The organism is Streptomyces sp. NPDC001828 (assembly GCF_042892175.1).
Lineage (GTDB): Bacteria > Actinomycetota > Actinomycetes > Streptomycetales > Streptomycetaceae > Streptomyces.
Genome location: NZ_JBIATV010000012.1, coordinates 111753 through 168438 on the forward strand (window position 1 = coordinate 111753; position 56686 = coordinate 168438).

Genomic DNA, 56686 nt, shown 5'->3' on the forward strand with positions numbered 1-56686 from the left:
TCCTGCGCTCGGCGGCATCCCGTTCTTCTACTGGTACCAGATGCTCTGGGTGCTGATCTCGACGGTGCTCACGATGATCGCGTACAAGCTGTGGCAGCACGACCAGCGTTCGCGTACCGCCCCCGCCCCGCGCACCTCCGACGACACCGAGGGGGGTGCGTCCAAGTGAAGGACGGCGTGAACGGCGTCGCACTCGGCGTCTTCATCTTCTTCTTCCTGGCCGTCACGGTCATCGGCTTCATGGCCGCCCGCTGGCGCAAGGCCGAGAACGAGGCCAGCCTCGACGAATGGGGCCTGGGCGGGCGGTCGTTCGGCACCTGGGTCACCTGGTTCCTGCTCGGCGGCGACCTCTACACCGCGTACACCTTCGTCGCGGTGCCCGCGGCGATCTACGCGGCGGGCGCGGCCGGCTTCTTCGCGGTGCCCTACACGATCCTCGTGTACCCGCTGATCTTCACCTTCCTGCCGCGCCTGTGGTCGGTGTCGCACAAACACGGCTATGTCACCACCTCGGACTTCGTGCGCGGCCGGTTCGGCTCCAAGGGCCTCTCGCTCGCGGTGGCGATCACCGGCATCCTCGCCACGATGCCGTACATCGCGCTCCAACTGGTCGGCATCCAGGCAGTGTTGGACGTCATGGGCGTGGGCGGCGAGTCCGGCAACTGGTTCGTCAAGGACCTGCCGCTGCTCATCGCGTTCGCGGTGCTCGCGGCGTACACCTACTCCTCGGGCCTGCGCGCCCCCGCGCTGATCGCGTTCGTGAAGGACGGCCTGATCTACCTCGTCATCGCGGTGGCGATCATCTACATCCCGATCAAGCTGGGCGGCTTCGACGCGATCTTCAGCGCCGCGCAGCACAAGTTCGCCGGTCCGCCCGGCGGCAAGCCGACCGGGGCCATCGCGCCCGGCGAGTCGAGCCAGTGGACGTACGCCACGCTCGCCCTCGGCTCGGCGCTCGCGCTGTTCATGTATCCGCACTCGATCACCGCGACCCTGTCCTCGCGCAGCCGCAACGTGATCCGCCGCAACACCACGATCCTGCCGCTGTACTCCCTGATGCTGGGGCTGCTCGCGCTGCTCGGCTTCATGGCGATCGCGGCGGGCGTCAAGGTGAGCAACGGGCAGCTGGCCATTCCGCAGCTGTTCGAGGACATGTTCCCGGACTGGTTCGCGGGCGTCGCCTTCGCGGCGATCGGCATCGGTGCGCTGGTCCCGGCGGCCATCATGTCGATCGCGGCCGCGAACCTCTTCACCCGCAACATCTACAAGGACTTCATCAAGCCGGACGCGTCACCCGCGCAGGAGGCCAAGGTCTCCAAGCTGGTCTCGCTCGTGGTGAAGGTCGGCGCGCTGGTCTTCGTCCTGACCATGGACAAGACGGTCGCGATCAACTTCCAGCTGCTCGGCGGCATCTGGATCCTGCAGACCTTCCCGGCCCTGGTCGGCGGCCTGTTCACCCGCTGGTTCCACCGCTGGGCGCTGCTCGCCGGCTGGGCGGTCGGCATGGTCTACGGCACGCTCGCCGCGTACGGGGTGGCCTCGCCCACGCAGAAGCACTTCGGCGGCTCCTCCAAGGAGATCCCCGGCATCGGCGAGATCGGCTACATCGGCCTGACGGCCTTCGCGATGAACGTGGTGGTGACGGTCGTCCTGACCTTCGTCCTGCGCGCGGTGAAGGCCCCCGACGGCATCGACGAAACCTCCCCCGCCGACTACACGGCCGACGCCGGCGACCCGGGCGTCGCCGTCGAGCTCCCCCCGGCGACGGCGGGCTCGGCGCACTGATCCGGCGCCACGCCCCGTACGGCCAAGGGCCGCCGCATCCGAGAGGGTGCGGCGGCCCTTCCGTGTGGCGACACAAGATGTGGGGGGTGCCCGATGAGGCACCCCCCACATGTATGCTCGTGCTCGCTGTCGCCGCAGGGGAATCCGGTGGGAATCCGGAACTGTCCCGCAACGGTATGACCTGTACGTCTTTGTACGGGTCGAGTCCGAACACCTGCCGACGGTGCGTCCGGGTCGACCGAACCGGATGCCAGACGTCCGGGCCTCGCGGTTGGGCCGGTGGACGACGCGCTGAGGGCTGCCCCGACGCGCGCCGACGCCTCCCCCGAAGGCCCCGTGCCGAGCGAGGGAGTGCCCCCACGTGACCATCGCCCCAGCGGATCCCGCTTCAGCGATCACCGAAGAGCTCGCGGATGCCCCCGGGACCGCGCTGCTGCGGACCCTGACGGAGCTCACCGCCGATCTCGCGGACACCGACCCCGGCCGGGTCGCCGCCGCCGCGCTGCGGGGCCGCAACGCCCGCTCCGACGAGGCCGAGCTGCGCGAGCTGGCCACCGAGGCGGCCGCGGGGCTCATCTCCGAGGACCCGGCCTACTCCCGGCTCGCCGCCCGCCTCCTGACGATCACCATCGCCGAAGAGGCCGCCACCCAGGGCGCGGTGTCCTTCTCCGGCTCGGTCGAGGTGGGCCACCAGGAGGGCCTGATCGCCGACCGGACCGTCGAGTTCGTCCGCGCCCACGCGGCCCGTCTCGACGCCCTGGTGGACTCGGCCATCGCCGACGGCGCCGACGACCGCTTCGGCTACTTCGGCCTGCGCACCCTCTACTCCCGCTACCTGCTGCGCCACCCGATCACCCGCAAGGTCGTCGAGACCCCCCAGCACTTCATGCTGCGCGTGGCGTCCGGCCTCGCCGAGGACGAGTCGGTCCGCGCCCTGGACGAAGTGGCGTCCCTGTACGGCCTGATGAGCCGCCTGGACTACCTGCCGTCCTCCCCCACGCTCTTCAACTCCGGCACCCGGCACCCCCAGATGTCGTCCTGCTACCTGCTCGACTCGCCGCTCGACGAGCTCGACTCGATCTACGACCGCTACCACCAGGTGGCCCGCCTTTCCAAGCACGCCGGCGGCATCGGCCTCTCGTACTCCCGCATCCGCGGCCGCGGTTCGCTGATCCGGGGCACCAACGGCCACTCCAACGGCATCGTCCCGTTCCTCAAGACCCTCGACGCCTCGGTGGCCGCGGTCAACCAGGGCGGCCGGCGCAAGGGCGCGGCCGCGGTGTACCTGGAGACCTGGCACTCCGACATCGAGGAGTTCCTGGAGCTGCGCGACAACACCGGCGAGGACCAGCGCCGCACGCACAACCTGAACCTCGCGCACTGGATCCCCGACGAGTTCATGCGCCGGGTGGACGCCGACGGCACGTGGTCGCTGTTCTCGCCCGCCGACGTGCCCGAGCTCGTCGACCTGTGGGGCGAGGAGTTCGACGCCGCCTACCGCGAGGCCGAGGCCGCCGGGCTCGCCCGGAAGACCATGCCGGCCCGGGACCTGTACGGCCGCATGATGCGCACCCTCGCGCAGACCGGCAACGGCTGGATGACGTTCAAGGACGCCTCCAACCGCACCGCCAACCAGACGGCGGAGCCCGGCCACACGGTCCACTCCTCCAACCTGTGCACCGAGATCCTGGAGGTCACGGACGACGGCGAGACGGCCGTCTGCAACCTCGGCTCGGTGAACCTCGGCGCGTTCGTGGTCGAGGGAGCCCACGGCGGGGAGATCGACTGGGAGCGCCTGGACGACGCCGTCCGCACCGCGGTGACCTTCCTGGACCGGGTCGTCGACATCAACTTCTACCCGACCGAGCAGGCGGGCCGCTCCAACGCCCGCTGGCGTCCGGTGGGCCTGGGCGCGATGGGTCTGCAGGACGTCTTCTTCAAGCTGCGCCTGCCCTTCGACTCCCCCGAGGCGAAGGCCCTTTCCACCCGGCTCTCCGAGCGGATCATGCTCACCGCCTACGAGGCCTCCACCGACCTCGCCGAGCGGTCGGGCCCGCTGCCCGCCTGGGACAAGACCCGCACCGCGCGCGGTGTGCTGCACCCCGACCACTACGACGTCGAGCTGACCTGGCCGGAGCGCTGGGCGGCCCTGCGGGAACGTATCGCCAAGGTCGGCATGCGCAACTCGCTGCTCCTCGCGATCGCCCCGACCGCGACCATCGCCTCCATCGCGGGCGTGTACGAGTGCATCGAGCCGCAGGTCTCCAACCTCTTCAAGCGCGAGACGCTCAGCGGTGAATTCCTCCAGGTGAACGGCTACTTGGTGGAGGAGCTCAAGAAGCTCGGCGTGTGGGACGCGCAGTCCCGCGAGGCGCTGCGCGAGGCCAGCGGCTCGGTGCAGGACTTCGGCTGGATCCCGGCCGACGTGCGCGCCCTGTACCGCACGGCGTGGGAGATCCCGCAGCGCGGCCTGATCGACATGGCCGCCGCCCGCACCCCCTTCCTCGACCAGTCGCAGTCGCTCAACCTGTTCCTGGAGACGCCCACCATCGGCAAGCTGTCGTCGATGTACGCGTACGCCTGGAAGCAGGGCCTGAAGACGACGTACTACCTGCGCTCGCGCCCGGCGACCCGCATCGCCCGCGCCGCCCAGGCCGCCACCATCCCCGTCCAGCAGGCCGCGCCCGACGCCGACGCGGTCGCCTGCTCCCTGGAAAACCCCGAGTCCTGCGAGGCCTGCCAGTAATGAGCTCCACCGACAAGAACCTCCTCGACCCGGGCTTCGAGCTGACCCTGCGTCCCATGCGCTACCCGGACTTCTACGAGCGCTACCGGGACGCGATCAAGAACACCTGGACCGTCGAGGAGGTCGACCTCCACTCCGACGTCGCCGACCTCGCGAAGCTGACACCGGGCGAGCAGCACATGATCGGCCGTCTCGTCGCGTTCTTCGCGACGGGCGACTCGATCGTCTCCAACAACCTGGTGCTGACGCTCTACAAGCACATCAACTCCCCGGAAGCGCGGCTCTACTTGAGCCGTCAGCTCTTCGAGGAGGCCGTGCACGTCCAGTTCTATCTGACGCTGCTCGACACCTACCTGCCCGACCCGGAGGACCGCGCGGCCGCGTTCGACGCGGTCGAGGAGATCCCCTCGATCCGCGAGAAGGCGCAGTTCTGCTTCAAGTGGATCAACGAGGTGGAGAAGCTCGACCGGCTGGAGACCAAGGCCGACCGCCGCCGTTTCCTGCTCAACCTGATCTGCTTCGCGGCCTGCATCGAGGGCCTGTTCTTCTACGGCGCGTTCGCCTACGTCTACTGGTTCCGCAGCCGGGGCCTGCTGCACGGCCTCGCCACCGGCACCAACTGGGTGTTCCGCGACGAGACGATGCACATGAACTTCGCCTTCGAGGTCGTGGACACCGTCCGCAAGGAGGAGCCCGAGCTCTTCGACGACGAGCTGGAGCAGCAGGTCACCGACATGCTGAAGGAGGCGGTCGCCGCCGAGCTGCAGTTCGGCCGTGACCTGTGCGGCGAGGGCCTGCCCGGCATGAACACCGAGTCGATGCGCGAGTACCTGGAGTGCGTCGCCGACCAGCGGCTCACCCGGCTCGGCTTCCCGGCGGTCTACGGCTCGCAGAACCCGTTCTCGTTCATGGAGCTCCAGGGCGTCCAGGAGCTGACGAACTTCTTCGAGCGCCGCCCCTCCGCCTACCAGGTCGCGGTCGAGGGCTCGGTCGGCTTCGACGAGGAGTTCTAGCCTCCTGACGCACCACGGGCGAGGCCCCGCTCCCACGGGGGGAGCGGGGCCTCGACTCGCTTGTGGCGTACGTCAGTTGTTCGGCACGGTCTCGTAGCGCGGGGTGCCCTCCGCCATCTGCTTCAGCGCGTCCTTGCGGTCGCGCTTGGAGAGGCGGTCGATGTACAGGTAGCCGTACAGGTGGTCCGTCTCGTGCTGGAGGCAGCGCGCGAAGTAGCCGGTGCCGCGCACCTTGACGGGGTTGCCCTCGGCGTCCTGACCGCTGACCACCGCGTAGTCGGGGCGGGCCAGCTCGGCGTACGCGGTCGGCACGGACAGGCAGCCCTCGTTGGACTCGTCCAGGACGCGCTGGTCGGCCGGCAGCTCTTCGAGCACCGGGTTGCAGACGGCGCCCACGTGCCGCACGCCCTCGTCGTCCGGGCAGTCGTACACGAAGACCTTCAGGTCCACGCCGATCTGGTTGGCCGCGAGGCCCACGCCCTCGGCCGCCTTCTGGCTGGCGAACATGTCGTCGATGAGCTGGGCGAGCTCGCCGTCGAACGCGGTGACGTCCTTGCACTCCTTGTGGAGCACCGGGTTGCCGACGACCGTGACCGGGCGGGCGGTGCCACGCTCGCGGTGGGCCAGCTCACGCGCCTCGCAGTCCTCCGTGTCCACGACGAACCCGTCGTTCTCGACCTGCTGGTCCGTCTCCTGCTGCGCCATGTCCGCCGTGAGCCTTCCTGAAATCCCGATTCGATCCGTACCAGCCTAAGGCCGGTTCAGCAGACTTCTTCCAGATCCCGCCACTCCCGGCTGTCCGGGTTGTCGGCCACCCAGCCGTCGAGCAGGCCGCGCACCAGGCCCGCGGGGGCCGCGATGCCGCATTCGCGCTCGGGGACCCACAGGTCGCCGTTGGTGCGGTGGCCGAGCGGGCCGGGGTGGCCGGGCTCGCTGTGGTCGTGCGGGTCGAGGTGCTCGCCGTCGCCCTCGTCGCTGGGCATCTCCGACTCGGAGCAGGCCCGGCAGAGCAGGCGTACCGAGGAGGACCAGTCCTCGGCGGCGAAGCCGGCGTCGGCCGCGAGGCGCTCCAGGGCGTCCCGGTCGGTCTCGGTGGCCGCCTCCAGGAGGACCACCCAGGTCGGCACGGGCGAGGGCGCCCACAGCTCGATCTCGTCGAACACCGGGAAGGACGGCCCCGCGGCGGTGGTGCGCTCGCCGTGCGGGACGCCGTCGTGCAGGACGACCTCGCCCCAGCGGCGGCCCGAGGAGGGCAGCGGGATGGAGAGGACCTCCATGCGGGCCGGGTCCAGCCTGCGGCCCCACACCACCTCGGCCTCGCCCTCGGGCGACAGGCGCACTGCGGCACTGCCCAGCTCCATGCCGACGGGCTCGCCGCTGCCGGTGGCCTCGCCCGGCACCTTCAGGCCGTAGGCCTGCCAGGCGCGGCGGGCCAGCGGCCAGTCCTGCAGGGCGGTGGCCGCGATGCCCACGTTCCACCAGTCGGGGGCGCCGCTCTCCTTGTCGAGCAGCGCCACGGCCCGCAGCCCGGCGGCCCGCGCCTGCTCCCAGTCGTGCCGGAACTTGTGCAGGAGCGCCAGGTTGAACCAGGACTCGGACAGCCAGGGCTCCAGGTCCGCCGCGCGCGTCAGCAGCGCCCCGGCGTCCTCGTACCGGCCGTCGCCGATCAGCGTGAACGCACGGTCTGTGGCCTGCCGCCACGAGGCGGAGGGCCGGTGCCGTCCCTTGCCGAAGATCCTCACGATTCCCGCCTGCCCAGACCGGCCCCGACTACCGGGTCGGTCTTACGGTCTCCCAGTTTTCTGGGTTCTTTTCGCATCCAACCATGCCCAGCCGGAAGGCCGCTCATTACTCCTGGGTTACCCAGGAGACACCCGGGTCAGACAGCCTCGGGCCAGCACGCGTGCCAGGGATTCGACAACCTGGGGATGGTAGTCACGGCCGGTGCCCAGGCGCAGCTGTTCGAGTGCGTTCAGGGATCCGCCGGGCCCCTCCGAGCCCTCCGCCAGATCGTCGTAGGCGTTGACCGTGCGGACGATTCTGGCGGGCAGCGGCTGCTCCCGGTACGGGTCGGCCTGCCGCTCGACGATGAGGGCCACATCGGCGGGCACCCCGGTCTGGCGCACCACCGCGCCGCCGAGCAGCGCGATCCGGCGCTGTTCGGCGGCGGGCAGCTCGGCGGTGGCCCCGGCGGGGACCGGGTCGAGCAGCGAGAGCTGCCCGATGTCGTGCATGAGGGCCGCGTACTCCAGGACGGTCAGCTCGCTCTCGGACAGACCCAGCTCGCGCCCGACGGCCCGGCTGAGCTCGGCGACCCGGCGGGCGTGGCCCGCCTTGGTGTATCCGGCGATCTCGGTGGCGCGGGCCAGTGAGGTGATGGTCTGGCGGTAGGTGACGCGCACGGCCGCGTACCGCCGGAAGGCCAGCTGGGTGAGGAGCAGCGGCACGCAGAACACGGGCAGCGCCCACAGCCCGGCGACCGCGACCGCGAGGGCGATCACCGTGCCGGTGGCGCAGACGGCCGACCCGATGCCGAGGAGGCCGCGCAGCTCGTCCCGCAGCAACGGGCCGAAGGGGTAGTGCGTACGGGCGCGGAGCAGCAGGGCGGCGACCACCGCGTCGCACAGCGCGGTGAGCAGGAGCAGCAGCAGGAGAACGAACGCGAAGTACGGTCCGTGCCCGAACCAGTCGTCGAGCAGCCCGGAGTTGTACAGCGGCTGGAAGCAGACGGCCGCGAAGGCGACGGTCAGCACCCTCCGCGCGGCCTGGTCGGGGCGCGGCCCGCGTCCGACGGCCACGTGCGGTACGGATCCGGGCAGCGCCGACGCCACCACCACGGCGATCACCTGGAGCACCCCGTGGCCACCGGCGTGCCCGGCGTTCTGCCCGAGCAGCGCGTAGCCGAGCGCTCCGGCGGAGGCGAGCGGCGCCGGGTCCCGCTCCCCCTCCCGCGCGCCCCACCGGGCCAGCTCCCCCACCGCGATGAGCACGCCGAAGGCAGCCGCGGTGCCGGGGTCGGCGAGCCCGTCGCGCAGGGTCGCCCAGATCGCCCAGACGGTGAGCGCCCCGGCCAGGGCGTGGACGGCGAGCACGGGGGCGGTGGGCCGGGCGGGCACGTCAGGCCCCCTGGGCGTTGGAGGGGCGGGGCTCGGAGCGCTGGGCGGGTCCGGCGGGGGGCGGCCCGGGGCGCGGGTCCGCCCCGGGGGCGTGGGGCGGCCGGGGCGGAGGCACGTTTCCGCGCGTGGCCGGGGTCGCGGGCTCGTCCGCGGTGACCTCCACGTGCCACCCGTACCGGGACAGCGCCCGCACCAGGCCCTCCACCATCCTCGGGTCGAACTGCGCGCCCGCACACCGCTCCAGCTCGGTGACGGCCGCCGCGACGGGCCTGGCCCGCCGGTAGGAGCGGGTGGAGGTCATCGCGTCGAACGCGTCGGCCACCGCCACCACCCGCGCGGCCTCGGGGATCTGGCCGCCGGCCAGGCCGTAGGGGTAGCCGCTCCCGTCGAGCCGCTCGTGGTGGTGCAGGATCGCGCCCCGGGCCTCGCCGAGGAAGCCGATGCCGCGCACCATCTCGTGGCCGTACTCGGGGTGCAGCTCGATCACCGCCCGCTCCTCGGGGGTGAGCGGCCCGTCCTTCCTGAGGACCCGGGTCGGCACCCCGAGCTTGCCGACGTCGTGCAGGATTCCGGCGAACCGGATGACCTCCAACCGCCCTTCCTCCATGCCGAGTTCACGCGCGATCATCTCCGAGGCACGGCCCACGCGTTCGCTGTGGCCCCGGGTGTAGCGGTCCTTGATGTCGACGGCCTGGACGAGGGCGCGGATGGTGGCCTGGTGGGCGGCGCGCTCGCGCTGGTACTGGGCGAAGACCCAGCAGGAGATGTACATCGGCAGCAGCACGAAGAGCGCCGCCGGCGGCCCGAACCGGCTGCGCCACAGCACCGCCATCATCAGCCCGGCGAGCCCGTGCACACAGTGCGGGGCGAGCGAGCGCAGCAGCAGGCCGCGCCAGGCGGTGCGGGCCGGCCGGCGTTCGGCGGTGGCCAGGATGAGGCCGTCGAGCACGCTCAGGACCAGGCAGAAGACGAGCGCCGCGACCCCGGCGGGCAGCAGGGCGTACGGGAAGTCGGGGGCCGCGGCCCGGCTGCCGCCGCCCAACGCCTCGCGTCCGCCCAGCAGTTGGTGGGCGCCGGCCGCCGCCGAGGCCGCGATGGCGAGCTCGGCGGCCCGCCAGGCCCTGCGCACCCGGCGCGGCTCGTCCTCGACGTACGCGATGAGCGCGCCCGGCACCGCGACGAGGGCGGCGGCGGGCGGCGGGAGCAGGAAGACGGCGGCGAGCAGCACCGGGAAGAAGGAGCCGGAGGCGATCGGCACGCTGACCCGGCCGGCCAGGACCGGGCAGCGGGCCGGCCACTCGCACAGCGCGTACAGGCCCGCCAGGAGCGCCACGGCCGCCCAGGGGACGCCGCCGCGCAGCACGGGCAGCGCACAGGTTCCGGCTCCCAGGGCGGCGCCGACGACGGCGAGGCGCGCTCCCGCCGGAATGTCCCGCAGTCCCCTCGACTCCGCCATGGCCCCCACCTCCCCATCCGCCCGGGCAGCCCATTGCGTACGGCTTCGCGAGGATAGGCCCGTGCGGGGCGGCGGTCAGGCGCATGGTCGGAATAGGCCGTTTCGAGCCACCCGGATTAGCACCTTCGGGTGACGCGGCACGCGGAAAAGCGGAGAGCGGCCCCGACCAGTGGTCGGGGCCGCTCTCAACTGCCCTGTGGAGAACGGCGGTTCACCGTCCTTGATCGTCCGCGTCACAGCGGCGGACGGCCGGGGTCACTCGGGGCGCAGCGTCGGCACCTCTCCGGTGACGACGTCCTGCTCGGGCACGGCCTGGCCGGAGCGGATCAGGTCGATCCGGCCCATCACCTTGGACCGCAGGTCGCTCGGCACGTCGTCCGAGCCGCAGCAGCGCTTCACCAGCTTCTTCACGGCCTGCTCAAGGCCGTACTTCTCCAGGCACGGCGAGCACTCCTCGAAGTGCACCTCGAACTTGTCGCAGTCCGTGGGGGGCATCTCGTGGTCGAGGAACTCGTAGAGATGGTCCAGGACCTCAGAGCAGTCCGTCTCGTGCGGCTCTCCGCAGCTCATGAGCCCGAGCCTTTCGCTTCGTCCGACTCACCGGCGCCGGCCGGGACGAGCCCGCGGTCACGGGCGTAGTCCTCGAGCATTCCGCGCAGCTGGCGGCGGCCCCGGTGCAGCCGGGACATCACCGTACCGATGGGTGTACCCATGATGTCCGCGATCTCCTTGTACGCAAAGCCCTCTACGTCCGCGAGATACACGGCGATGCGGAACTCTTCCGGAATGGCCTGGAGGGCCGCCTTCACGTCCGAGTCGGGCAGGTGGTCGAGTGCCTGCGACTCGGCGGAGCGCAGACCTGTGGACATGTGCGACTCGGCGCGTGCGAGCTGCCAGTCCTCGATCTCCTCGGCGGCGCTGCGCTGGGGCTCGCGCTGCTTCTTCCGGTAGGAGTTGATGAACGTGTTGGTGAGAATCCGGTAGAGCCAAGCCTTCAGGTTGGTGCCCTCGCGGAACTGGTGGAAGGACCCGTACGCCTTGGCGTACGTCTCCTGGACCAGGTCCTCCGCGTCGGCCGGGTTGCGCGTCATGCGCAGGGCCGCGGAGTACATCTGGTCGAGGTAGCCGAGCGCGTCCCGCTCGAAGCGCGCGTTGCGCTCGGCGGTGGTCTCTTCCACGTGGCCGTCGTCGGTCCCTGTGACCGGACCCACCTCCTCGAACGCAGTGACGGGTCCGAATGCGGACCCACTCGAATCGGAGGATAGACGACGATCCGCTCCGCCCGCCGCTCGAACAGGAGCGGTCCTGGCCGCGGAAAGCACCGTCCACTCCAGGTCAGAGGCGGCCTTGCGGCTCGGGCAGATGGTCGAACCCATGCGACGGACTCCCTCTCCACAGCTGGTCTGCGTATCCCTTACGTCGGCCATAACAGCGGCCCCGCACCGCGCATTCCCGGGGCCGACGGGGAGTCAGAGGGAGAGCGAGCCGAGCCATCCGCCCACCGCCGAGGTGATCACGTCCAGCGCCTCGTCCTGGGTGAGGGAGGCGCGCTTGGGCACGGCGAACCCGTGGTCGGCGAACGGCACTTCCACGAGCTCGTACGCCCCTTCGGGGAATTCGGCGGGCTTCCCGAAGGGGTCGTTGCCGCCCTGCACCACGAGGGTGGGCGCGCCCGCGCCCAGCAGCTCCGGCGCCCGGGACTTCTCCGGCTTGCCCGGGGGGTGCAGCGGGAAGCTCAGGGCGAGGACTCCGGCCGCACCCAGCTCCGCCGCCGTGCGGCAGGCGACCCGCGCCCCGGCGCTGCGGCCGCCCGCGACCACGGGCAGTCCCCGCCCCACCACGGCCGGCCAGAGGCCGCGCCATCCGGTGTCCAGCGTCTTCGGCGCGGGGGCCAGTTTCTTGCCGGCCACCCGCCAGGGCTGCTCCACCAGGGCCACGCTGACCCCGAGCGGCGGCAGCGCGCCGGCCAGCGCCTGGAGGTCGCGGGCCTCGATGCCGCCGCCCGCCCCATGGCTGACGGCCAGCACGAGGCGGGCCTTCCGGGCGTGGTGCCAGGTGATGCGCGCGTCCCCCGCGCCGGTCTCGATGATCTCGCTGTCGGTCACCGGGCCATCCTGCCCCGCCGCCCGCCCGGGGCCGGGCAGGGCGGTCAGAACAGCGTGCCCTCCTCCGGGCCCTCCAGCTCGGTCAGGAGCTCCGGCCCGTTGTTGCGGACGTTGCTGACCGCCGTCGAGACGGGATAGGCCCGCATGAGGCCTTCGGGCGGCGGCGCCAGCAGACCGCGCAGCTCCTCGGGGTCGGTGCGGGCCGGGTCGAGCCAGGACGACCAGCGGTCCGGGGTGAGCATCAGCGGCATCCGGGGGTGGATCTCGGCCAGGGAGCCCGGGCCCTCGGCGGGGGCCACGGCCAGCGGTCCCGTCTCGGCCTCGGTGGTGACCACCGAGCAGGTCACCCACCAGGCCGAGGGGTGGTCGTCGGGCAGGGTGCGGTCGCGCCAGAACTCGTACAGACCGGCCATCGCGAAGACCGAGCCGTCAGCCGGGGTCACGAAGTACGGCTGCTTGCGGGGCCGCTTCCTCTTCCCCTCGACCTCGAGCTCGCGCTCCCCGGTGCCGGTGACCCATTCGTAGTAGCCGTCCGCCGGAATGATGCAGCGCCGGGAGGAGAAGGCCTTCTTGAAGGAGGGCTTCTCGTGGACGGTCTCGGCCCGCGCGTTGATCATCCGGGCAGCGCCCTCGGGCGATTTCGCCCACGAGGGAACGAGTCCCCACTTCAGCTTGCGCAGCTGGCGAACCGGACGGGGGGACTCGGCGTCTTTGAGGGGGCGCTCCAGGACGACGTAGACCTCTTTGGTCGGAGCCACGTTGAAGTCGGGCTCCAGCGTCTCGGCCGGATCCCTCCCCCAAGGGCTCGACTCCGTTCGACCAGGGGGGACCCCCATCTCTATCTCGAAGATCCCCGCGAGATCCTCGGGACTTCGGCTCGCCGCATACCTGCCGCACATCTGAGGTCTCCCCTCCGGGCCGCACCCCGTGCGGCCGTGTCGCCCGCCCGCGCCGCTGGGCCGGCCCGGACACATCCCAGGGTGGCAGACCGGGACCGAGGGCCGGCGGCGGGAACCCCGGGGCCCGCACCGTTCGTCCTACTCGCCACACGCCAGCGCAGTGCCCGGTGCCAGACTGCCACGGCGCCCGTACCCCATGAGGAGCCGTCCCAGAAATGTCCGCCCTGCAAGACTTCCAGCTCTTCGGCACCCAGAGCGCGCCGGCCCAGTGGCTGGTGATCGCGACCGGTGTGGCCGCGCTCGTCTTCGTCGTCCCGCACGGCCTGTGGCGCCTGTCCCGGAACGCCGTCACCATCGCCCATGAGGGCGGCCACGGCCTGGTGGCGCTGGTCACCGGGCGCCGACTCGACGGCATCCGGCTGCACTCCGACACCAGCGGCCTGACGGTGAGCCGGGGCAAGCCGCACGGCCTCGGCATGATCCTCACGGCCGCCGCCGGGTACACCGCTCCCCCGCTGCTCGGCCTCGGCGGCGCCTGGCTGCTCGCCGCCCACCACGTCACGCTCTTCCTGTGGCTGGCCACCGCCCTGCTGCTGGCCATGCTGGTGATGATCCGCAACGCGTACGGCGTCCTGACCGTGGTCCTCACCGGTGCCGCGTTCCTGCTCGTCTCCTGGCTGACCGGACCGGACGTCCAGTCGGCGTTCGCTTACACGGCCGTGTGGTTCCTGCTGTTCGGCGGGGTGCGCCCGGCGTTCGAGCTCCAGCGCAAGCGCCGCCAGTACAACGACGGGGACTCGGACGCCGACCAGCTCGCCCGGCTCACCCACGTACCACCGGCGCTCTGGCTCTTCCTCTTCCACGCCGTTTCCGTGTGCTCGCTGATCGGCGGCGGCCGCTGGCTGCTCGGCCTCTAGTCGGCGGCCCCACTAAAGTGAGGCCCATGACCGAAACGCCCGTGCACCCCGCCCTCTGGCCCGCCCCCCTCGCGAGCGGAACCGTCGACGCGACGGTCACCGTGCCCGGATCGAAATCGGTCACCAACCGCGGGCTCGTCCTGGCCGCGCTTGCCGCCGAGCCCGGCTGGCTGCGCCGCCCCCTGCGCTCGCGCGACACCCTTCTGATGGCGGAGGCGCTGCGCACCCTGGGCGTCGGCATCGAGGAGGGCGTGGGCCCGGACGGCTCGGGCGAGGCCTGGCGCGTGATCCCGGCCGGCCTGCACGGCCCGGCCACGGTCGACGTCGGCAACGCCGGTACGGTCATGCGCTTCCTGCCCCCGGTCGCGACCCTCGCCGACGGCCCGGTCCGCTTCGACGGCGACCCGCGCTCCTACGAGCGCCCGCTCGGCGGTGTCATCAACGGCCTGCGCGCGCTCGGCGCCCGCATCGACGACGACAACCGCGGCGCGCTCCCGATGACCGTGCACGGCGCGGGCGCCCTCGAAGGCGGCCGGGTGGAGATCGACGCCTCCTCAAGCTCCCAGTTCGTCTCGGCCCTGCTGCTCTCGGCGCCCCGCTTCAACCAGGGCGTCGAGGTCCGGCACGTGGGCGCGACGCTGCCCTCCATGCCGCACATCCGGATGACGGTCGACATGCTGCGCTGTGTGGGCGCCCAGGTCGACGAGCCCGAGACGGGCGGCGAACCGAACGTGTGGCGGGTCTCGCACTCGGCGCTGCTCGGCCGCGACCTGACCGTCGAGCCCGACCTGTCCAACGCACAGCCGTTCCTGGCCGCGGCCCTCGTCACCGGCGGTACGGTCGTCATCCCCGACTGGCCGGCCCGCACCACCCAGCCCGGCGACCAGCTGCGCCAGATCTTCACGGAGATGGGCGGCACCTGCCAACTGACCGACCGCGGGCTGGTGTTCAACGGTTCCGGCCGCATTCACGGCATCGACGTGGACCTCGGCGAGGTCGGCGAACTGACCCCCGGCATCGCGGCCGTCGCGGCGCTCGCGGACTCCCCCTCCACGCTGCGCGGCGTGGCCCACCTGCGGCTGCACGAGACGGACCGCCTGGCCGCGCTCACCAAGGAGATCAACGAGCTCGGCGGCGATGTGACCGAGACCGAGGACGGTCTGCACATCCGGCCGCGCCCGCTGCACGGCGGCGTCTTCCACACCTACGACGACCACCGCATGGCCACCGCAGGCGCGATCATCGGCCTCGCCGTCGCGGGCGTGCAGATCGAGAACGTGGCGACGACCGCCAAGACGCTGCCCGACTTCCCCGACATGTGGAGTTCCATGCTGGCGGGGTCCGGAAGCTGAGCGGGACTTAAGATCATGCGCCGCTACGGCAAGAACCCCGACGAGGACGACATCCGCGTCCGCCCCAACCCCAAGGGCAACCGCCCCCGCACCAGCATCCGCCCCAAGCACGAGGACGCGGCCGAGGGCATGGTCCTCACGGTCGACCGGGGCCGCCTCACCTGTCTGGTCGGGGACCGCACGGTCCACGCCATGAAGGCCCGCGAGCTGGGCCGCAAGGCGGCGGTGGTGGGCGACCGGGTCGACATCGTGGGCGACCTGTCCGGCAAGAAGGACACGCTCGCGCGGATCGTGCGGATCGGCAAGCGCACCTCGGTCCTGCGGCGCACCGCCGACGACGACGACCCGTACGAGCGCGTGGTGGTCGCCAACGCCGACCAGCTCGCCATCGTCACCGCGCTCGCCGACCCCGAGCCGCGCCCCCGCCTCATCGACCGCTGTCTGGTGGCCGCGTACGACGGCGGTCTCACACCGCTGCTGGTCCTGACCAAGTCGGACCTGGCCCCGGCCGACGAACTCCTGGAGATGTACGGCGCGTTGGGCGTCCCGTACGTGGTCACCTCGCGCGAGGAGCTGTACGAGGGCGACGCGGCGGACCGGGTGCGCGAGCAACTGCACGGCAAGGTCACCGCGTTCGTGGGCCACTCCGGCGTCGGCAAGACGACCCTGGTCAACGCGCTGGTCCCGGAGGCGCAGCGGCGCATCACCGGCCATGTCAACGCGGTCACCGGGCGCGGCCGGCACACCACCACCTCCGCGCTCGCGCTGCCGCTGGACAGCGCGGACGGCGGCTGGGTCGTCGACACCCCGGGCGTACGGTCCTTCGGGCTGCACCACGTCGACCCGTCCCGGGTGATCCTGGCCTTCCCCGACCTCGTACCCGGCACCGAGAACTGTCCGCGCGCGTGCAGCCACGACGAGGCGGAGTGCGCGCTCGACCAGTGGGTGGCGGACGGCCACGCCGATCCGGCCCGGCTGTACTCGTTGCGCCGACTGCTCGCCACGAGGGAGCGACGCGAGGGCGACTGACCTGTTTCCAGGGGCGTGGGCAGGGCCTCCGTTGCATAATCGCACCAAGTGTTGACCATGCAGTCAGCGACGACGATGCGTTGTGGGAGGCCCTGGACATGGCGTGGCTGCTGGTCGTGGTGGCGGGAATCCTGGAAACGGGCTTCGCCGTCTGCCTCAAGCTGTCGCACGGTTTCACCCGGCTGTGGCCGACGATCGCCTTCGCCGCGTTCGCGCTCGGCTCGTTCGGCCTGCTCACGCTGTCGCTGCGGAAGCTGGACGTGGGCCCCGCCTACGCGGTGTGGACGGGCATCGGCGCCGCCGGTACCGCGATCTACGGCATGGTCTTCCTCGGCGACGTGGTCTCCACCCTCAAGCTGGTGTCGATCTCCCTGGTCATCATCGGCGTGATCGGCCTCCAGATCTCCGGCTCGGCCCACTGACCCACGCCCGGACGGGAGTTGACGGCCCGTCACCTTTCGTACGCGACTACCCCGCCGCGCGCACCGGGAGCCGGGCCAGCACCGCGCGGATGTATCCGGCGTGCCCCTCACCCCGCCCGGGCGGGGCCACGACGCAGGACAGGCCCAGCCGCACCGCCGTCTCGCAGTACCGCCCGAGCTCCACCGGGTCGGCGCCCGGCACCTCCTTCTCCAGGGCGGCGAACGCCCGGTCCCGCACCGCCGCCACGAGTTCGGCGGGACCCGGCACCCCGGCGTCGGCGCGGCGCTGGGCGGGCACCGGGGAGACGGCGACGACGGCGCGGGTGGACGGCGCCGGGAGGCGCTCGCTCCAGCAGCCGGTGAGCAGGGCCCGGACGAGCGCGCTGGAGCCGGCCGAGCCGAGCGTCCACTCCGCCACCTGGATCATGCGGTCGACGGGGCCGGTGTGCTCGGCGAGCGCTCTGTCGACGCCCCGCAGATAAACATCGGCCTCCCGGCGCACCAGCGCGCGGGCCAGGCCGTCCTTGCTCCCGAACTCGTTGTAGAGGGTCTGCCGCGAGACCCCGGCGGCGGACGCCACGTCCACCATCCGGACTCCCGACCAGGGCAGCCCGGCGAGCGCCGAGAGAGCGGCGTCCAGCAAGGATTCCCGCGCTGTGGGCATGGTCGCCTCCCGGGCCCCCCGAGGCCTTGCGGGCGGCTCCGCGTTCAGAGTTGACGCGTGCGGAGGGAGTGTCAAGGGGCGCCGGGGGCGGGCGCGGGGGTGTTCCGGAGTGCGGGCGCCGTGGCCCGCGCCGCGGACGATCGCTACGGTGGTGACCATGCCCGACTATCACGATGATCTGCGTCTCGCCCACGTCCTCGCGGACGCCGCCGACGCGGCCACCATGGACCGGTTCAAGGCTCTCGACCTGGTGGTCGAGACCAAGCCGGACATGACACCGGTGAGCGAGGCCGACAAGGCGGCCGAGGAGGTCATCCGGGGGCATCTCCAGCGCGCGCGGCCACGCGACGCGATCCTCGGCGAGGAGTACGGCCTGGAGGGCACGGGCCCCCGGCGCTGGGTGGTGGACCCGATCGACGGCACCAAGAACTACGTCCGGGGCGTGCCGGTGTGGGCGACGCTGATCTCGCTGATGGAGGCGGGCGAGAACGGCTTCCAGCCGGTGGTCGGCGTCGTCTCGGCCCCCGCCCTGAACCGCCGCTGGTGGGCGGCGAAGGGCCATGGCGCGTTCACCGGCCGCAGCCTGACCTCGGCGACCCGTCTGAAGGTCTCCAGCGTCTCGAAGCTGGCCGACGCCTCGTTCGCGTACTCCTCGCTGAGCGGCTGGGACGAGCGGGGCAAGCTGGACGACTTCCTCGACCTGACCCGGGAGTGCTGGCGGACCCGGGCGTACGGCGACTTCTGGCCGTACATGATGGTCGCCGAGGGCTCGGTGGACTTCTGCGCGGAGCCGGAGCTGTCCATGTGGGACATGGCGGCGAACGTGATCGTGGTGCAGGAGGCCGGGGGCGTCTTCACCGGCCTCGACGGCCGTACGGGCCCGCACAGCGGCAACGCGGCGGCGTCCAACGGCCTCCTCCACGAGGAGCTGCTCGGCTACCTCGGCGACGCCCCGCCGCAGACCTGACGGATGCTCAGAAGGCCGACGGCGAGGACGAGTTGAGCCCTGCCGACGGCCGGCACTCGCCATGGCCGGGGTTCCTCACCGCGCCGGCCACGATCGAGGCCCGCGGGCCCCATCACTGAGGCGCACGAGGGGCGTGAGTCGTACTTTTACGCGCCCCTCGACTGACCTCTACCAGCCCCTTGTTGACGGCCGGTCCGGATGCGACTCTAGGAGTCCCCCCACTTGTGAACTTGTGAATTCCTTCCGGAGCGGGTGTGGTTCGCCGTGCCGGGAGACGAATCCACCAAGGAGGTGGCTCCATTCATGCTCGTCCGTGACGCCATGAGCACGATGGTCCTCACCATCGGACCCGCCCACACCCTCCGCCAAGCGGCCCGGCTGATGTCCGCACGCCGGGTCGGCGCGGCCATCGTCCTCGACCCCGACACCAGCGGCCTCGGCATCCTCACCGAGCGCGACATCCTCAACTCCGTCGGCCTGGGTCAGAACCCGGACCACGAGACGGCGAGCAAGCACACCACCACCGACGTCGTCTTCGCGGCGCCCTCCTGGACCCTGGTGGAGGCCGCCGACGCCATGACCCACGGCGGCTTCCGGCACCTGATCGTCCTGGACGACCACGGTCCGGTCGGCGTCGTCTCGGTCCGCGACATCATCCGCTGCTGGGCCCCGGCCCGCCGCGAGACCGCGCTGGCCGGCTGAGCCCGGGCACCGCCCACGCCAGAAGGCCGGACCCCCGAGGGAGTCCGGCCTTCTGTCCACCTTCGGCAGGCGACCGCGAATCAGCCGCGGAGGGCCTGGACCGCGGCTTCGAGCCGCTTGCCGAAGTCACCGTCCGCCTGGCGGAAGTTGTTGATCGCGCGCTCGGCGATGTCGTCGCGCGAGACCTTGGCGATGAAGCCGGCCAGGTTGTCGATCAGCCGGGCCTTCTCGTCCTCCGAGTACAGCCGGTAGAGGTTTCCGGCCTGCACGAAGTCGTTGTCCTCGGCGTGCACGGGAGCGGCGATGCTGCCCGTGACACCGGTGACCTGGGCACCCTGCCACAGCGGGCGGTCGGTCTGGAAGGGGCCGCCGAAGCTGTTGGGCTCGTAGTTCTTGGCGCCCTTGTGGCGGCCGTCGTACAGGTGGCCGTCACGGGAGTTGGTGCGCGCCTCGGTGGCGTGCGGGCGGTTCACCGGCAGGTGGTCGGCGTTGATGCCGACGCGGTAGCGGTGGGCGTCGCCGTACGCGAAGAGACGGCCCTGGAGCATCTTGTCCGGCGAGGGACCGATGCCGGGGACGAAGTGCGCGGGGCTGAAGACGGACTGCTCGACCTCGGCGAAGATGTTCTCCGGGTTGCGGTTGAGCTCCAGCTTGCCGATCTCGATCGGCGGGTAGTCCTCGTGCGGCCACACCTTGGTGAGGTCGAACGGGTTGAAGCGGTACGTCGCCGCGTCCGCCTCCGGCATGATCTGGACCTGCACGGTCCAGGACGGGAAGTCACCGCGCTCGATGGCCTCGCGCAGATCGCGCTGGTGGCTGTCCGGGTCCTCACCGGCGAGCTTGTTGGCCTCGTCCTGGGTGAGGTTCTTGATCCCCTGGTCGGTCTTGAAGTGGTACTTGACCCAGAAGACCTCGCCGGCCTCGTTGTTCCACTGGAACGTGTGCGAGCCGTAGCCGTTCATGTGGCGCAGCGTCGCCGGGATGCCGCGGTCGCCGAAGAGCCACGTCACCTGGTGGGTGCTCTCGGGGCTCAGGCCCCAGAAGTCCCAGACGTTGTCGGCTTCCTGGCTGCCCGTGTACGGGTCGCGCTTCTGCGTGTGGATGAAGTCGGGGAACTTGATGGCGTCCTTGATGAAGAAGACGGGCGTGTTGTTGCCGACCAGGTCGTAGTTCCCCTCCTCCGTGTAGAACTTCAGCGCGAAGCCGCGGGGGTCGCGCACGGCGTCGGCCGAGCCGAGGTTGCCGGCCACGGTGGAGAAGCGCAGGAACGTCTCGGTCTGCTTGCCGACCTCGGAGAGGAAGGCGGCGCGCGTCCACTGGGACACATCGCGGGTGACCGTGAAGGTGCCGTACGCACCGGCGCCACGGGCGTGGACGATGCGCTCCGGGATGCGCTCGCGGTTGAAGTGGGCGAGCTTCTCCAGAAGCGACTGGTCCTGGATCAGGACCGGCCCGCCGGCGCCCGCGGTCTCGCTGTTCTGGTTGTCGGCTACCGGCGCGCCGGCCTCCGTCGTGAGCGGTCCCTGTGTCACGTGCGCCTCCTGCGTCATGTCCTGCGTGTCCTGTCCCTCGGCCTGAGCCGGGTTCGATCCTACAATGGACATTGTCTAAGTCAAGCAAGGGTCCAAACCCACACCGGGTCGGGACTGGACCCTCTCCCCTGTTAGGCTGGTGTCCATGAGTGACCTGTTGGAGCGACTGCGCGGCCGCGGCTGGCGCATGACCGCACAGCGCCGCGTCGTGGCCGAGGTCCTCGACGGGGACCACGTCCACCTGACGGCGGACGAAGTGCATGCCCGAGCCGTGGAGCGGCTGCCCGAGATCTCCCGGGCGACCGTGTACAACACCCTGGGCGAGCTGGTGACGCTCGGCGAGATCCTGGAGGTCTCCACGGACCGCCGCGCCAAGCGCTACGACCCGAACGCGCACCGCCCGCACCAGCACCTGGTCTGCGCGCAGTGCGGCGCGATCCGCGACGTCCACCCGCAGGGCAACCCGCTGGCCGACCTCCCCGACACCGAGCGCTTCGGCTTCACGATCGCGGCCGTCGAGGTCACCTACCGCGGCACCTGCCCCAACTGCGCGGCGGCCTGACGGTCCGATCCCACGACATGAAGAAGCCCTCCGGCCGGTGGCCGGAGGGCTTCTTCTCTGCCGCCTCGCATCGAAGGCGTACGCAGACGACTGAGGCCCGAATCCCCCAAAGGATTCGGGCCTCAGTCTGCAAGTAGCGGGGACAGGATTTGAACCTGCGACCTCTGGGTTATGAGCCCAGCGAGCTACCGAGCTGCTCCACCCCGCGTCGGTGAACACAACCTTACGGGACGCCATGGACCAGCGCAAATCTGTTCCCCAGCCGACGAAAAACCCCGCCAGGACTAGGCCGTGAGCTCCTGGTGGAGCGCCTCGCGCAGCCGGGCCGCCCGCTCGGCGACCTCGGCGGGGCCCAGCTCGACCGCCCGCGCGCACCACCGCTGCCCCTCGGACAGCTCACCGTGCCGGGCGGCGAGCAGGGCGAGGCGCAGCGCGGCCCGGCCGTGCCCGGCGTGCGCGGCCCGGGTCCACCACAGGGCGGCTTCGCGCTCGCGGCCCTCGCGGGCCAGCAGGAGGCCGAGGTTGAAGGCGCCGTTGCGGCTGCCCGCCTCGGCGGCCTCCCCGTACCAGCGCGCGGCCGCCTCCAGGTCGTTGCGGGCGGCCGCGAGCATGCCGACCCGTACCTGAGCCCGGCGGTGCCCCTGCTGCGCGGCCCGCTCGTACCACTCCTCGCACTCGGTCTTCTCGCCCAGCGGCTCGCCGAGCACCGGCGGCCCCGGCGGGGGCTGGCGGGCGTCGAGGAGGCTGGCCAGCCGGAAGGCGGCCTCGGCGCTGCCACCGCCCGCCGCACATCGCAGATGGCGCTCGGCGGCCTGCTCCTCGCCGTCCCGCAGCAGCGCGATGCCGACCTGGAGGGCCGCGTCGGTGTGCCCGGCGGCGGCCGCCCGCTCGTACCACTTCAGGGCCGTACGGTCGTCGTCGCGGCCGGCGAAGAGGATGCCGAGGTTGAAGGCGGCGTCCACGCTGCCGGCCTCGGCGGCCTTGGAGAACCAGGGCTCGGCGCCGGTCGGGTCGCCGGCCTGGAGCAGCAGGATGGCGAGCGCGTTGGCCGCCTCGCGGTGCCCGGAGTAGGCGGCCCTGCGGTACCACTGCTCGGCCTGGGCCGTGCGGTTCTGGGCGGCGCAGAGCAGTCCCAGGTTGTACGCGCCGTTCACGTCCCCGGCGCTCATCGCGGCCCGGTACCAGCGCTCGGCCGTCTGCTGCTCACCGCGTGCCGCGTGCAGCGCGCCCAGTGCGTTGGCCGCGTTGCCGTCGCCGTCCTGGGCAGCGCGCAGCCACCACACGGCGGCACTCTCCTCGTCGCCCGCGTCGCGCAGCAGGAAGCCGAGCGCACAGGCGGCCTTGGCCTCGCCGTCCTTGGCGGAGGTCAGATACCAGCGGCCCGCTTCCTTCAGCTCGCCGCGCTTCTCCAGGATCGCGCCGAGGTGCAGGGCGGCCCTGCGGTGGCCACGGGCGGCGGCCTGCCGGTACCAGGGCTCGGCCTCGTCGGACGCGCCCTCCTCTTCCGGCCCCTGTTCGACAGCGATGTCACCGGGGCCCTCGCCGGACGCCTCGCCGTCGGCTCGCCCGTCGAGCAGCCGGGCGAGCCGGTAGGCCGCCTCGCGGTGGCCCTGCTCGGCGGCGGCGCGCAGCCAGCGCTCGGCGCCGACGTCGCTGCGGTGCTCCAGGAGGTCGGCGAGCGCGTAGGCGCCGAGGGCGTGCCCCTGCTCGGCGGACTGGCGCAGCCAGTACTCGGCCGCGGGCTCGTCGCCCCGTTCGCGGTAGTGGCGGCCGAGCGCGTGGGCGGCGGCGGCGGAGCCGGCGACGGCGGCGATGCGCCACCAGCCGGCCGCCTCGTCCGTGTAGCCGCGCTGGTGGAGCAGGACGCCGAGGTTGTTGGCGGCGGCCCGGTCGCCCTCGGCGGTGGCGCCACGCAGATAGGGCTCGGCGCTGTCGAGGTCGCCACGGCGCAGCAGCAGGGAGCCGAGGACGCTCATCGACTCGGCGTCGCCGCCGTCGGCGGCACGCCGGTGCCGCGCCTCGGTCTCGGCGTCAGCGGTGTCAGCATCCTCATCGGAGCGTGTCTGCACAAACCGCCCTGTCTCCAACAGAGTTGCCCTGTCCCCCATAAATACCATCGTCCCACCACCCGCAACCCGCGTACACCTGGTATACCGCAGCCCGTGAGGTCACTTCAGCGTTTTGTCGACATGCCCACAGAGAGACACATCAAACCCCTGGGGCCCAACTCCCGTTGTCAAGACCGGTTTTCACACGGAAGGGTTCCAGCCACCGGTAATCGGACAGCCTCGGCGGCCTTGGCGCGAACACGACGAGGGCCCGGATCCTTGAAAGGATCCGGGCCCTCGTCCGTGAGTAGCGGGGACAGGATTTGAACCTGCGACCTCTGGGTTATGAGCCCAGCGAGCTACCGAGCTGCTCCACCCCGCGTCGGTAAACCCAACGCTACCACGGTGGAGCCGGCCTTCTGACCAGGGCCGATTGAGGCCGGCCCCGGTCAGGTCGGTCAGCTCTTCGGCTTGGCCGCCTTGGCCTCCGCGTCGGCCGCCCGCTGCAGGGCGTCCTGGAGTGCCTTCTGGGCGTCGCCGTAGGTCTTCCAGTCGCCCTTGGCGAGCGCCTTCTGGCCGTCGTCGTACGCCTTCTGGGCGTCCTTGATGGCCTGGTCCACCGTGACGTCGCCGGTCGGCGGCGTGGTCGGGGGCGTGGTGGTCGGAGGCGTCGTCGTGGGCGGCGGGGTGGCCCCGTCGGCGCCGAAGACCGCGCTCAGCGCGTCCGCCAGGTTGTCCTTGAAGACGGTCTTGTCGCCGTAGGAGACGCCGACCTTCTTCAGGAGCGGGTAGTTGGCGCTGCCACCCCGCGCGTACACCGGCTCGATGTACAGGAAGCCCCCGCCGAGCGGCACGGTCAGCAGGTTCCCGTAGTCGATCTCGGAGTCGGTGCCTCTCAGGTTCCGTACGAACTCGGCGACTTCGGGCAGGCCGTTCAGCTTGCTCTGCACCTGTTGCGGGCCCTGCACGTTGTCGGTGACCCGGAGCAGTCTGATCTTGCCGTAGTCCTTGCTCGCGGCATCGGCGTCGATCGCCATGAACCCGCCCAGGTTGGGCCGGCCGTTGGGCGTGAACGTCGTCGTCAGCGAGAACTTCTTCCCCTCGGACTCGGCACCCGGCATCTTCATGGACAGGTAGTACGGCGGAACCGCGTTGTTGTCCTTGTTGGTCGGGTCGTCCGGAACCTGCCAGGCGTCACTGCCGCTGTAGAACTGCGCGGGGTTGGTGACGTGATAGCGGGTCAGCAGCTCGCGCTGGACCTTGAACATGTCCTGCGGGTAGCGCAGGTGCGAGAGCAGGTCGGCGGGGATGGCGGACTTGGCCTTCACCGTGCCGGGGAACGCCTTCATCCAGGTCTTGAGGACCGGGTCCTTGTCGTCCCACTGGTACAGCGTGACCGTGCCGTCGTACGCGTCGACGGTCGCCTTCACCGAGTTGCGGATGTAGTTGACCTGGTTCTGCTGGGCGACCACCGCCCGCTGGTTGTCGGTCAGCGAGTCCGTCGTGGTCTCACCGAGCGTGGTGCGCGAGGCGTAGGGATAGCCGTTCGTCGTCGTGTACGCGTCGACGACCCACTGGATGCGCTTGCCGACGACCGCCGGGTAGGCGTCGCCGTCGATGGTCAGCCAGGGGGCGACCGCCTCGACGCGCTCCTTCGGGGTGCGGTTGTAGAGGATCTTCGAGCCCTTGCCGATGGCTCCCGAGTACAGGATCTGCGGCTCGTTGAAGGTGACGGCGTAGGCGGCCCGGTTGAAGGGGTTGGACAGGCTGACGCCGCCCTTGCCCTCGAAGCTCGTGGTGACCTGGCCCTTGCCCTCGCTCTCGTAGTCGAGCTCCTTCTGGGGCCCGCCGACGATCGAGTACTGGTCGGTCTTCTCGCCGTAGTAGATGCGCTGCTGGTAGCCGGAGGCGAGCTGACCGCTGGTGGGCAGCCCGGACTCGGTGAAGTCGGGCGCGCCGTTGACGTCCACGCTGGTGCCCTTGGCCGCGATCGCGCCGAAGCCGTGGGTGTAGGTGAAGTGGTCGTTGATCCAGTTGCGCTTGTCGATGCCCTTGAGGTTGAGCTCGCGCAGACCGATGACCGTGTCCTGCTCCTTGCCGTCCTTGTCCGTGTAGCGGTCCACGTCCAGGGTCGAGGGGAACTGGTAGTACTTGCGCTCCTGCTGGAGCTGCTGGAACGCGGGCGAGACGACGTTCGGGTCGATCAGCCGGTAGCTGGCCGCCGAGTCGGCGTCCGAGCGCAGCTTCGAGTTGTCCTTGGCCTCGGTGGTGCCCTTGTAGTCCTGCACGTCCGCGTTGTCGATGCCGTACGCCTTGCGGGTGGCATCGATGTTCTTCTGGATGTACGGGGCTTCCTTGGCCTGCTCGTTGGGCTGGACCTGGAACTTCTGCACGATCGCCGGGTAGAGCCCGCCGATCAGGATCGCCGAGAGCACCATCAGGCCGAAGCCGATGACGGGCAGCTGCCAGGTGCGGCGCCACAGCGTCGCGAAGAACAGCACGGCGCAGATGACCGCGATGCAGAAGAGGATGGTCTTCGCCGGGAGGTAGGCGTTGGCGTCGACGTACCGAAGGCCCGTCCAGTTGTTGGTCGCCTTGAAGTCACTGGACTTGACCGCGAGTCCGTACCGGTCCAGCCAGTACGCCACGGCCTTCAGGATCACGAAGACGCCGAGCAGCACCGAGAGGTGGCCGGTGGCCGCTCCCGTGGCGCGCGCGCCGGGGCTGGTGATGCGCAGGCCGCCGTACAGGTAGTGCGTGAGCGCGGCGGCGATGAGCGACAGGACGGCGGCGGCGAAGCCGAAGCCGAGCATGAAGCGGTACCAGGGCAGGTCGAAGGCGTAGAACGACACGTCCAGCTTGAACTGGGGGTCCTTCTGGCCGAACGGCACCCCGTTGACCCACATCAGCCAGGTGCGCCACTGACCGGAGGCGGAGGCGCCGGCGATGAGCCCGATGAGCGCGGTGATCCCGAGCAGCATCCACTTCTTGTACGGCGCGATGCCCATCCGGTAGCGGTCGAGGCTCTGCTGTTCGAGGGACATCGCGCTGAGCGGTGGCCGGAGCCGGTGCGCCAGCCAGATGTTCAGGCCGACGGCGACCGCCATCAGCAGTCCGAAGACGCAGAACAGTCCGATCTTCGTCCACAGCTGGGTGGTGAACACCGACGAGTAGTGGACCGAGCGGTACCAGAGCCAGTCGGTCCAGAACCCCGCGAACATGACGAAGGCCATGGCAAGCACGGCCAGAATGCCCAGTGTCATCAGCAGGGTCCGGACCCGGCGGGACGGCCGGCCGACTCTGATCCGTGGCCCGGACGGGCCTGAGCCGCGGTCCGGCATCTGGAAAGCCAAGGTGCGCACCTCGAAGTTCGCTGTCGTATGGGCGGGCCCCGCGATCGTAGAGCCCACTCATGCAACTTACTGAGGCTTTACTCAGTTCCCGATCGGGGGGTGAAAGAGGGCAGGATGTTGTCCATGTCCAACGTTTCCCCCTCCGGCCCTCCGATGGCCGCGAGCCCGCTCACCCGCGCGGTGCTCGAAATCGACGAGTACGCATCCGGTCTGGGCTGGGACAAGCCGGCCCGGCTTTTCGCGCTCGTCGACACCGCGAAGCTCCGTGCCCAGGCGCCGAATCTGGTCTCCACCGCCGACGACGCCCAGGTCTCCGGCCTGACCCCCATCGAGCAGGAGGAGATCCCCCGGAACAAGCCGCTGGACAAGTTCCTCGGCACCATCGCATGGCCCGACTCGGTGGCCGGCTGCGCGCTCACGGTGGAGCGCATGATGCTGCCGCCGTCCGCCGAGACCTCCGTACCCGAGGGGCTCAGCGACAAGGAGCTCGCCAAGTGGGTGGCCGCCCACCCCGACCGCCAGGAGGTGCGGATGACGGTGGCCGTGCTGCGCGGCGGCGCCCGCGAGTCCGCCATCCGGCTGCGCGAGAAGGACTCCGCCACCGAGGTCCTGACCGGCCCCGACCTGGTGCCGGGCCTCGCCGAGGCCCTGGCCGCGACCTTCGCCTAGCGGCCCTGCGGGGAGGCGCGGTCGGCGCTACTTCGCCGAGCAGCTCGGCAGTCCGGCCGTGTCCCCCGTGCGGATCTTGTCGAGCGCCTGCCGGGCGTCGTGGATGGTGTCGACCTTGACCAGGGTCAGGCCCGAGGGAATGTCCGAGGCGGCGGCCGCGCAGTTGTCCTTGGGCGTCAGGAAGTAGCGGGCGCCCGCCTGGCGGGCGCCGATCAGCTTCATCTCGATGCCGCCGATCGGGCCGACCTTGCCGGCGTCGTCGATGGTGCCGGTGCCCGCGACGAACTTTCCGCCGGTCAGGTCCTCGGGCGTCAGCTTGTCGACGATGCCGAGCGAGAACATGAGGCCCGCGCTCGGCCCGCCGACGTCGGCGAGCTTGATGTCGACGCTGAACGGGAACGCGTGGTCGGTCCCGGCCTGGATGCCGACGATGGCCCGGTTGCTGTCCGGCGCCTTCTCCGTGGTGATGGTGAGCTTCTCGCCGCCCTCGGGCGCCTTGCCGCTCTTCTTGGCGGCCGCGGTGTCCTTGGCCGGGACGATCGTGAAGACCACGTTCTGGCCGGGCTTGTGCTTGGTGACGAGCGCCGCGACGTCGGCCGGCTTGGTGACCTCGGTGCCGTCGACGGCCTTGATGGTGTCCCCGGCGTGCAGCTTGCCCTCGGCGGGGCTGCCCTTGACGACGGAGGAGACGATGACCCAGCTCTTCATCGGGATGTGCAGCTCGTTCAGGGCCGCCACCTTGGCGCTCTCCTGGGACTGGCTGAACTCCTCGGCGTTCTCCTGGTTGGACTGCTCGTCGGTCTTGCCGTCCGGGTAGAGCGTGTCGTGCGGGACGACGACGCTGTCGTGTCCCAGCCAGCCGTAGACGGCCTCGACGAGGTTCATGCGGTAGTCCGCCCCGGTGACCCGGACCGTCGTCATGTTGAGGTGCCCGGTCGTCGGGTACGTCTTGCGACCGGAGATCTGCAGCACCGGCTCGCCGCCGGAGTCGCCGAGGGTGTTCACGGTGGGCCCGGGAGACATCTCCGCGTACGGCACTTTGATGAGCACCCCGGCGCAGAGCAGCGCGATCAGCACGAGGGTGGAGGCGAGCATCGTCGCGGTGCGGCGTGGCATGGAACGACAGTACGGGACCGATCTGTGGGCCCACCCCTGGGGCCGGTCCGTACGGGGGCCGTTGGCGAACGCGTACGGGCAAAGACCGGTGCGCGCCGACGGTCGGGGGGATCAGAGGGCGTCGGATCCGGAGTGGGATTTCTCCATCGCTTCACGGAACCGGCTGTATCCGGCGAGTTCAGCTACATCGCCGGACGTGCGATTGCGGGCGGCCCAGCTCGCCCATATCGCCGCGCCGACGGCAGCGAAAAGCGGAATCAGCAGCCAAGTGAGTACAGCCATTCCGACCTCCCGTCCCCAAATGAGCGACCGCAACTGACAGATCAGCAGATTAGCCATCCGCTGGTTCAACGCTTACGTCAGGGGTGCGGTTACGCAAATCGGGGCGCATGGCGCCCGACGGGGTTTCAGATACGGCAACCGCGTCAGCAGGCGCCGACCCACTCCTCCGTGCCGTCCGAGAATCGCTGGTGCTTCCAGATCGGAACCTCGTGCTTGAGGTCGTCGATCAGCTTGCGGCAGGCCTCGAAGGCCTCCGCGCGGTGCGGGCAGGACACCGCGACGACGACCGCGATATCTCCGACCTCCAGATCGCCCACACGGTGGACGGCGGCAAGGGCGCGGACCGGATAGTCGGCGACGACCTTCTCGGCCACCCGCCGCATCTCCGCCTCGGCGCTCGGATGGCAGGAGTACCCCAGCGTGTCGACGTCGGTGCCGCCGTCGTGGTTGCGCACGGTGCCGACGAAGAGCGTCGTGCCACCCGCCGCGAAGTCGCCCGAGGCCGCGAAGACCTCGTCGACCGAGAGCGGGGTGTCACGGATCGCGAGGAGGCGGATCGGGTCGTGCGCCGCCTGCTCGCCGGGGTGGTCGGGGTACGTGCGTGCCATGGTTCCATCGTGCCGTACGGGAGTGACATCCCGGAATAGCTCTTTCGACCGGGCGCCGCGACCCTCCGTAGGAGGGTCCTACAGCCCCCGGCGCTTGCGGGCCCTGCGCACCACGGCGGCGGCGCCGAGCAGGGCGACGGTGGCGCCGGCGGCCCCGGCCGCGGTGGCGTCCTTGCGGCCGAGCCTGCGGCCCGCGACGGTGTGCCGGCCCGCGACCTCTTCGAGGAGCTCGGCGAGCACCTCCTCGTTGGTCCACTGCGGCCGCCAGCCCGCGTCGTGCAGCCGCCCGACGCTGACGACCCACGGGTGCATCGTGTACGCGAGGTCGCCGGCCGGCGAGGGCGTGAGACCGATCCGGTGCAGCCGGGCCGCGGCTCCCAGGGCGACCGCCGAGGGCAGCTCCATGCGGCGGATGCCGCTGAGCTCCTCGACCTCCTCCTGCTCCAGCCAGCCGTCGCAGCCCACCGCGAACTCCCCCTCGACCTTCTCCAGAGCCGCGTACTCCAGGGCGCTGCACAGGTCGTCGACGTGGCAGAACTGCCAGGTCGGACGGGATCCGGCGACGACCAGGAGGCGCGGCGACTCGAAGTAGCGGGTGAGCGCGGTGTCGGTGCCGCCGACCAGGACGGCGGGCCGCACCACGGTGACGTTGAGGCCGGGGTGGGCGCGCGGGGCCCGCCGTCCCAGGCGCTCGATCTCCAGGAGGTCGCCGACGCCGGTGGCCTCGGCGGTGGCCCGCAGCTCGGCGTCCTCGGAGAGCGGGATGTCGTTGTCGGGCAGCGCCCCGTAGACCATCGCCGAGGTGCAGAGCACCACCCGGTGCACGCCGGCGGCGGCCGCGGCGGTCAGCACGGTCTGGGTGCCGCGCACGTTGTAGGCGGTGCGGGCCGCGGCGTCGGTCTCCAGGTCGAGGTCGAGCGCCAGGTGCACGACGACGTCCGCGCCGCGCAGCTTCTCGGCGATCGCCGGGTCCCTTACGTCCAAAATGTGCCAGGTCGCCTCGGGCACCTCGCCCCGGCGCTCGTCCAGGGCTACGACCTGCTTGACCTCGTCGGATGCGGCGAGCCGCGCGGTCAGCAGGGCGCCGATCCCGGATGCGGCACCGGTCACGGCGACGACGGGACCGCGCGATGTTGAGGTTGAGAGGTTTCGCGCTGCGCGAACCTGCGGATCTGGGGAACTCACCGGGCGTCTCCAGCGGTTGTCTTCAGTACGTACGTTAATGACGCGTACGTACCAGGTGGCGTCCATCCTGCCGCAGCCCGCGAGGCGGCGGAGCACCGAGCCCTTATCCCGCTCGGATGTCTACGCTGGTGGTGTTGTGGGGAAGCCGCCGTCGGCAGCAGCCGGCGGCCTGACGAGCCGAGGAAACCCGTGAGTGACACCCCATTCGGATTCGGCCTTCCGCCGGAGGAGCCTGAGAACGGCGACGGCAAGAAGAAGGACCCTGCCGGAGGCGGTCAGGGTGCCGGCGGCCAGGGCGGCAACCCCTTCGGCTTCCCGGGAGCGGGCGGCGGCGGGGACAACCCGTTCGCCGCGATGTTCGGTTCGATGAACCCGAACGATCTGGGTGCCGCCTTCCAGCAGCTCGGCCAGATGCTCAGCTACGAGGGCGGTCCCGTGAACTGGGACATGGCCAAGCAGATCGCCCGCCAGACGGTCGCCCAGGGCACCGCGGACGGCACCAAGGACGAGAGCGTCGGCCCCGCCGAGCGCGCCGCCGTCCAGGAGGCCGTGCGCCTGGCCGACCTGTGGCTCGACGACGCGACCTCGCTGCCCTCGGGCTCCACCACCGCGGTGGCCTGGAGCCGCGCGGAGTGGGTCGAGGCCACCCAGCCAGCCTGGAAGGAACTGGTCGACCCGGTCGCCGAGCGCGTCGGCGCGGCGATGGGCGGTGTGCTGCCCGAGGAGATGCAGGCCATGGCGGGCCCGCTGATCGGCATGATGCGCTCCATGGGCGGCGCCATGTTCGGCCAGCAGATCGGGCAGGCCGTGGGCACGCTCGCGGGCGAGGTGGTCGGCTCCACCGACATCGGGCTGCCCCTCGGCCCGGCCGGCAAGGCCGCGCTGCTGCCGCTGAACATCGAGGCCTTCGGCAAGGACCTGGGTGTCCCGAAGGACGAGATCCGCCTCTACCTGGCCCTGCGCGAGGCCGCCCACCAGCGGCTCTTCGCCCATGTGCCGTGGCTGCGCTCGCACCTGTTCGGCGCCGTCGAGGGATACGCGCGCGGCATCAAGGTCGACACCGCGAAGCTGGAGGACGCGGTCGGCCAGCTCGACGTGTCCAACCCGGAGCAGCTGCAGGAGGCGCTCCAGCAGGGCATGTTCCAGCCCGAGGACACCCCGGAGCAGAAGGCCGCCCTGGCCCGCCTGGAGACGGCCCTCGCGCTGGTCGAGGGCTGGGTCGACGCGGTGGTCCACACGGCTGCCAAGCCCCGGCTCACCTCGGCGGACGCCCTGCGCGAGATGCTGCGCCGGCGCCGCGCGACCGGCGGCCCGGCCGAGCAGACCTTCGCCACGCTGATCGGCCTGGAGCTGCGGCCGCGCCGGCTGCGGGACGCCTCGCGCCTGTGGGCTTCACTCACCGACGCACGCGGTGTGGACGGCCGGGACGACCTGTGGGAGCACCCGGACATGCTGCCGACCGCCACCGACCTGGACGACCCGGACGGCTTCGTGCACCGCGAGCACCTCGACTTCTCCGAGCTCGACAAGATGCTGGGCGAGGCCGCCGAGCAGAACGGCCCTTCCCTGAAGAAGGACACGAGCGCGAAGCAGGACGAGGGCTCCGCCAAGGGCGAGGGCTCGACGGAGGCCGAGGACGAGAAGAAGTCCGACGGCGGGACCGACGGCAAGGACGACTCGGACAAGTGAGCCTGCACGACGACGCCGTCCTCGTACTGAAGGCGTACGAGGACCAGCCCGAGCTCCGCCAGGCCTACCTGGACCACCTCTCGGCGCACCCGGACGGCATGTGGAAGGCCTGCGGCTCGGGCCATGTGACGGCGAGCGCGCTCGTCATCGACCCGGCGCGGGAGCGGGTGCTGCTCACACTGCACAAGAAGCTCAACATGTGGCTCCAGATGGGCGGCCACTGCGAGCCGGGCGACGCCACGGTGGCGGCCGCCGCGCTGCGCGAGGCCGAGGAGGAGTCCGGCGTCACCGGTCTCACGCTGCTCGCGGGCGGGCCCGTCCGCCTCGACCGGCACCCCATCCCGGCGCCCTGCCACTGGCACCTGGACGTCCAGTACGCGGCGCTCGCTCCGGCCGGCGCGGTCGAGGCGATCAGCGACGAGTCCCTGGACCTGCGCTGGTTCGGCTACGACGAGGTGGCCCAGGTCGCGGACACCTCGGTGGTCCGCCTCCTGGAGGCGACCCGGGCACGGCTGTAGCCGGAGCCGTACGCGCGAACCAGTAGCAGGGGTTCGTGCTCCAACTGGCCATCGGGTAAGGGGTGTTCGCCATGGCGAGCGCCCCTTACCCGTGCCCTTTACCGGCCCCCGCAGGGGCAGCCGGCTAGCTCCAGGCGTTGCCCTGGTTCTGGGCGTGGATGCCCTGCTGGCCCATGCCGTACTGGGCGCGCATCCCCTGGCCGATCATCGCGTTCTGCGGCGGCAGTACCTCGCTGGGCTGGACGAGGGCGAAGCCCTGGCCGAGGAAGCTCAGCTCCCAGCCCTCACCCGTGTTGCCGCGGCGCCGCCACACGCCGGTGGAGTGCGTCTGCGCCTGCATCTGGACGCGCAGCGAGGTCGACCAGGCCACGATCGCGTCCGCGTCGGCGTTGACGTACTTGTCCGGCGTGACCTGGAGCATCAGCGGCTGGCCCGAGGTCATCAGGACGACCTTGCCGGTGCCGGTGATGTTGAGCTGGTACTTGCCGGTGCCCGAGACCCCGTACTGGCTGTCCACGGCGATGACCTCGTGGTGCAGCGAGGAGTCCATGGCGAGGACGTAGCCGCTGTCCACGGTCAGCCCGTCCCGGTCGACGTCCACCACGTGGACGTGCTGCGCCAGGTTGGCGAGGTAGACCGTGCCCTGGCCGGAGACGCGCATCAGGTCCAGGCCCTCGCCGGTGCGGGCCCGGGCGTTGCGCTGGCCGCTCGACTGGTACTCGCCGTCGAACTCCATCAGGCCCTGGTAGGCGACCATCGACCCCTTGCGGGCCAGGAGGTCGTCATGGCCGGTGAGCACGGCCCGCAGCAACTGCGGGTTCTGCGCCGTGTACCGCTCCTGGGACTGCTGCTCGGTGTAGCTGAAAAGCGGGCTCTGCATGGTGTCTCTCCCCCTCAGCCCCGGACCCGCAGGCGGTCCGTGCTGTCCTCACTCGGCTGTACGACGACGATGCCCTGGCCGGAGAAGGCCATCTGGTACGCCTCTCCGCTGCCCCGGCCGATCAGCGAGGACGCCTTGAAGCTGCGCTTGCCCTTCACCTTCAGGTTCGGGGACCAGGCGACCAGTGCGTCCGGGTCGACGTACGTCTCGTCCTCGCCGCTGCCGCAGTCGACCACGACCGGCGTGCCGCGCGAGGTCAGGGCGACCCAGCCGGTGCCGGAGATCTTCACGTTGAACAGGCCCTGGCCGGCGAACTTGGCGAGTCCCTTGACGCGCTCGACACCCCATTGCAGGCTCGCGTCGAAGGCGAGCACATTGGTGCCGTTGACGGAGAGCGCGTCGTTGTTGAGGTTGACGATCACGACGTTGGCCCCGTAGTCGGCGAGGTAGAGCAGTCCGTCGCCGGTGCACTTCATGAGGGGCGCACCCTCGCCGGTGATCCAGTCCCGGGCCATCTGGCGCACGGCGGGCGGGTTGGGCTCGTACTGGATGAAGCCCTCGTAGGCGACCATCGAGCCGACCCGGGCGAACAGGTCCTGGCCGGTGACCATGGCCACCTTGAGCATGGCGCTGCCGTGGTTCTCCATCCGGGCCGCGACGGGGGTGGGGGCATAGCCCGCGAGCTGCTGGTTCATTCTTCGGGCTCCCTCAGACCTCGTACGGCTGGACGACGATGAAGTTGCCGGGGGCGCCCCGGAACTGGAGGTTGACGGACTCGCCGCTGTGTCCCGGATAGGCGTTGCGCCGCAGCCGGACCTGGCTGGAGACGATCACCTGGGAGGCGGCGGACCAGGCGACGATCGCGTCGCTGTCGGCGAACGTGGTCGGGGTGACCGGCAGCACCACCGGGGTGCCGTGCGTCATCACGACGACGGTGCCGACGCCCTGGAAGAGCATGGTGAACAGGGCGCCACCGGGGATGCCGTGCCCCTCGATGCGGCGGACCTCGTACTGGAGCGACTCGTCGAAGGCCAGGACGTGCTCGGCGGAGACGCAGATGCCGTCGCCCTGGAGCTCGATGGGGTGCAGATAGGCGCTGTTCTCGGCGAGGAAGACCTGGCCGCGGCCGGTGCAGCGCATCAACTGCATTTCCTGGCCGGTCGCGTTGCCGACGATCCGGCCCGCGAAGCCGGCTCCCTTGTAGCCGAAGTCGACCTTGCCCTGGTACATGACCATGCTGCCCTGGCGGGCCAGCACCGGCTGGCCGCCGGACCCGAGGTCGACCCGGACGAGCTGCTTGTTCTGCGAGGTCCAGCGCTGGCCGGTGGGCAGCTCCTTGTACATCTGGATGGCCGCGTGCAGACCGCCTCCCTGGGGCGCGGTCTGCGGCTGACCGTAGGGCGCCGGCTGACCGTAGGGAGCGGGGGCGCCCGGCGGCGGCACCTGGCCCGGGATGTGCCCCGGGGCCTGCCCGAACTGGGGCTGCTGCGGCGGCTGTCCATAGGCAGGCTGCGGCGGCTGCCCGTACGGCGTCGGCGCGGGCGGCGGCGGCACGGTGCCGGGCACCAGGTGCATCGGCGCGGCGATGGTCGGCGCCGCGTGGATCTGCGGGCTCGGCGCGGGGCCGGGAGCCGGCGGCGGCGTGGATCCCTGCGGCGGCGGAGCGTAGTGCTGCGGGGCGGCCGGGGCGGGCGGGGGCGCGTTGAAGGAGGGCGCGGGCTGCGGGGCCTGCGCCGGTGCGCCGAACTGCGGGGCGGGCGCGGCGGTTTGGGGCGGCGGGGCGAAGCCGGGGGCGGCGCCCTGCGGCTCGGGCTGCTGGGGGGCCGCGGGCTCCTCCTCCAGAACCTCGCCGCCGAAGTTCTTCAGAAGCGCTTCGAGGCCTCCGTCGAAACCCTGGCCGACGGCGGCGAAGCGCCACACGTCCTTCAGGTAGAAGTCGCCGAGCATGACGGCCCGCTCGGTGCTGAACTCCGCGCCCGTGAAGGAGTACCGGACCACTTCCTCGCCACCCGCGACGACCCGGATGTAACCGGGGCCGGCCTGCGACATCTGGCCCGCGCCGTCGAGGGACGCGGTGAAGGAGAGCTTGTGGATGTTCGCCGGAACGCGGTCCAGGGTGACGCGGAACGACTCGGTGTCACCGGCCTGCGCGCCCAGGAGCTGGATCGACTCCTCCGGGGACTTCGGCTGGTTGAAGAAGACGAAGTAACGGTCGTCTGACAGCTGCTCGTTGGCGTCGAGCCCGAAGCAGCTGATGTCGAAGGTCAGCCCGGGACCGCCGATCTGCACACCTACGTACAGATCCGTCCCTGCGGTGAGATCACTGACCTTGGCCTTGTGGCCGCGCTGGAATTCCCTGGCCATGCGTACCGACCGTCCCCCATCCCGAGGTGAATGCGTCGCGCAAGGCTAACGGCTGCCTCGGACAATCGGCCAAGCCGCTACACATTCGGTACAGAACCGTCGAGCCTCACTCCTCGCGGGCGGCCGGCAGGTGCGGAAGGCGGTCGGCGGCGACCACGCCCTCCAGATAGCCACGGGCCCGCTCGGTTCGCGGATAGGCCTCCAGGAGCCGCCAGAACCGGGGGCCGTGGCCCGGCACCAGGAGGTGGGCCAGCTCGTGCAGCAACACGTAGTCGACGACGTATTCCGGCATGCCCTGCAGCCGGTGCGAGAGGCGGATGCTGCCCTCGGCCGGGGTGCACGAGCCCCAGCGGGTGTTCTGGTTGGTCACCCAGCGCACGGAGGCGGGGCGGGCCCGGCCCTCGAAGTACTGCTCGGACAGCCGCTCGGCGCGCTCGGTCAGCTCCGCGTCGCCCAGCATGCGCTTGCTCTCCTGCGCGGCCAGCTTGTCGAGCATCACCGTGACCCAGCGCTGCTCCTCGGCCTCCGACATCCGGGCCGGGATCAGCACGATGGTGCGGTCGCCCTCCCGGTAGGCGGAGACCGTCCTGCTGCGCCGGGCGCTGCGGCGGACCTCGACCGCGCTCGTCGCCGGACCGCGTGGCGGCAGGCTGGACGGGCTGCGCGGCGGGCTTCCGGCACTCTGCAGTGGGTCGGCGGGCACGCCCCGACGTTACCCGCTGTCAGTGGGGGAAGTCCCGCCTCCGGGGCGGTTGAGCCATGATCCGTCCGCTGAGGTGCAGCATTCGAATGACTAATACCCCCCGCCTGTGGACAACTTTTCCCGCCCCTCGACGCAGCCGTGCATTCTGACCTCATGCCGCACGGGGGCCCGCGATCGGGCAGGTTCCGGGGACGTACGGACGACCACGACGACGGGGGTTCTCGCGATGCATCCGATGCTGAAGCCGGCACTGCGCCGGGCCTGGCGGGACCGGGCGACCGTGCAATTCGGGATCACACCCGCGCAGGCGGTGGTCGTGTCGCCGGTGGACCCGGCGACGGGCCACTTCCTGGAGCTGCTAGACGGCACACAGGGCCTGCCGATCCTGTACGAGCGGGCCCGCGTCCTGAACCTGGGGCCAGACCAGGTGGACGAGCTGGTGGCCCGGCTGACGGCGGCGGGCGTGGTCGACGATCCGGCGGCGGGCGGCCCGGCGGCCGCTGCTCCGCGCGACCGGGCGGACATGCTGGAGCGACTAAGGCCGGATCTGGCCTCCCTCTCCCTCGTCCACCCGGATCCGGGCGACGCGGCGGGCAGACTCGCGGCCCGCGGGGCCATGCGGGTCCAGGTGCGGGGCGCCGGGCGGGTCGGCGCGACCGTCGCCGCGTTGCTCTCGGGGGCCGGGGTGGGCCGGGTCGACGTCCTGGACGGCGGCCTCGCCCAGCCGGGGGACGTGGCACCGGGCGGCCTTCCCGAGGGGGCGGTGGGCGAGCGACGGGCGACGGCGGCGGGGCAGCTGGTGCGGCGCACGGCACCGGGCGGTCCGCCCCGCCGGGGTCGGGAGGCGGAGCGGACCCCGCTCTCCCTGATCGTGGCCGCCCCGCGCGAGCCACTCGATGTGTACGCGCCGAGCGCGGCGGACGCCGAGGAGTGGATCGGGAGCGGAATTCCCCATCTCTATGCGGGAGTTGTGGAGACGACGGGAGTGGTGGGCCCGCTGGTCCTGCCGGGCGGCACGGGCTGCGCCGGGTGCCTCTCGCTCGGCCGCGCGGAGCGCGACCCGGCCTGGCCGCGGCTGCTCGCGCAGTGGCGCTCGGGGCGGCAGCGCACCACCGCACCGGCCTGCGACCTGGCCCTCGCGACGGCGGTGGCGGGCCTCGCGGCGGCTCACGCGCTGGCGTTCCTCGACGGCGATCTTCCGGCGAGCACCGGCTCCCGCTGGGAGGCCTCGCTGCCCCAGCTCGACTGGCGGTCCGTGCCGATCGCTCCCCACCGTGACTGCTTCTGCGGCGCGGTCGGGAACACTCGGGGGGAGCAGGCCTCCGGGGCCGCCCGGCCACACGACACAATGGTCCGGTAACGCCTGCGAGGGCGCTGCTGTCTGGGATTTGGAGGGGCGCATGTCTGATCTTCCCCGGAAGGCGGTCACCCGGACCGCCAAGCTGGCCGCTCTGCCACTTGGCTTCGCCGGCCGGGCGACCTGGGGCCTGGGCAAGCGGATCGGCGGAAAGTCCGCGGAGCTGGTCGCCCGTGAGCTCCAGCAGCGCACCGCCGAGCAGCTCTTCAAGGTCCTCGGCGAGCTCAAGGGCGGCGCCATGAAGTTCGGGCAGGCGCTGTCCGTCTTCGAGTCGGCCCTGCCGGAAGAGGTCGCCGGGCCCTACCGGGCCGCCCTGACCAAGCTCCAGGAGGCGGCGCCCCCGATGCCGACCCGCACGGTCCACGGCGTACTGGAGGAGAGGATGGGTCCCGATTGGCGGGAGCTGTTCCTGGAGTTCGACGAGAAGCCGGCGGCCGCCGCCTCGATCGGGCAGGTGCACCGGGCGGTGTGGCACGACGGGCGCGCGGTGGCCGTCAAGGTGCAGTACCCGGGGGCCGGTGAGGCGCTGCTTTCGGACCTCACCCAGCTGAGCCGGTTCGCCCGGCTGCTCGGCCCGCTGATCCCGGGGATGGACATCAAGCCGCTCATCTCCGAGCTGCGCGACCGGGTCTCGGAGGAGCTGGACTACGAGCTGGAGGCGCGGTCCCAGCGGGAGCACGCCGAGGAGTTCGCGGGCGATGCCGATGTGCTGGTGCCCGATGTGGTGCACCAGTGCGACCAGGTCCTGGTGACCGAGTGGATCGAGGGGATACCGCTCTCGGACGTGATCAGGGACGGCACACCGGAGCAGCGCGACCGGGCCGGGCAGCTGCTGACCCGGTTCCTGTTCTCGGGCCCGGCCAGGACCGGGCTGCTGCACGCCGATCCGCATCCGGGCAACTTCCGGCTGCTGCCGCCCGAGAAGGACGGCGGCCCCTGGCGGCTCGGTGTCATGGACTTCGGCACGGTGGACCGGCTGCCCGGCGGGCTGCCCGCGACCATCGGCGAATCCCTGCGGATGACGCTGGAGGGCGAGGCCGAGGCGGTGTACGAGCTGCTGCGCGAGGAGGGCTTCGTCAAGGAGTCCATCGAGCTCGACCCGGACGCGGTGCTCGACTATCTGCTGCCGATCATCGAGCCGGCCCAGGCCGACGAGTTCACGTTCAGCCGGGGCTGGATGCGCGGCCAGGCGGCCCGGATCGCCGATCCCCGCTCCCCCGCCCACCAGTTGGGCAAGCAGCTCAACCTGCCGCCGTCGTATCTGCTGATACACCGCGTGACGCTGTCCACCATCGGGGTGCTGTGCCAGCTGGACGCGACGGTACGGATGCGGGCCGAGTTGGAGGAGTGGCTGCCGGGGTTCCTGGCGAAGGCGCCGGGCGCCTCCGAGCCGGCCTCGGTCGAGGTGGCCGCGGTCGAGGTGGCGGCGGCCGAGGAGGCGTGAGGGCGGCCGCCGCCGGGAGGGCCGGGGCGGGCACTGCCGAGGTGCGCCCGCCGACCGCAACCAGGCGGCGGGAGGCGGACGCTACCACCAGGCGGCGTCGAGCCTGCCCTCGATGGCTCTGATGTTGGCGCGGGCGCAGTCGTCGCAGTAGTAGTGACCGGTGCCGCTCTCGACCGAGTAGGTCCAGGTTGCCGGCGGGCCCTCGGCCGGAGCAGGGGTCCCGCAGTGGGAGCACACGAGGGTTTCGGCCACCGGCCGATTCTGGTCGTCCACCTCGCGACGATACCGCCGTACCGGGCCCGCCGGAGCCACAACGCACCGCGGGGGCAGGTCCGTTCGGACCTGCCCCCGCTCTACTACGCGTTACCTGGTCGTGCCGAGTACGCCGACCGTCAGTGCATGACGGCCATGGCGAGGGCACGGCGGGCGCGCATCGACGCGCGCTCGGCGCGCCGCTGCATCCGCCGGGCGGCGACCATGCGAATCGCCTGGCGCTCCACCTCGGCTTCCTGCAGTCGCTGATGCATATGCGCACGAGCCAGGGCTTCTGGCATGAGTTGCATTTCAAGAGTCCTGTTCTGGCGCGACTCGTTCGCGCCGGTGGTGGTGAAGTCTGGGGTCGCGGAGCCGGTGGGCTCGCTTGCGGACGTCGTCATCGGGGCCTGCTTCTGGGGGTCGTTCGTTCGGGGGTGGTCGATGGTTCCCGGGCGGTTCATGCGGCGACCGGGTTCTTGCGCGGGCGACCACGCGGCCGCTTGCGGGCAACGACCACACCCTGGACGAAGAGCTCGCCGCCCCAGACGCCCCACGGCTCGCGCCGCTCCTTGGCACCCGCGAGGCAGGCGGCCATCAGGGGGCAGGTCTGGCAGAGCGACTTGGCGTACTCGACATCGGCCGGCGACTCGGCGAAGAAGACCTCCGGGTCGAAGGAACGGCAGGGGACGGGTACGCCGAGGTTCTCGATGGCGTCGTCGAGCGCGGTGAGCGCGGTGAGGGGAGTCAAGGCGGGGTCCTCCGTGAGACCGGGCGGGGGGAGAGTCGGGGCGGGCGGTACGGACGGGGCGTGCGCTTCGAGTTGCACGGTGTTTTCTTCCTCGTCTTATCGGCTGTGTCGGTCCGGCCGGTCGGCCGGGTTTCGGCTGGTACCGAGGCCCCCTTCACTCCATCCGTCCCGTTCGGGACAAACAGAAGGGCCGCGGATCCCTGATGGGGTTCCGCGGCCCTGAAGGCGCCTGCCTGATCTGATCAGGCTGGATCACTCCAGGGTTCGAGCCCACGGAAGGCCCACATCATGTGGTGCTGGTACTTCTTCGTCTGCTTCTCGGCTCCGGCACCGGCCGCCGCAAAGGCGTGGGCCTGAGCCCGTCCCTTCGCTACTGCTGCTTCCGGTGCCAGAATCGGTCGCTCATTGCGCTCATCACGCACGGGGAGGCTCGCCAGGGAGGCCGGGACGACGGCGGACGTGCCGACGAGACCGGAGACGCCGGTGAACAGACCGGTGCCCTGAAGAGAAGAGCCGAGCGTGCAGGCGGCGGCGACCGAGCGGTCCGTCACTTTGGTGCTGATGAAGCTGGTGGTGTTCTCGATGTAGCTGGCCACTGGTCTCGCCTCCTCTCGGCGTCTCGGGGACTTCGGCCTCGCGGCCTGATCCCATGCGTATTCGGATGAGTACAGCTAAGTACAGCACGGAGACCCGGCTTCGGAGAAGCTCTTGTTTCCGTGGTTAAGAACCTATGGGGGATCCCCTGGCGGGCGCAAACTATTTTTTCGACGAGTTTTCACGAACCTCCCTCGTCGCCCCCTCCAGGCTCCTCACCTGCGCAGATGGCAAGGACATCGGTGCCGAACCGGTCCAGCTTGCGGGCGCCGACGCCGGAGATCACCGCGAGCTCCGGACCGCTGGCCGGGACGGCCTCCGCGATCGCCATGAGCGTCTTGTCGGTGAAGACGACATAGGGGGGCATGCCCAGCTCCCGCGCCTGATGGGCCCGCCAGTCGCGGAGCCGCTCGTACAGCGCCTCGTCCATGTCCGACGGGCAGTCCTCGCAGCGCATCAGCTTCATCTCGCCGGCCTCGGTGAGCGTCTTGCCGCACACCCGGCAGAGCACCGGCCCCCGGCGGACGCGCTTGCGGGCGGCGGGCCCGCGCTCGATGCCGCCCGTCGCGGCCGCGGCCGCCCGGGCACGGGAGCCGGAGCCGGGGCGCAGACCGTTCAGGAAGTGGCTGGGGCGACGGTTGGCCCGGCCGCCGGGAGAGCGCGAGAGCGACCACGAGAGGCCGAGGTGGACCCGGGCCCGGGTCACGCCGACGTACAGCAGCCGGCGCTCCTCCTCGATCTGCTCGTCCGTCTTGGCGTAGGTGATCGGCAGCATGCCCTCGGTGAGGCCGACCAGGAACACCGCGTCCCACTCCAGGCCCTTGGCCGCGTGCAGCGAGGCGAGGGTGACGCCCTGCACCGTCGGGGCGTGCTGGGCGTCCGCCCGGGCCTGGAGCTCGGCCACCAGGTCGGACAGTGTGGCTCCGGGCTTCGCCTTCGCGTAGTCCTCGGCGAGGCGGACGATCGCGGCCAGCGACTCCCACCGGTCGCGCACCGCGCCCGAGCCCTTCGGCGGCGCCGCCGTCCAGCCCTTGGTGCCGAGCACGGCCCGCACCTGGGAGGGCAGGTCCTCGGCGTCGTCGAGCAGCGAGTCGTTGCGGCCGGCCAGTCGGGCACCGCTGAGGGCGGTCTTCGCCTCGCGGACCTCGGGGCGCTCGAAGAACCGCTCGGCGCCGCGCATCTGGTACGGCACGTCCACGTCCGCGAGGGCCTGCTCGTAGATCTCGGACTGGGCGTTGATCCGGTACAGCACGGCGATCTCGCCGGCCGGGACCCCGGAGCGGATCAGGTCGCGGATGCGCCGGGCCACGCCCTCGGCCTCGGCGGGCTCGTCGCCGTACTCCGTGTAGACGGGCTCGGGGCCCGTGGGGCGCTGGGAGATCAGCTCCAGGCGGTGCTCGGCGGCGCGCCCGCTGGCCTGGTTGAGCAGGCCGTTGGCCAGGTGCACGACCTGCGGGGTGGAGCGGTAGTCCCGGACGAGCTTGACGACCGTCGCCTTCGGGTGGCGGGTGCGGAAGTCCAGCAGGTGGTCGGGGGTGGCTCCGGTGAAGGAGTAGATGGTCTGGCTGGCGTCGCCCACCACGCACAGGGTGTCGCGGTCGCCGAGCCACAGGTCGAGCAGGCGCTGCTGGAGGGGGCTGACGTCCTGGTACTCGTCCACCACGAAGTGCTGGTACTGGCTGCGGACCCGCTGCGCGATGTCCTCCCGGTACTGGAGGACGCCGACCATGAGGAGCAGCACGTCCTCGAAGTCGATCACCACGCGGTCCTGCTTGAGCTGCTCGTACGTCCGGTAGATCTGGGCGATCTCGGCCGGGTCGCGCGGCGGCTCGCGGTGTGACTTGGCGACCGCCGCCGGATAGTCCGCGGGCACGGTCTGGGTGACCTTCGCCCACTCGATCTCGCCGGTCACGTCGCGCAGCTCGTTGCGGTCGAGACGGAGGCCGCCACGGGCCGCCGCCTCCGCGACCAGCTGGACCTTGCGGTCGAGCAGCCGGGGCGGGTGCTGGCCGCCGACCGCCATGGGCCAGAAGTGCTGGAGCTGGCTGAGGGCCGCGGCGTGGAAGGTGCGGGCGTGGACGCTGCCGACGCCGAGCTCGCGCAGCCGGCCGCGCATCTCGGCGGCCGCCCGGTTGGTGAAGGTGACGGCCATCACCCCGGCGGGCGGCAGGATTCCGGAACGCACCCCGTACGCGATCCGGTGGGTGATCGCGCGGGTCTTGCCGGTGCCCGCGCCGGCCAGCACGCACACCGGACCGTGCAGGGCCGTCGCGACCTCGCGCTGCTCGGGGTCGAGCCCTTCGAGCACCGCGTCGGCCGTGTCGGGGACCGGCGGGAAGAGAGTGGAGTGCGTTGCTGATGTCACCCCGCCATGCTGCCAGGTCGCCCGGGGCCGCTGTGCCGCGTTGTCCACAGGTGGCGGCCGCGGTCCTACCAATGCCCTCCGGCGCAGGGCCGGCCGCCCGCCCGATTCGGGCGGGGCGCCTGGCCGGCCGCCGTGGGCGGCGGCTCGGCTGCGGCCGCCGTGGCGATTCGGTCACATGCGCGGGCGCTGCGGGAATGGTGGTCGGCTCCCGTACGTTCCCATGCGTGCGGAACCGCATTCGGCGGGGCGCGCACGCCAGTCAGCGATACAGAGGAGCGCGAGACACATGCCGGGCACTGTGACGATGTACAGCACCACCTGGTGCGGCTACTGCCAGCGGCTGAAGAAGCAGATGGACCGCGAGGGCATCGCGTACACCGAGGTCAACATCGAGCACGACCCGGATTCGGCGGCGTTCGTGGAGAAGGCCAACGGCGGCAACCAGACCGTCCCGACGGTCCGTGTAGTTTCCTCCGGGTCAGGTGCCGAGTCGATCATGACGAACCCGAGTCTCGCTCAGGTGAAGCAGGCACTCACCTGACGCCTGCCCTCGAACGTAGCGGCCCCCGGACCTCGCGCCGGGGGCCCCTGCGTGGCCTCGCCTCCAGCTACTGGCTACGAACCCTGGCCTTGTAACGCTCGATCCGCTGTAGGGCCACGCCCATACGGGCCTGGGCGTCAGCGAGGTTGGCCTCGAACTCTCGCCGTGACCTACCGGCCTGAGCTGCGCCAAAGTCACCGCTGTAGGCGCCCTCGCGCTGGTCTTCCGTGAGGGTGGCCAGTTGCCTGTGTGCTATCTCCTCATCAAGTGCTGCGCGCAGAGCGTCATAGCCACCCAGTTCCCCGCCTACGCACTCATCCAGCAGCACTTGTACGCGCTGTCTGACCTCATGTAGGTCCGCCGCACGGCTCACGATCTTGCCCTCCCACATTGCGTGACAAGCCCCCTCCTCCCCGCCAGGCCGGGCAGCCCCGCGCGGAGCGGGCAGGCTCAGCCTATCGAGGGGCCCGCGCCATCAGTTCAGCGTGGTCGACTACCTCGACTTGCGCGGGTGCTCGATCGACCGGCCAAGTAGGCGCAGCTCCCATGGCCATGCCCCCAGGTCCCTCTTTATGCGACAACGCGAATATTGGCGTGACCGCATGGACGGCGGATGCGCCTTCTCCGTACGGTCGTTGAACCGCCCCACTCGGGGCGCGAGACAGGGGGTTGAACCATGGCTCGTGAGGAACTGACCCGGCTCACCGGCAACGGGAACGGGAACGGTGAGTGCGGCAAGGACGACTGCCCGAACGTGTACCGCACGGCCTCCGGGTCGTTCGTCGTCCAGGGCGATGTGTCGAAGGCCTTCGACGCACCCGATGGGGAAGGGCTCGTGGAGATCCCGGAGGAGACACTGAGGGAGGCGTTCCGTGCTCTTGGCTGGTGAGGAATGGGCACTGCGCTTCGAGCGCTTCACGCGGGAGGCATGGCGCCTTGAGACGCTGCCGCAGTACCTCATGCCGCAGGAGGAAGAGGAGTTCGCCGCATTCCGTGCGGGCACTCGCATCGACCCCGGTAGCGTGGCGAACGAATACACCGAGCGCCTACGCCGACAGGCAGGAGAAGGGCGTACACAGGGGCGCGTACACGTAGTCTCCCGCCCCCTGTCGGAATATCTGCGGTTCGAGTTCCACCACTACTACAAGGCGCACGCCTTGGCCGGTGAGCAGATCCGCATTCTCGACGTGACGGGCAGGCCGAATCCCCTTGAGGGAGCACAGGACTTCTGGATGTTCGACCGGTCTGAGGTGGTTCTCATGAACTACCACTCCGACGGCAGGCAGATCAGCCGCGAAGTTCACGAGGGCGACCTGTCGCAGTTCATCGAGTACCAGCGGATCGCGGTATCCGACTCGGTTCCCTTTGAGGAGTACGTGAAGGGCCTTGACCTTTGAGCCAGAGACCCTAGGTCAGTCAAGGTCAGACCTAGCGGCGGTCTTGAAGAACGAGCGCAAGCGGGCCGGATGGACTCAAGTCCGGCTCGCAAAGCGCTGCAACATGAGCCAAACCAAGGTCAGCAATATCGAGAGCGGGAAGCTTACCCCCGCGATAGTCGACGTTGAACTGATCCTTGATGCTCTCGGAGCCGGCGGGCCATTGGCAGCTGAGATCCTCGCTCTTGCCCGCTCCGCGAACACGGAGTGGCAGGACCACTGGGCATCTCAGCGGCGGGGACTGGACAAGAAACAGAACGAGTTGGCTCAGCTTGAAACCGTCACCACGGAGTTTCGATTCTTCCTGCCGACCATGATTACGGGACTCCTGGCGACGCCTGATTACGTGCGCGCCAGCGTCTCGCGCAACTCCGGCGACATGACTAAGACAGTCGCGAAGAAGCTGGAGCGTCAGCAAATCCTGACGGACTCCTCGAAATCCTTCACGTTCCTTCTCACGGAACAGGCTGCGCGTTGGCCGTTGGCCTCGCCTTTGGCGATGGCTATGCAGCTCGATCGACTGGCCTCGGTATCGCGCATTCCGAGTGTGCGGCTTGGTGTGATTCCACTCGGGGTGGTTGGTCCTGTCGCTGAGACTCCGCTCAGTGTCTTCACGGTGTATGACCGGCGCCTGGTCCAAGTGGAGACACATACGGGGGCGCTGATGCTTCGGGACCACCGGGACGTGAATGCATACCGGGATGACTTTGATCGGTACGAGAGATACGCCGTGTGGGGTGACGACTGCCGGGAACTGCTCAGCGAATGGGCCGTGATCTTTACCCGACAACACCAATAAGCGTGGGGCTTTCCCACCTGCCCGGTGAAACTGGTTACTCGCACTGGGCATTCGGTCGGGGAGGTCATCGGCATGGTGAGCAGTACGGCGGACACGGACGCCAGTCAGTGGGAGTACGTGACCTATGCGCCCTCGGGCCAGAAGTGCCCAGCTTGCAGGAAGCCGATCAAGTCTCTTGAGCGTGTGCACCGTGGCCAGTTGGAGCGTTCGTCGGGGCCGCCTGTGGTCGTCTACCGGCACTACGGGCAGTGCCCCAAGTGATGGACATGCAGACGTGGCGAGACAGCCGCGCACGGGCCGCAGACGCGGCGGAGGCGGTACGCGAGGCATTGGCCGCGCTGGGCCTGGGAGAGGTCACGTGGAGCCTAGTACGCCCGATGGTGACGCACTCGGGGAAGCCGTATGTGCATCTGGGCATGGTGCGTGCGGAGGCGGCGGAGCAGATAGCGGAGGCCGTGCGTAAGGCCGTGGCCTCTCAAGTCCGACAGGACTGAAGACTCCCGGCCCTTCCGTGATCGCGGCGGCGCGATGCGGCAGGGTGCGGGTAGAGGAGTCCCCCGACTGGGATCAGCCTTGAGCAGGGACAGGACGTGTCCCGTCCGCGCTGACGTGCGCGGGCTCTCCGCCCCAGTCCGCCCCTTGGCGGGGGTGCCGTCCACTCCAGCGGACGGTGAGGGACAACGGCCCCTGCCGGTCATCCCTGTGACTGGCAGGGGCCCGTTCCTGCGGGAACCGCGAAAGCCCCTGGCGGGGCAACGCCCAGGGGCCTACGCGTGAACGTCTGTGCGCCTGTCTCAGGCGCCTTCTCCCAGGTGGCGGTACAAGGTTGCCCGATGGATTCCCAGCCCCTTAGCGATCGCTGTGACGCTCTCGCCCTTGGCGTGCCGGGCGCGGGCTACGGCTAGCTTGTCGTCGTCCATGACGGACGGGCGTCCGCCGACGTTGCCCCTACGGGCCGCAGCTTCGAGCCCTTCCATCGTCTTCTCTCGGATGCCCTCCCGCTCCACCTCCGCGCTGACGGCCAGGACGGCGAAGACGATGGCACCCGCACCGTTCGGGTCGTAGACCCCTTGGAGGGGACCGGAGAGGAGTTCCAGTTGGATACCGTCCGCTTGCAGGGTGGATGACAGGGTCATCAACTCGGCTGCACTGCGGGCAAGGCGCTTCATCTCCAGCACGGTAAGGATGACCGGCTGGCCGGGCGCGGCCCGCTTGAACTCCCTTGCCAGGGTGAGGGCCTTCTCCAGTTCCGGCCGCTCCTTCACCCGGCTACTGATCTTCTCCGAGAACACGCGGGTGCAGTTGGCTCGGGCGAGTGCATCCAACTGCGACTGAAGTTCCTGACTGGCGGTCGACGTGCGGGCGTACCCCAGTCGGATCGCTGTGCCCGGCACGGCTTCGGGTACCTGCGGGACGGGTGCGCCTTGCGTCCATCGCTTGCCGGGGTTGCGATCGGCGGGGGTCTTCACAGTGAGTTCCGCCTTCAAGGCGGGCACCAGGGCGAAGCGGCCCGTGTGGTAGCTGGCTGCCACCTTGCCCGCACCGGTACGGCAGGGGCTTCCTGTGGGTGCCTGGCACTTGGGGCAGTCGTGGCGCTCGACCTGTTCGGCCGGGGTGTTCGTGGTCATGGCGAGACTGTCGCACATACATGTCGCGAAAGCTAGGGCAGGAAGGGGACTTTCGCGACGGGTTACGCGACAGCGGGTCACGGTCAAAGCGGACACGGACCGGAGCATGCCGCACTGTCGCGTAACCGACCGCTTGCGCGACACCCTGTCTGTGGTCCTGGTGGGCGCTGCCGCGCCTCATCGTGAGCCTCTGTCCGTGCTGGCCAACGCAAGGCGCTGTACGCCTGCCTAGCCTTCCGCCTCTGCGCGACTCCCTTCTGGTACCGGCTAGCCACGCCTCCTGCCGAGCGCCCAGGGAAGCGCACAGCCGTTCGCCTCGTAGTGCGGGCGTACGTGTCGACGGAGCCAGGAGCGACGGCGAAGGGGTGGGGTATGACCCCCTGGGCAAGCGGCAGGGACCGACAGGTCTTAGCAGCTCAGATCCTGCCACGGTTACAAGGGTCGCCAAGGCGGCGGCGGAGAAAAGCCGAAGGGAAAACCCGCAGGTCAAGGCAATAGTGAGGCTCCAGCCGGCGGCGTGAGCCTGCATGAGAGTGAGGCTTACGAGGCTTGGCGTAGGTGTCTTCGTTCTGTGGCCGCGTAGCGGCCCCAAGGGGAAGTGCCCCCGCCCTGACGTCTTCGCTCTATGGGGGCGCGGCAGCGCCCCACCTGTTGGCTTCCTGCCCTTCCCGATGTCGGCCCCTGCGGGGCCACACTGTCGAAGCGTCTTCGCTCCGTGGCGGCCGGATGGCCGCCCTTTCCTGCTGACTCTTCCGCCGTTGCGACTTACGTAGGTGGGGCGCTGCCGCGCCCTGCTTGTCCTTGCCGGTGGCCGAAGCGTCTTCCTTCTGTCGGCCCCTGCGGGGCCGCACTGGACTTACCCCAAACAGATAAGAGAGGACGCGAACGTTTCCGCAGGTCACGGCTGGCGCCAGTACACGCATGGCATGTGCTGACTACACGTCCGGCATGTAGTCACCGATCAAGGTGCAGTCGGCATGGGACAGGAGCGCCCTTGCCCTTCTGGAAGAGATGCGACGGCAGGACAAGGCAAGCGGCGCCGGATCGCGGGGAGACAAGGCCGAGTTGCTTCGCCCGCGTTATCGCGCCGGTCGTGCTCTGGTCGGACAAGGGTTGCCCTTTCTTGCTGAGCAGTGCGGCCAGCTTGCCGGGGGCGAAGGCCGCGTGTCCCTGGCGGTCGGCCCAACCGATGGCGGCGAAGTGCACGCGGTAGGTCAGGATGTGTCCGGGATCCTGCGCCATGCGCCGGTACTCACGCTGAGAGACTCCGCCCCACGGGCGGTCATGGCCGAAGCTGATAGCCACTGGTTGTGGCTCCTTCCCTGTGCGGCGCATACGGGTGCGCCAGTGCCCCCCGCCGGACGGCGGGACATGTGCCTCCCTTTCTTCGCGGGGGTGGACCGGCCATGACTGGACGGTCTCTCTTCACAGGTGTGGCCCAGGGCCTCGGGCCCGGACTCGGTCTCGTGCAGTCGGGAGCGACGGCGGCGACCTGGCAGGCATCGTACAGGCGCCCCGGATCGGGCCCGCATAAAGCAGGCAGGTCAAAGCCGCAGGCGCGCCCCTGGGGCACGGCGAACCCCCGGCCTGAGAAGATCCCAGACCGGGGGTTGCAAGGCCGTTCAGCATCCGCCTGTGGCTACGCGGCGGCGCTGCTCAAAGTCCTCCCAGCTACTGACGATCTCGGACTCCGCACCGGTCAGCGTCGGCGGCTTCGCCACTGGCTTCCCTCCAGGAAGAACGAACGTTTCGAGCGGCTCCACAATCTGCGACGGCGCGGTGTGGGCCTCAATCTGGCGCGTGCCCTGCACCCGAAGGTTGTCGATCAAGTCCCCCGGGTCGACGGCCAGTACGTCAGTGCGGAAGTACGCCTTCACCCCATGCTTCTTCAGGAACTCGCGCCGTTCATCCACGCTGGATCGCTCCCACCACTCGGCGTAGCTCTCGCCCGTACCGGTCCATACCGTGACTGGCTTCGGCCCGTCCTGGCTGGTGACTTTCTCGCGATCCTGCGCAAGGTCGGCGACGCGCGAGGAGTACACGACGGCGCTGATCTCGCCCTCCTGCAACTCCTTGAGGAGTTGGTTCATCTTGCCGTCGATGACGGCAAGCTTCGCCGCGCGACTGTCGTCGATGGTCGTGCTGGACTCCATCCGCTCCAGGTGTCCGATCTCCCCCAGGAGCGTCGACTCCAACCACGGGTAGAGATCATCAGCCAAGAAGGTCTGCTTTGGGCACACCTTGATGCCCTTGCTCTTGTTGCCGTGGCAGCGGTACCGGTCGCGCTTGCTCTTAGCCGGGTCTCCCTTGACGTAGTAGATCGGGCTGCCGCACGACATGCAGAACGAGATGCCCACCGTCGGGGAGGTAGAGCCCTTCTGCTTCTTGTACTTGACCGACGCGACGGCCTCCGCCAGGGTCGCCCACTCCTCCTCATTCAGCACAGGCTCCGACCGCATGACGGGAGTGCCGTCGTCGCTGCGCACTACCGTGCCGTTGGCACGGATGTACTCCCCCAGAAGAGACCGGCTGGTGAGTACGGCTTGGACTGTGGTCGCCGTCCACCGGCTGCCGCGCGGCTTGGGGGCAGCAAGGCGAGTCGTGCTCTCCCCTGCTGCCGCACGAATGCGAGCGATGTCCTGAGCCGTGTGCACGCCTTCATCGTTGAGCCAGTCGGCCACAGCCGAGAAGCTCGGCTTCTTGATGAACCGGCGGATCATCTCGACGAGGACGGGGCCGTACTCCGGGTCCAGTTCCAGAGTGAAGCCGTCGTCTCCCTTGACCGCTCTGCGGCCGAACGGGACGAGGCCACCAGGCCAGCGTCCAGTCCTCCGCATCGTTTCCCGGGAAGCCTTGTTGCGGGCCTTGATAGCGTCCAACTCGGCCTCGGCGACCACGGCCAGAATCTTGGCAATCGTCTTGCCCCAGGGCTTGGAGAGGTCGAACCCCTCCTCGCAGGAGATGAGCCCCTTGCCGTTCGCCTCGCACCACTCGATGACGTCCGAGAGGTGACGGACCGACCGCGCGATGCGGTCGATCTTCAGGATGACGATGTGGTCGAACTGGTCCCGCTTGTTGTTGAGCCAGTCCCCCAGGGACGGACGCATCCACGGCGAGATGGACGCCGACACGTCGATGTCGACGGCGAAGTCGACGAGCTCCATCTCCTCCGCGTCCACCCGCTTGGCGATGCGGGTGCGCTGCGTCTCCTCCCCGGTCTGGTTCTCGTTTCCGACAGACAGACGGATCACGCCAAGAGCCCTGGGCTTCTCGTCCACGGATCTCCCCTCCCGGACATGGGGAAGCCGTGACTGGCCGCCCTCGCTAGGAGGGAAGTCTACAGACCGTGCCGACCGTGCTCTTCGACGACGGTTCGACGCTCACCAACCCGTCCCTCGCGCAGGTCAAGCAGAAGATCGGCGTCTGAGGCGAGCTGCGGGGCGAGCGCTCGCCCCGCGATGCGAGAGGCCCCCGTCCACCTGTGGACGGGGGCCTCTCGCACGGCCGGACGCGGACGCGGCCCGGGTGTCAGTGCGTCGGCTTCGGCAGGGGCTTGCCGTACCAGAGCTCGATGAGGCGGGCCGCGATCGAGATGCCGTACGGGGGCAGGACCTCGCCGGACTCGAAGGCGGCCGCCAGGTCCTCGCGGGAGAACCAGCGCGCCTCGTGGATCTCCTCGCCGTCCACGTTGATCTCGGACGAGGTGGCCTTCGCCATGAAGCCGAGCATCAGGCTGGACGGGAACGGCCAGGGCTGGCTCGCCACGTACTCGACCGGGCCGACGGTGACGCCGGCCTCCTCGAAGACCTCGCGGCGCACCGACTGCTCGATGGACTCGCCGGGCTCGACGAAGCCCGCCAGGGTGGAGAAGCGGCCCTCGGGCCAGTGGACCTGGCGGCCGAGCAGTGCCCGGTCCTGGTCGTCGGTGACCAGCATGATCACGGCCGGGTCGGTGCGCGGGTAGTGCTCGGCGCCGCAGACCGGGCAGCGGCGGATGTGGCCGGCCGCCGCGATCACGGTGCGCTCGCCGCAGCGGGAGCAGAAGCGGTGCAGGCGCTGCCAGTTCTCCAGGGCGACCGCGTGCGTCATCAGGCTCGCGTCACGGGCCGAGAGCAGCAGGCCGGCCTCGCGCAGCCCGGCGGGCCGGGCCGACTGGTCCATGCGTCCGGGCAGGGCGTCCTTCTGGAGGGCGAAGTAGCTGACGCCGTCCTCGTCGGTGCCCAGGAAGTAGCGGTGCGTCTCGGTGACCGGGGCCTCGAAGGCCGGGGTCATCACGAGTTCGGTGCGCCCGTCCGCCTCGTCCGCGGACTCGTCGATCAGGACCTGGCCGCCGGAGACCACGAAGACCCGGGTGGTCGGATGGCTCCAGGCGGCCGCCAGCCAGGCCTCGTCGAGGCGGTGGTGGGCCGCTCGGTCGATGCCGCTCGGCTCGGTCAGGCCGATGGGCGTGGCGAGCCCGATCGGCCGGTCCGTGAAGGCTTCACTGCTGGTGGTGCTCACAGGTGCTTCCAACTCCCCCGGGTGGATGGTGTGTTCAGCGATTCGTGTCGGCCGGTGGCCGGGGCCGGCGGCTCAGGCTGTGGTGGCGGCGAGGTCGCTCCACAGATGGGCCGTCGCCTCGACGCCCTTGAACAGGAGGTCGAGCTCGACCTTCTCGTTGGGCGCGTGCCAGCCGTCGGAGGGGACCGAGATCCCCAGGAAGAGCACGGGCGCCGCCAGCACGTCCTGGAGGTCGGCGGCGGGTCCTGAGCCTCCCTCGCGGGTGAGCCGGACCTTCGTGCCGAAGGCCCGGCCCATCGAGCGCACTACGGCCTGGAGTGCCGGGTGGTCGAGCGGGGTGAGGCACGGCCGGGTGGCCGCGCTCCAGGTGATCTCGTGCCGGATCCCGGCGGGAACCTGCCCGGCGGCCCAGTCGGTGACGATCTTCTCGATGTGCTGCGGGTCCTGGCCCGCGACCAGACGGAAGGACAGCTTCACCATCGCCGACGAAGGGATGATCGTCTTGCCGCCGGGGCCCTGGTAACCCCCGCCGATGCCGTTGACCTCGGCCGTCGGGCGGGCCCAGATCCGCTCCAGGGTGGAGAACCCGGCCTCGCCGCGGGTCGCCCGCGACTTCGCGGTGCGCAGCCACTCGGCCTCGTCGAAGGGCAGCTCCGCGAAGAGCACCCGCTCGGCCTCCGTCAGCTCGACGATGCCGTCGTAGAAGCCGGGGACGGTCACGCGCTGGTCGGCGTCGTGCAGGGCCGCGACCAGGCGGGCCACGGCCGTCGCCGGGTTGGGTACCGCGCCGCCGAAGGAGCCGGAGTGGATGTCCTGGCCGGGCCCGTACAGCTGGATCTCGCACTCGGCGAGGCCGCGCATGCCGGTGCACACGGTGGGGGTGTCCTCGGACCACATGCCGGTGTCGGAGACGATCACGGCGTCGGCCGCGAGGCGCTCGGCGTGCTCCTCGACGAGGGCGCGGAAGTGCGGCGAACCGGACTCCTCCTCGCCCTCGATCAGGAGCTTGAGGTTGACGGCGGGGGCGGTGCGGCCGGTGGCGGCGAGGTGCGCGCGGACGCCGAGGGTGTGGAAGAACACCTGGCCCTTGTCGTCGGCGGCGCCGCGTCCGTACATCCGCCCCTCGGCGATCACCGGCTCGAACGGCTCGGTGTCCCAGCCGTCCTCGCGGGCCGCGGGCTGGACGTCGTGGTGGCCGTAGACCAGGACGGTGGGTGCGCCCGGCACGCCCGAGGGCCACTCGGCGTAGACGGCGGGGGCGCCCGGGGTGTCCAGGATCTCGGCGACCGGGAAGCCGGTCTCGCGGAGCTTGGCGGCGAGCCAGTCCGCGCTGCGGCGGACGTCGGCGTCGTGGTCGGGCTGGGCCGACACGGACGGGATGCGCAGCCACTCCGCGAGGTCGCCGAGGAAGGCGGCGCGGTGCTGCTCGATGTACGCGCGCACCACTGCGGTGGCGGTCTGGACGGCGCTGTCCGGGGTCTCGCTCATGCCCTTGAGCCTATCCGGCCGGTGGCGGTGGCCGGTCCGCCGGTCCGTCCTGCGGACGCTGCCCGAGCAGGATCGCCTCCAGCTCGGCCCGGCCCGGCAGGCGGGCCGGGCGGACCGTCTCACCTGTGCGTACGTACACGAACGCGGCCGTCACCGACTCCGGCGGGACGCCCAGCTGCTCGGCCCAGGCGACCCGGTAGACGGCCAGCTGAAGGGGGTCGGCGGTGGCCTGCCTGCCGGTCTTCCAGTCGACGATCTCGTACGTGGCGAGGGCGCCGTCGCCGTCCTTGTAGACGGCGTCGATCCGGCCCCTGATCACCCGGCCCGCGAGCGTCAGCTGGATGGGGGCCTCGGTGCGGAACGGGGTGCGGACCGCGTACGGGGTGCGCTCGAAGGCCTCCTTGAGGGCGGTCAGGTCGCGCTCGTCGGCGATGTCGGCCTCGTTGTCGTCGGCTCCGGGCAGCTCGTCGGGGCCGAGCATGGGCAGCGGCAGCTCGTCGAAGCGGGACTCCACCCAGGCGTGGAAGCGGGTGCCCCGGCGGGCGGCCGGCTGCGGGCGGCGCGGCATGGGACGGGCGAGGTCCCGGGCGAAGGCGTCGGGGTCGGCGGCCAGGCTCAGCAGCTCGGAAGCGGTGAGCGAGGCGGGCACCTCGACCTCGCGGGTGGTGGCGCGGGCCCGGCGGAGCTCGGTGGTGAGCGCCTCCAGGTCGCGGTCCCAGGAGTGCAGGGTGCGGCGGTCCTCGGGCGTCAGGCGCGGAGCGGGGATGGCGACGGGCGCCTCGGCCGGAGCGTGGCCCCGGGCGCCGGATTCGGTACGGGGTGGCGCCGTGCGGGTGTGCTCGGCGGGCTCACCCTGCTCGGCGGACTCGAAGGCGGCGGGCTCGAACTCGGCGGCGGGGGGCGGGGTGGTGGCCGGGCGCTCCGTGGGGAGCAGGTCCCAGTCGTCGAGGGCGAGGTCCCCGGGGTCGCCGAACTCGCCTTCCCCGTAAGGCTCGTCCTCGTAGGGAGCGTCCTCGTAGGGAGCGCCCTCGTAGCCGTCACCCTCATGGGGCGCGGCCGCGTACCCCTCGTCGTCATGGGGAGCGCCCTCGTAAGCCGCGTCCTCATAAGCCTCATAAGAGGGGGGCGTCACGTCCTGACCGACGCCCTTGTAAGAGGAGGGCGTTACGTCGTCGAGGGGCGCGGCCGTCGCCAGGTGGGCCAGGACCCGCTCGGCCGCGGCGCGGCGGCGGGACAGGGACTCGGGGTCGAGCGGGAGGGGCCAGGCGTGGGTGGTCGCGGACTCGTGGAGGGCCGGATTCTCGGCGTCCTCGGCCGGTTCGTCCGCCCACGCCTCGATCTCGCCGTGGCCCGCCGCGCAGTGTTCGTACAGCGCGTGCAGGAAGTCGGAGGGGCCGCGGGGCTTCTTCTGGCTCGGGCCCCACCAGTGGCCGGAGCCGAGCAGGAGGGTGCGGGGGCGGGTGAACGTGACGTATCCCAGGCGGAGTTCCTCCGTGTGCTGGTGGTCCTTCATCGCCTCCTTGAAGGACTTGAGGCCCTTCGCGTCCCACTCCTCGACGACGGGCAGCGTCGGGGCGTCGCCGCGCAGCGCGTGCGGGAGGACCTTCGCCTGGGCGGTCCAGGCCTCCCTCGACTGGGTGGAGGGGAACGTCCCGGTCACCAGGCCGGGGACCGCGACGACGTCCCACTCCAGGCCCTTGGACTTGTGCGCGGTGAGGACCTTCACCGTGTTCTCGCCGCCGGGCAGCGCGTTGTCCAGGCCCTTCTCGTACTGCGCCGCGGTGCGCAGGAAGCCGAGGAAGGCGAGGAGCGAGGCCTCGCCGTCGAGGGCCGCGAAACTCGCCGCTATGTCGAGGAAGCCGGAGAGCGTCTCGCGGCGGCGTGCCGCCAACGCGTGCGGGGACGCCGAGAGTTCGACTTCGAGGCCGGTGACGTTCAGGACGCGGTGCAGTACGTCCATCAGCGGATCGGCGAGAGAGCGGCGCAGGTCGCGCAGCTCGGCGGCGAGGCGGGCGAAGCGGACGCGGGCCTCGGCGGAGAAGGGCAGGCCGTCGTCCTCGGCGCCTTCGAGGAAGGTGTCCAGGGCGTCGGCGAGCGAGATCACCTCGGCCGGGTCGACCCCTTCGACGGCGTCGGCCAGGCGCTGGTCGGGGTCGTCGGAACCGGCCCGGACGCGCCGCACGAGGTCACGCGCGCGCCGGCCCAGCAGCGCCAGGTCGCGGGGGCCGATGCGCCAGCGCGGGCCGGTCAGGACGCGTACCAGCGGGGCGTTGGCGCCCGGGTCCTGGAGGACTTCGCAGACCGCCACGAGGTCGGCGACCTCCGGCAGGTGCAGCAGGCCGGAGAGCCCGACTACCTCGACCGGGATGTCCCGGGCCACCAACGCGCCCTGGATCTGCGGGAAGTCGCCCGCCGTGCGACACAGGACGGCGATGTCGCCGGGCGCCTTGCCGGTGCGGACGAGGTGCGCGACCGAGTCGGCGAGCCACTCGATCTCCTCCTGGTGGGTGTCGAGCAGCGCGATGCGGACGCTGCCGTCCCGCTCGGCGCCGGGGGCCGGGCGCAGCGCCTCGACCCCTTCGTGCATCGAACGCAGCGGCGCGGCAAGGGAGTTGGCGAGGTCGAGGAGGCGGCCGCCGCTGCGGCGGTTCTCGGAGAGCGCGAAACGCGTGGCGGGGCGGCCGTCGGCGTACGGGAAGTGGCGGGGGAAGTCGTCGAGGTTGGCGACCGAGGCGCCGCGCCAGCCGTAGATGGCCTGGCAGGGGTCGCCGACGGCGGTCACCGCGTGTCCGGTGCCGCCGCCGAAGAGCGCGGCGAGCAGGCGGCGCTGGGCGACGGAGGTGTCCTGG

At 70.8% G+C, this 56686-nt stretch carries 51 protein-coding genes, 2 tRNA genes, 1 pseudogene and 1 riboswitch (2 of these 55 only partly in view); of the genes and pseudogenes, 21 read left to right on the forward strand and 33 right to left on the reverse strand.

All coding sequences use genetic code 11. The features are described 5' to 3' along the window. From ACFYZA_RS29315 to ACFYZA_RS29330, 4 genes are all read left to right on the forward strand, one after another. Positions 1–169, forward strand: the 3' portion of a protein-coding gene (locus ACFYZA_RS29315; protein WP_382598687.1) for a DUF3311 domain-containing protein. It extends 119 nt beyond the left edge of the window; 169 of the gene's 288 nt are visible here — the last part of the coding sequence; its start codon lies beyond the left edge, outside the window; it ends in the stop codon at positions 167–169. Next, complete coding sequence (gene mctP, locus ACFYZA_RS29320; RefSeq protein WP_382598685.1) at positions 166–1785, forward strand: monocarboxylate uptake permease MctP; 1620 nt, start codon at positions 166–168, stop codon at positions 1783–1785. The genes ACFYZA_RS29315 and mctP overlap by 4 nt, the downstream gene beginning before the upstream one ends. Before the next feature lie 96 nt (positions 1786–1881). Next, positions 1882–2022, forward strand: a riboswitch (cobalamin riboswitch). Positions 2023–2146: 124 nt separating this feature from the next. Further along, complete coding sequence (locus tag ACFYZA_RS29325) at positions 2147–4531, forward strand: ribonucleoside-diphosphate reductase subunit alpha (protein WP_388493621.1); 2385 nt, start codon at positions 2147–2149, stop codon at positions 4529–4531. Next, entirely contained in the window at positions 4531–5544 is a 1014-nt protein-coding gene (locus ACFYZA_RS29330; RefSeq protein ID WP_382598681.1) for a ribonucleotide-diphosphate reductase subunit beta, read from the forward strand. Before ACFYZA_RS29325 ends, ACFYZA_RS29330 begins: the two co-directional genes overlap by 1 nt. Positions 5545–5616: 72 nt before the next feature. On the opposite strand, the gene def is transcribed toward ACFYZA_RS29330, so the two are convergent. From def to ACFYZA_RS29370, 8 genes are all read right to left on the reverse strand, one after another. Beyond that, positions 5617–6249 carry a peptide deformylase gene (def, locus tag ACFYZA_RS29335; protein WP_382598679.1) on the reverse strand — a complete coding sequence of 211 codons (633 nt, stop codon included), beginning with the start codon at positions 6247–6249 and terminating at the stop codon, positions 5617–5619. A 56-nt stretch (positions 6250–6305) separates the two neighbouring features. Beyond that, positions 6306–7286, reverse strand: a complete 981-nt coding sequence (locus ACFYZA_RS29340) for a hypothetical protein (RefSeq protein WP_161252283.1) — start codon at positions 7284–7286, stop codon at positions 6306–6308. 117 nt (positions 7287–7403) lie between these two features. After that, positions 7404–8660 carry an HD-GYP domain-containing protein gene (locus tag ACFYZA_RS29345; RefSeq protein WP_388493624.1) on the reverse strand — a complete coding sequence of 419 codons (1257 nt, stop codon included), beginning with the start codon at positions 8658–8660 and terminating at the stop codon, positions 7404–7406. Position 8661: 1 nt separating this feature from the next. After that, the gene (locus ACFYZA_RS29350) at positions 8662–10098 is read right to left on the reverse strand and encodes an HD-GYP domain-containing protein (RefSeq protein ID WP_388493785.1); all 1437 of its coding nucleotides are present in this window, start codon (positions 10096–10098) and stop codon (positions 8662–8664) included. Positions 10099–10371: 273 nt separating this feature from the next. After that, on the reverse strand, positions 10372–10686 hold the full coding sequence (gene rsrA, locus ACFYZA_RS29355; protein ID WP_100575009.1) for a mycothiol system anti-sigma-R factor: 315 nt from the start codon (positions 10684–10686) through the stop codon (positions 10372–10374). After that, positions 10683–11327, reverse strand: a complete 645-nt coding sequence (locus ACFYZA_RS29360) for a sigma-70 family RNA polymerase sigma factor (RefSeq protein ID WP_167157084.1) — start codon at positions 11325–11327, stop codon at positions 10683–10685. Before ACFYZA_RS29360 ends, rsrA begins: the two co-directional genes overlap by 4 nt. Before the next feature lie 258 nt (positions 11328–11585). Further along, positions 11586–12221, reverse strand: a complete 636-nt coding sequence (locus ACFYZA_RS29365; protein WP_388493626.1) for an alpha/beta family hydrolase — start codon at positions 12219–12221, stop codon at positions 11586–11588. A 44-nt stretch (positions 12222–12265) separates the two neighbouring features. Further along, a complete protein-coding gene (locus ACFYZA_RS29370; protein WP_388493629.1) occupies positions 12266–13120 on the reverse strand; it encodes an SOS response-associated peptidase in 855 nt (284 codons plus the stop codon). 215 nt (positions 13121–13335) lie between these two features. Here ACFYZA_RS29370 and ACFYZA_RS29375 point away from each other — a divergent pair, with 215 nt between their 5' ends. The 4 genes from ACFYZA_RS29375 (at position 13336) to ACFYZA_RS29390 (ending at position 16840) form a co-directional block, all read left to right on the forward strand. After that, the gene (locus ACFYZA_RS29375) at positions 13336–14037 is read left to right on the forward strand and encodes a M50 family metallopeptidase (RefSeq protein WP_382598670.1); all 702 of its coding nucleotides are present in this window, start codon (positions 13336–13338) and stop codon (positions 14035–14037) included. 26 nt (positions 14038–14063) lie between these two features. Then, positions 14064–15389 (forward strand): 3-phosphoshikimate 1-carboxyvinyltransferase, encoded by a 1326-nt coding sequence (aroA, locus tag ACFYZA_RS29380; protein WP_382598668.1) that lies wholly within the window; start codon positions 14064–14066, stop codon positions 15387–15389. A 15-nt stretch (positions 15390–15404) separates the two neighbouring features. Beyond that, positions 15405–16418, forward strand: a complete 1014-nt coding sequence (gene rsgA / locus ACFYZA_RS29385) for a ribosome small subunit-dependent GTPase A (RefSeq protein ID WP_382598667.1) — start codon at positions 15405–15407, stop codon at positions 16416–16418. A 98-nt stretch (positions 16419–16516) separates the two neighbouring features. Beyond that, positions 16517–16840, forward strand: a complete 324-nt coding sequence (locus ACFYZA_RS29390; RefSeq protein WP_100575099.1) for a multidrug efflux SMR transporter — start codon at positions 16517–16519, stop codon at positions 16838–16840. A 46-nt stretch (positions 16841–16886) separates the two neighbouring features. Here ACFYZA_RS29390 and ACFYZA_RS29395 read toward each other — a convergent pair whose 3' ends face one another. Beyond that, positions 16887–17504 (reverse strand): TetR/AcrR family transcriptional regulator, encoded by a 618-nt coding sequence (locus ACFYZA_RS29395; RefSeq protein ID WP_388493633.1) that lies wholly within the window; start codon positions 17502–17504, stop codon positions 16887–16889. Positions 17505–17661: 157 nt separating this feature from the next. On the opposite strand from ACFYZA_RS29395, the gene hisN reads away from it, so the two are divergent. Beyond that, the gene (gene hisN, locus ACFYZA_RS29400; RefSeq protein WP_388493635.1) at positions 17662–18471 is read left to right on the forward strand and encodes a histidinol-phosphatase; all 810 of its coding nucleotides are present in this window, start codon (positions 17662–17664) and stop codon (positions 18469–18471) included. A 303-nt stretch (positions 18472–18774) separates the two neighbouring features. Further along, the gene (locus ACFYZA_RS29405; RefSeq protein ID WP_382598661.1) at positions 18775–19173 is read left to right on the forward strand and encodes a cyclic nucleotide-binding/CBS domain-containing protein; all 399 of its coding nucleotides are present in this window, start codon (positions 18775–18777) and stop codon (positions 19171–19173) included. An 80-nt stretch (positions 19174–19253) separates the two neighbouring features. Here ACFYZA_RS29405 and ACFYZA_RS29410 read toward each other — a convergent pair whose 3' ends face one another. Beyond that, positions 19254–20723 carry a catalase gene (locus ACFYZA_RS29410; protein ID WP_388493787.1) on the reverse strand — a complete coding sequence of 490 codons (1470 nt, stop codon included), beginning with the start codon at positions 20721–20723 and terminating at the stop codon, positions 19254–19256. Between the two features lie 127 nt (positions 20724–20850). Here ACFYZA_RS29410 and ACFYZA_RS29415 point away from each other — a divergent pair, with 127 nt between their 5' ends. Continuing rightward, positions 20851–21267 carry a Fur family transcriptional regulator gene (locus tag ACFYZA_RS29415; protein WP_053729883.1) on the forward strand — a complete coding sequence of 139 codons (417 nt, stop codon included), beginning with the start codon at positions 20851–20853 and terminating at the stop codon, positions 21265–21267. Positions 21268–21401: 134 nt separating this feature from the next. Here the strand turns inward: ACFYZA_RS29415 and ACFYZA_RS29420 are convergent. From ACFYZA_RS29420 to ACFYZA_RS29435, 4 genes are all read right to left on the reverse strand, one after another. Further along, positions 21402–21475 (reverse strand) — tRNA-Met (locus ACFYZA_RS29420). A 76-nt stretch (positions 21476–21551) separates the two neighbouring features. Next, entirely contained in the window at positions 21552–23384 is a 1833-nt protein-coding gene (locus ACFYZA_RS29425; RefSeq protein ID WP_388493638.1) for a sel1 repeat family protein, read from the reverse strand. Positions 23385–23623: 239 nt separating this feature from the next. Continuing rightward, positions 23624–23697 (reverse strand) — tRNA-Met (locus tag ACFYZA_RS29430). Positions 23698–23773: 76 nt separating this feature from the next. Beyond that, positions 23774–26656 (reverse strand): UPF0182 family protein, encoded by a 2883-nt coding sequence (locus tag ACFYZA_RS29435; RefSeq protein WP_388493790.1) that lies wholly within the window; start codon positions 26654–26656, stop codon positions 23774–23776. Between the two features lie 135 nt (positions 26657–26791). On the opposite strand from ACFYZA_RS29435, the gene ACFYZA_RS29440 reads away from it, so the two are divergent. After that, positions 26792–27337: a PPA1309 family protein gene (locus ACFYZA_RS29440; protein ID WP_388493641.1), complete on the forward strand. Its 546-nt coding sequence runs from the start codon at positions 26792–26794 to the stop codon at positions 27335–27337. 27 nt (positions 27338–27364) lie between these two features. Here ACFYZA_RS29440 and ACFYZA_RS29445 read toward each other — a convergent pair whose 3' ends face one another. From ACFYZA_RS29445 to ACFYZA_RS29460, 4 genes are all read right to left on the reverse strand, one after another. Continuing rightward, entirely contained in the window at positions 27365–28453 is a 1089-nt protein-coding gene (locus ACFYZA_RS29445) for a PDZ domain-containing protein (protein ID WP_388493643.1), read from the reverse strand. A gap of 111 nt (positions 28454–28564) precedes the next feature. Then, a complete protein-coding gene (locus ACFYZA_RS29450) occupies positions 28565–28735 on the reverse strand; it encodes a hypothetical protein (RefSeq protein ID WP_382598297.1) in 171 nt (56 codons plus the stop codon). 143 nt (positions 28736–28878) lie between these two features. After that, entirely contained in the window at positions 28879–29343 is a 465-nt protein-coding gene (locus ACFYZA_RS29455) for a molybdenum cofactor biosynthesis protein MoaE (protein ID WP_161249423.1), read from the reverse strand. Between the two features lie 78 nt (positions 29344–29421). Continuing rightward, positions 29422–30528, reverse strand: a complete 1107-nt coding sequence (locus ACFYZA_RS29460) for an SDR family oxidoreductase (protein ID WP_388493645.1) — start codon at positions 30526–30528, stop codon at positions 29422–29424. 189 nt (positions 30529–30717) lie between these two features. Here ACFYZA_RS29460 and ACFYZA_RS29465 point away from each other — a divergent pair, with 189 nt between their 5' ends. Together ACFYZA_RS29465 and ACFYZA_RS29470 are read left to right on the forward strand one after the other, a co-directional pair. Further along, positions 30718–32217, forward strand: a complete 1500-nt coding sequence (locus tag ACFYZA_RS29465) for a zinc-dependent metalloprotease (protein WP_382598301.1) — start codon at positions 30718–30720, stop codon at positions 32215–32217. Next, entirely contained in the window at positions 32214–32735 is a 522-nt protein-coding gene (locus ACFYZA_RS29470) for an NUDIX hydrolase (protein ID WP_388493647.1), read from the forward strand. Before ACFYZA_RS29465 ends, ACFYZA_RS29470 begins: the two co-directional genes overlap by 4 nt. A 124-nt stretch (positions 32736–32859) precedes the next feature. Here ACFYZA_RS29470 and ACFYZA_RS29475 read toward each other — a convergent pair whose 3' ends face one another. From ACFYZA_RS29475 to ACFYZA_RS29490, 4 genes are all read right to left on the reverse strand, one after another. Continuing rightward, complete coding sequence (locus tag ACFYZA_RS29475; protein WP_382598305.1) at positions 32860–33615, reverse strand: AIM24 family protein; 756 nt, start codon at positions 33613–33615, stop codon at positions 32860–32862. 14 nt (positions 33616–33629) lie between these two features. After that, positions 33630–34310 (reverse strand): AIM24 family protein, encoded by a 681-nt coding sequence (locus ACFYZA_RS29480; RefSeq protein ID WP_388493649.1) that lies wholly within the window; start codon positions 34308–34310, stop codon positions 33630–33632. Between the two features lie 13 nt (positions 34311–34323). Continuing rightward, positions 34324–35979: a TerD family protein gene (locus ACFYZA_RS29485; protein ID WP_388493650.1), complete on the reverse strand. Its 1656-nt coding sequence runs from the start codon at positions 35977–35979 to the stop codon at positions 34324–34326. 106 nt (positions 35980–36085) lie between these two features. Then, complete coding sequence (locus ACFYZA_RS29490; protein ID WP_382598311.1) at positions 36086–36682, reverse strand: M48 family metallopeptidase; 597 nt, start codon at positions 36680–36682, stop codon at positions 36086–36088. 226 nt (positions 36683–36908) lie between these two features. On the opposite strand from ACFYZA_RS29490, the gene ACFYZA_RS29495 reads away from it, so the two are divergent. Then, positions 36909–38042, forward strand: coding sequence for a TOMM precursor leader peptide-binding protein (locus tag ACFYZA_RS29495; RefSeq protein ID WP_388493652.1), 1134 nt, complete (start codon positions 36909–36911; stop codon positions 38040–38042). 40 nt (positions 38043–38082) lie between these two features. Then, positions 38083–39483 carry an ABC1 kinase family protein gene (locus ACFYZA_RS29500; RefSeq protein ID WP_388493654.1) on the forward strand — a complete coding sequence of 467 codons (1401 nt, stop codon included), beginning with the start codon at positions 38083–38085 and terminating at the stop codon, positions 39481–39483. Between the two features lie 81 nt (positions 39484–39564). On the opposite strand, the gene ACFYZA_RS29505 is transcribed toward ACFYZA_RS29500, so the two are convergent. From ACFYZA_RS29505 to ACFYZA_RS29525, 5 genes are all read right to left on the reverse strand, one after another. Beyond that, a complete protein-coding gene (locus tag ACFYZA_RS29505) occupies positions 39565–39756 on the reverse strand; it encodes a hypothetical protein (protein ID WP_388493657.1) in 192 nt (63 codons plus the stop codon). 119 nt (positions 39757–39875) lie between these two features. Next, entirely contained in the window at positions 39876–40199 is a 324-nt protein-coding gene (locus ACFYZA_RS29510) for a hypothetical protein (protein ID WP_382598317.1), read from the reverse strand. After that, positions 40196–40564 carry a WhiB family transcriptional regulator gene (locus ACFYZA_RS29515; RefSeq protein ID WP_053729898.1) on the reverse strand — a complete coding sequence of 123 codons (369 nt, stop codon included), beginning with the start codon at positions 40562–40564 and terminating at the stop codon, positions 40196–40198. The genes ACFYZA_RS29510 and ACFYZA_RS29515 overlap by 4 nt, the downstream gene beginning before the upstream one ends. Positions 40565–40728: 164 nt before the next feature. Then, entirely contained in the window at positions 40729–41082 is a 354-nt protein-coding gene (locus ACFYZA_RS29520; RefSeq protein ID WP_382598319.1) for a hypothetical protein, read from the reverse strand. Between the two features lie 179 nt (positions 41083–41261). Continuing rightward, a complete protein-coding gene (locus tag ACFYZA_RS29525) occupies positions 41262–43445 on the reverse strand; it encodes an ATP-dependent DNA helicase UvrD2 (RefSeq protein WP_382598321.1) in 2184 nt (727 codons plus the stop codon). A 286-nt stretch (positions 43446–43731) separates the two neighbouring features. Between ACFYZA_RS29525 and ACFYZA_RS29530 the strand changes: the two genes are divergently transcribed. The 4 genes from ACFYZA_RS29530 (at position 43732) to ACFYZA_RS29545 (ending at position 46221) form a co-directional block, all read left to right on the forward strand. After that, entirely contained in the window at positions 43732–43986 is a 255-nt protein-coding gene (locus ACFYZA_RS29530; RefSeq protein WP_388493660.1) for a mycoredoxin, read from the forward strand. A 676-nt stretch (positions 43987–44662) separates the two neighbouring features. Further along, positions 44663–44875 carry a hypothetical protein gene (locus ACFYZA_RS29535; RefSeq protein WP_388493662.1) on the forward strand — a complete coding sequence of 71 codons (213 nt, stop codon included), beginning with the start codon at positions 44663–44665 and terminating at the stop codon, positions 44873–44875. Further along, a complete protein-coding gene (locus tag ACFYZA_RS29540) occupies positions 44859–45383 on the forward strand; it encodes a DUF6879 family protein (protein WP_388493665.1) in 525 nt (174 codons plus the stop codon). The genes ACFYZA_RS29535 and ACFYZA_RS29540 overlap by 17 nt, the downstream gene beginning before the upstream one ends. After that, on the forward strand, positions 45373–46221 hold the full coding sequence (locus tag ACFYZA_RS29545) for a Scr1 family TA system antitoxin-like transcriptional regulator (RefSeq protein ID WP_388493667.1): 849 nt from the start codon (positions 45373–45375) through the stop codon (positions 46219–46221). The genes ACFYZA_RS29540 and ACFYZA_RS29545 overlap by 11 nt, the downstream gene beginning before the upstream one ends. A gap of 794 nt (positions 46222–47015) precedes the next feature. Here the strand turns inward: ACFYZA_RS29545 and ACFYZA_RS29550 are convergent. From ACFYZA_RS29550 to ACFYZA_RS29560, 3 genes are all read right to left on the reverse strand, one after another. Further along, positions 47016–47849 (reverse strand): recombinase family protein, encoded by an 834-nt coding sequence (locus tag ACFYZA_RS29550; RefSeq protein WP_388493668.1) that lies wholly within the window; start codon positions 47847–47849, stop codon positions 47016–47018. A gap of 954 nt (positions 47850–48803) precedes the next feature. Further along, on the reverse strand, positions 48804–49154 hold the full coding sequence (locus ACFYZA_RS29555) for a hypothetical protein (RefSeq protein WP_388493671.1): 351 nt from the start codon (positions 49152–49154) through the stop codon (positions 48804–48806). 317 nt (positions 49155–49471) lie between these two features. Then, positions 49472–51127, reverse strand: coding sequence for a recombinase family protein (locus tag ACFYZA_RS29560; protein ID WP_388493673.1), 1656 nt, complete (start codon positions 51125–51127; stop codon positions 49472–49474). Positions 51128–51180: 53 nt separating this feature from the next. Here ACFYZA_RS29560 and ACFYZA_RS29565 point away from each other — a divergent pair. Then, positions 51181–51276, forward strand: a pseudogene (locus ACFYZA_RS29565) (NrdH-redoxin); the annotation flags it as partial. 101 nt (positions 51277–51377) lie between these two features. On the opposite strand, the gene nudC reads toward ACFYZA_RS29565, so the two are convergent. The 3 genes from nudC to ACFYZA_RS29580 all read right to left on the reverse strand — a co-directional run. Next, a complete protein-coding gene (gene nudC, locus ACFYZA_RS29570) occupies positions 51378–52349 on the reverse strand; it encodes an NAD(+) diphosphatase (protein WP_388493676.1) in 972 nt (323 codons plus the stop codon). A 72-nt stretch (positions 52350–52421) separates the two neighbouring features. After that, positions 52422–53837 (reverse strand): dipeptidase, encoded by a 1416-nt coding sequence (locus tag ACFYZA_RS29575; protein ID WP_388493678.1) that lies wholly within the window; start codon positions 53835–53837, stop codon positions 52422–52424. 10 nt (positions 53838–53847) lie between these two features. Next, positions 53848–56686: the 3' portion of a UvrD-helicase domain-containing protein gene (locus tag ACFYZA_RS29580; RefSeq protein WP_388493679.1), read on the reverse strand. It continues 812 nt past the right edge of the window; the window shows 2839 of its 3651 coding nt (coding positions 813–3651); its start codon lies beyond the right edge, outside the window; its stop codon occupies positions 53848–53850.

Bases quoted from the DNA above. Each gene is read 5' to 3' on its own strand.
- ACFYZA_RS29330 (WP_382598681.1), top strand. From the start codon at position 4,531: ATGAGCTCCACCGACAAGAACCTCCTCGACCCGGGCTTCGAGCTGACC.
- def (WP_382598679.1), bottom strand. From the start codon at position 6,249: ATGGCGCAGCAGGAGACGGACCAGCAGGTCGAGAACGACGGGTTCGTC.
- rsrA (WP_100575009.1), bottom strand. From the start codon at position 10,686: ATGAGCTGCGGAGAGCCGCACGAGACGGACTGCTCTGAGGTCCTGGAC.
- ACFYZA_RS29370 (WP_388493629.1), bottom strand. From the start codon at position 13,120: ATGTGCGGCAGGTATGCGGCGAGCCGAAGTCCCGAGGATCTCGCGGGG.
- ACFYZA_RS29375 (WP_382598670.1), top strand. From the start codon at position 13,336: ATGTCCGCCCTGCAAGACTTCCAGCTCTTCGGCACCCAGAGCGCGCCG.
- aroA (WP_382598668.1), top strand. From the start codon at position 14,064: ATGACCGAAACGCCCGTGCACCCCGCCCTCTGGCCCGCCCCCCTCGCG.
- rsgA (WP_382598667.1), top strand. From the start codon at position 15,405: ATGCGCCGCTACGGCAAGAACCCCGACGAGGACGACATCCGCGTCCGC.
- ACFYZA_RS29390 (WP_100575099.1), top strand. From the start codon at position 16,517: ATGGCGTGGCTGCTGGTCGTGGTGGCGGGAATCCTGGAAACGGGCTTC.
- ACFYZA_RS29395 (WP_388493633.1), bottom strand. From the start codon at position 17,504: ATGCCCACAGCGCGGGAATCCTTGCTGGACGCCGCTCTCTCGGCGCTC.
- hisN (WP_388493635.1), top strand. From the start codon at position 17,662: ATGCCCGACTATCACGATGATCTGCGTCTCGCCCACGTCCTCGCGGAC.
- ACFYZA_RS29405 (WP_382598661.1), top strand. From the start codon at position 18,775: ATGCTCGTCCGTGACGCCATGAGCACGATGGTCCTCACCATCGGACCC.
- ACFYZA_RS29410 (WP_388493787.1), bottom strand. From the start codon at position 20,723: ATGACGCAGGAGGCGCACGTGACACAGGGACCGCTCACGACGGAGGCC.
- ACFYZA_RS29415 (WP_053729883.1), top strand. From the start codon at position 20,851: ATGAGTGACCTGTTGGAGCGACTGCGCGGCCGCGGCTGGCGCATGACC.
- ACFYZA_RS29425 (WP_388493638.1), bottom strand. From the start codon at position 23,384: ATGGTATTTATGGGGGACAGGGCAACTCTGTTGGAGACAGGGCGGTTT.
- ACFYZA_RS29435 (WP_388493790.1), bottom strand. From the start codon at position 26,656: ATGCCGGACCGCGGCTCAGGCCCGTCCGGGCCACGGATCAGAGTCGGC.
- ACFYZA_RS29440 (WP_388493641.1), top strand. From the start codon at position 26,792: ATGTCCAACGTTTCCCCCTCCGGCCCTCCGATGGCCGCGAGCCCGCTC.
- ACFYZA_RS29445 (WP_388493643.1), bottom strand. From the start codon at position 28,453: ATGCCACGCCGCACCGCGACGATGCTCGCCTCCACCCTCGTGCTGATC.
- ACFYZA_RS29450 (WP_382598297.1), bottom strand. From the start codon at position 28,735: ATGGCTGTACTCACTTGGCTGCTGATTCCGCTTTTCGCTGCCGTCGGC.
- ACFYZA_RS29455 (WP_161249423.1), bottom strand. From the start codon at position 29,343: ATGGCACGCACGTACCCCGACCACCCCGGCGAGCAGGCGGCGCACGAC.
- ACFYZA_RS29475 (WP_382598305.1), bottom strand. From the start codon at position 33,615: ATGCAGAGCCCGCTTTTCAGCTACACCGAGCAGCAGTCCCAGGAGCGG.
- ACFYZA_RS29480 (WP_388493649.1), bottom strand. From the start codon at position 34,310: ATGAACCAGCAGCTCGCGGGCTATGCCCCCACCCCCGTCGCGGCCCGG.
- ACFYZA_RS29485 (WP_388493650.1), bottom strand. From the start codon at position 35,979: ATGGCCAGGGAATTCCAGCGCGGCCACAAGGCCAAGGTCAGTGATCTC.
- ACFYZA_RS29495 (WP_388493652.1), top strand. From the start codon at position 36,909: ATGCATCCGATGCTGAAGCCGGCACTGCGCCGGGCCTGGCGGGACCGG.
- ACFYZA_RS29500 (WP_388493654.1), top strand. From the start codon at position 38,083: ATGTCTGATCTTCCCCGGAAGGCGGTCACCCGGACCGCCAAGCTGGCC.
- ACFYZA_RS29510 (WP_382598317.1), bottom strand. From the start codon at position 40,199: ATGAACCGCCCGGGAACCATCGACCACCCCCGAACGAACGACCCCCAG.
- ACFYZA_RS29530 (WP_388493660.1), top strand. From the start codon at position 43,732: ATGCCGGGCACTGTGACGATGTACAGCACCACCTGGTGCGGCTACTGC.
- ACFYZA_RS29535 (WP_388493662.1), top strand. From the start codon at position 44,663: ATGGCTCGTGAGGAACTGACCCGGCTCACCGGCAACGGGAACGGGAAC.
- ACFYZA_RS29550 (WP_388493668.1), bottom strand. From the start codon at position 47,849: ATGACCACGAACACCCCGGCCGAACAGGTCGAGCGCCACGACTGCCCC.
- ACFYZA_RS29575 (WP_388493678.1), bottom strand. From the start codon at position 53,837: ATGAGCGAGACCCCGGACAGCGCCGTCCAGACCGCCACCGCAGTGGTG.